General features: G+C 42.9%; 56 protein-coding genes, 2 tRNA genes and 4 pseudogenes. 43 read left to right on the plus strand and 19 right to left on the minus strand.

What is annotated here, in order from left to right:
* Positions 1–146 precede the first annotated feature (146 nt).
* Positions 147–530: pseudogene (locus H6F44_RS08090) on the minus strand (alkaline phosphatase); the annotation flags it as partial.
* A 222-nt stretch (positions 531–752) separates the two neighbouring features.
* Here H6F44_RS08090 and H6F44_RS08095 point away from each other — a divergent pair.
* The 6 genes from H6F44_RS08095 (at position 753) to H6F44_RS08120 (ending at position 6967) form a co-directional block, all read left to right on the plus strand.
* Positions 753–1574: an Rpn family recombination-promoting nuclease/putative transposase gene (locus tag H6F44_RS08095; RefSeq protein WP_190350452.1), complete on the plus strand. Its 822-nt coding sequence runs from the start codon at positions 753–755 to the stop codon at positions 1572–1574.
* Between the two features lie 17 nt (positions 1575–1591).
* Positions 1592–1711 (plus strand): DUF4351 domain-containing protein, encoded by a 120-nt coding sequence (locus H6F44_RS23115; RefSeq protein ID WP_407681866.1) that lies wholly within the window; start codon positions 1592–1594, stop codon positions 1709–1711.
* 69 nt (positions 1712–1780) lie between these two features.
* Complete coding sequence (locus tag H6F44_RS08105; RefSeq protein ID WP_190350453.1) at positions 1781–2608, plus strand: YaaW family protein; 828 nt, start codon at positions 1781–1783, stop codon at positions 2606–2608.
* Positions 2609–2668: 60 nt separating this feature from the next.
* Positions 2669–4453, plus strand: coding sequence for a M61 family metallopeptidase (locus H6F44_RS08110; RefSeq protein ID WP_190350454.1), 1785 nt, complete (start codon positions 2669–2671; stop codon positions 4451–4453).
* Positions 4454–4878: 425 nt separating this feature from the next.
* Positions 4879–6063, plus strand: a complete 1185-nt coding sequence (locus H6F44_RS08115; protein WP_190350455.1) for a pentapeptide repeat-containing protein — start codon at positions 4879–4881, stop codon at positions 6061–6063.
* 97 nt (positions 6064–6160) lie between these two features.
* A complete protein-coding gene (locus tag H6F44_RS08120) occupies positions 6161–6967 on the plus strand; it encodes a Uma2 family endonuclease (RefSeq protein ID WP_190350456.1) in 807 nt (268 codons plus the stop codon).
* 11 nt (positions 6968–6978) lie between these two features.
* On the opposite strand, the gene H6F44_RS08125 is transcribed toward H6F44_RS08120, so the two are convergent.
* On the minus strand, positions 6979–7230 hold the full coding sequence (locus tag H6F44_RS08125) for a ribbon-helix-helix domain-containing protein (RefSeq protein WP_190350457.1): 252 nt from the start codon (positions 7228–7230) through the stop codon (positions 6979–6981).
* A 128-nt stretch (positions 7231–7358) separates the two neighbouring features.
* Between H6F44_RS08125 and H6F44_RS08130 the strand changes: the two genes are divergently transcribed.
* The gene (locus H6F44_RS08130) at positions 7359–9407 is read left to right on the plus strand and encodes a pentapeptide repeat-containing protein (protein WP_190350458.1); all 2049 of its coding nucleotides are present in this window, start codon (positions 7359–7361) and stop codon (positions 9405–9407) included.
* Between the two features lie 38 nt (positions 9408–9445).
* Here the strand turns inward: H6F44_RS08130 and H6F44_RS08135 are convergent, their stop codons facing one another.
* Together H6F44_RS08135 and H6F44_RS08140 are read right to left on the minus strand one after the other, a co-directional pair.
* Positions 9446–10678 (minus strand): MFS transporter, encoded by a 1233-nt coding sequence (locus H6F44_RS08135; RefSeq protein ID WP_190350459.1) that lies wholly within the window; start codon positions 10676–10678, stop codon positions 9446–9448.
* 20 nt (positions 10679–10698) lie between these two features.
* A complete protein-coding gene (locus H6F44_RS08140) occupies positions 10699–11373 on the minus strand; it encodes a pentapeptide repeat-containing protein (protein ID WP_190350460.1) in 675 nt (224 codons plus the stop codon).
* A gap of 216 nt (positions 11374–11589) precedes the next feature.
* Between H6F44_RS08140 and H6F44_RS08145 the strand changes: the two genes are divergently transcribed.
* On the plus strand, positions 11590–12312 hold the full coding sequence (locus H6F44_RS08145; RefSeq protein WP_242016491.1) for a TerC family protein: 723 nt from the start codon (positions 11590–11592) through the stop codon (positions 12310–12312).
* A gap of 130 nt (positions 12313–12442) precedes the next feature.
* Positions 12443–12829, plus strand: a complete 387-nt coding sequence (gene gcvH / locus H6F44_RS08150; protein ID WP_190350461.1) for a glycine cleavage system protein GcvH — start codon at positions 12443–12445, stop codon at positions 12827–12829.
* A 54-nt stretch (positions 12830–12883) separates the two neighbouring features.
* On the opposite strand, the gene H6F44_RS08155 is transcribed toward gcvH, so the two are convergent.
* A tRNA-Ser gene (locus H6F44_RS08155) sits at positions 12884–12970 on the minus strand.
* Between the two features lie 326 nt (positions 12971–13296).
* Between H6F44_RS08155 and H6F44_RS08160 the strand changes: the two genes are divergently transcribed.
* Positions 13297–13479 (plus strand): hypothetical protein, encoded by a 183-nt coding sequence (locus tag H6F44_RS08160; protein WP_190350462.1) that lies wholly within the window; start codon positions 13297–13299, stop codon positions 13477–13479.
* 98 nt (positions 13480–13577) lie between these two features.
* Here the strand turns inward: H6F44_RS08160 and H6F44_RS08165 are convergent, their stop codons facing one another.
* The gene (locus H6F44_RS08165) at positions 13578–13952 is read right to left on the minus strand and encodes a DUF1257 domain-containing protein (protein WP_190350463.1); all 375 of its coding nucleotides are present in this window, start codon (positions 13950–13952) and stop codon (positions 13578–13580) included.
* A 35-nt stretch (positions 13953–13987) separates the two neighbouring features.
* The gene (locus tag H6F44_RS08170) at positions 13988–15607 is read right to left on the minus strand and encodes an AAA family ATPase (protein WP_190350498.1); all 1620 of its coding nucleotides are present in this window, start codon (positions 15605–15607) and stop codon (positions 13988–13990) included.
* A gap of 182 nt (positions 15608–15789) precedes the next feature.
* Between H6F44_RS08170 and H6F44_RS08180 the strand changes: the two are divergent.
* The 17 genes and pseudogenes from H6F44_RS08180 to H6F44_RS08260 form a co-directional block, all read left to right on the plus strand.
* A pseudogene (locus H6F44_RS08180) lies at positions 15790–16271 on the plus strand (hypothetical protein); the annotation flags it as partial.
* Between the two features lie 12 nt (positions 16272–16283).
* Positions 16284–17036, plus strand: coding sequence for a Uma2 family endonuclease (locus H6F44_RS08185; protein WP_190350464.1), 753 nt, complete (start codon positions 16284–16286; stop codon positions 17034–17036).
* 25 nt (positions 17037–17061) lie between these two features.
* Complete coding sequence (locus H6F44_RS08190; protein ID WP_242016493.1) at positions 17062–17511, plus strand: retroviral-like aspartic protease family protein; 450 nt, start codon at positions 17062–17064, stop codon at positions 17509–17511.
* 43 nt (positions 17512–17554) lie between these two features.
* The gene (locus H6F44_RS08195; protein ID WP_190350465.1) at positions 17555–18292 is read left to right on the plus strand and encodes a Uma2 family endonuclease; all 738 of its coding nucleotides are present in this window, start codon (positions 17555–17557) and stop codon (positions 18290–18292) included.
* A 24-nt stretch (positions 18293–18316) separates the two neighbouring features.
* Complete coding sequence (locus H6F44_RS08200; protein WP_190350466.1) at positions 18317–18511, plus strand: hypothetical protein; 195 nt, start codon at positions 18317–18319, stop codon at positions 18509–18511.
* The gene (locus tag H6F44_RS08205; protein ID WP_190350467.1) at positions 18508–18741 is read left to right on the plus strand and encodes a hypothetical protein; all 234 of its coding nucleotides are present in this window, start codon (positions 18508–18510) and stop codon (positions 18739–18741) included. The genes H6F44_RS08200 and H6F44_RS08205 overlap by 4 nt, the downstream gene beginning before the upstream one ends.
* A gap of 65 nt (positions 18742–18806) precedes the next feature.
* Positions 18807–19430: a hypothetical protein gene (locus H6F44_RS08210; protein WP_190350468.1), complete on the plus strand. Its 624-nt coding sequence runs from the start codon at positions 18807–18809 to the stop codon at positions 19428–19430.
* A 229-nt stretch (positions 19431–19659) separates the two neighbouring features.
* Positions 19660–20505 carry an ABC transporter permease gene (locus tag H6F44_RS08215; RefSeq protein ID WP_190350500.1) on the plus strand — a complete coding sequence of 282 codons (846 nt, stop codon included), beginning with the start codon at positions 19660–19662 and terminating at the stop codon, positions 20503–20505.
* A gap of 45 nt (positions 20506–20550) precedes the next feature.
* Positions 20551–21885, plus strand: a complete 1335-nt coding sequence (locus H6F44_RS08220) for an ABC transporter ATP-binding protein (RefSeq protein ID WP_190350469.1) — start codon at positions 20551–20553, stop codon at positions 21883–21885.
* A gap of 283 nt (positions 21886–22168) precedes the next feature.
* Positions 22169–22876 carry a TylF/MycF/NovP-related O-methyltransferase gene (locus tag H6F44_RS08225; protein ID WP_190350470.1) on the plus strand — a complete coding sequence of 236 codons (708 nt, stop codon included), beginning with the start codon at positions 22169–22171 and terminating at the stop codon, positions 22874–22876.
* 85 nt (positions 22877–22961) lie between these two features.
* Positions 22962–23957 (plus strand): hypothetical protein, encoded by a 996-nt coding sequence (locus H6F44_RS08230; RefSeq protein ID WP_190350471.1) that lies wholly within the window; start codon positions 22962–22964, stop codon positions 23955–23957.
* 2 nt (positions 23958–23959) lie between these two features.
* Positions 23960–24898, plus strand: a complete 939-nt coding sequence (locus tag H6F44_RS08235) for a hypothetical protein (protein ID WP_190350472.1) — start codon at positions 23960–23962, stop codon at positions 24896–24898.
* Between the two features lie 74 nt (positions 24899–24972).
* Positions 24973–26913 (plus strand): class I SAM-dependent methyltransferase, encoded by a 1941-nt coding sequence (locus tag H6F44_RS08240; protein ID WP_190350473.1) that lies wholly within the window; start codon positions 24973–24975, stop codon positions 26911–26913.
* Positions 26914–27007: 94 nt separating this feature from the next.
* Entirely contained in the window at positions 27008–27817 is an 810-nt protein-coding gene (locus H6F44_RS08245) for a class I SAM-dependent methyltransferase (protein ID WP_190350474.1), read from the plus strand.
* Between the two features lie 21 nt (positions 27818–27838).
* Positions 27839–30130: a glycosyltransferase family 4 protein gene (locus tag H6F44_RS08250; RefSeq protein WP_190350475.1), complete on the plus strand. Its 2292-nt coding sequence runs from the start codon at positions 27839–27841 to the stop codon at positions 30128–30130.
* 187 nt (positions 30131–30317) lie between these two features.
* Positions 30318–31469 (plus strand): glycosyltransferase family 4 protein, encoded by a 1152-nt coding sequence (locus H6F44_RS08255; protein ID WP_190350476.1) that lies wholly within the window; start codon positions 30318–30320, stop codon positions 31467–31469.
* A 30-nt stretch (positions 31470–31499) separates the two neighbouring features.
* Positions 31500–32012 (plus strand): Uma2 family endonuclease, encoded by a 513-nt coding sequence (locus tag H6F44_RS08260; RefSeq protein ID WP_199302049.1) that lies wholly within the window; start codon positions 31500–31502, stop codon positions 32010–32012.
* Between the two features lie 612 nt (positions 32013–32624).
* Here the strand turns inward: H6F44_RS08260 and H6F44_RS08265 are convergent.
* From H6F44_RS08265 to H6F44_RS08275, 3 genes are read right to left on the minus strand one after another with little or no spacing between them, the layout of a single operon-like run.
* Entirely contained in the window at positions 32625–33410 is a 786-nt protein-coding gene (locus H6F44_RS08265; RefSeq protein ID WP_190350477.1) for a sterol desaturase family protein, read from the minus strand.
* A 49-nt stretch (positions 33411–33459) separates the two neighbouring features.
* Positions 33460–34428 carry an arsenosugar biosynthesis arsenite methyltransferase ArsM gene (arsM, locus tag H6F44_RS08270; RefSeq protein WP_190350478.1) on the minus strand — a complete coding sequence of 323 codons (969 nt, stop codon included), beginning with the start codon at positions 34426–34428 and terminating at the stop codon, positions 33460–33462.
* A 56-nt stretch (positions 34429–34484) separates the two neighbouring features.
* The gene (locus H6F44_RS08275; RefSeq protein ID WP_190350479.1) at positions 34485–36074 is read right to left on the minus strand and encodes a mercuric reductase; all 1590 of its coding nucleotides are present in this window, start codon (positions 36072–36074) and stop codon (positions 34485–34487) included.
* Between the two features lie 262 nt (positions 36075–36336).
* Between H6F44_RS08275 and H6F44_RS08280 the strand changes: the two genes are divergently transcribed.
* The gene (locus H6F44_RS08280) at positions 36337–36594 is read left to right on the plus strand and encodes a hypothetical protein (RefSeq protein WP_190350502.1); all 258 of its coding nucleotides are present in this window, start codon (positions 36337–36339) and stop codon (positions 36592–36594) included.
* Between the two features lie 85 nt (positions 36595–36679).
* On the opposite strand, the gene H6F44_RS23525 is transcribed toward H6F44_RS08280, so the two are convergent.
* Complete coding sequence (locus tag H6F44_RS23525; protein WP_277874115.1) at positions 36680–36805, minus strand: hypothetical protein; 126 nt, start codon at positions 36803–36805, stop codon at positions 36680–36682.
* A 62-nt stretch (positions 36806–36867) separates the two neighbouring features.
* Between H6F44_RS23525 and H6F44_RS08285 the strand changes: the two genes are divergently transcribed.
* Complete coding sequence (locus H6F44_RS08285; protein ID WP_190350480.1) at positions 36868–38562, plus strand: NAD-binding protein; 1695 nt, start codon at positions 36868–36870, stop codon at positions 38560–38562.
* 38 nt (positions 38563–38600) lie between these two features.
* Here H6F44_RS08285 and H6F44_RS08290 read toward each other — a convergent pair whose 3' ends face one another.
* Positions 38601–40925, minus strand: coding sequence for a CHASE2 domain-containing protein (locus tag H6F44_RS08290; RefSeq protein WP_242016495.1), 2325 nt, complete (start codon positions 40923–40925; stop codon positions 38601–38603).
* Positions 40926–41013: 88 nt separating this feature from the next.
* Positions 41014–41832, minus strand: coding sequence for a DUF928 domain-containing protein (locus H6F44_RS08295; RefSeq protein WP_190350482.1), 819 nt, complete (start codon positions 41830–41832; stop codon positions 41014–41016).
* Positions 41833–42289: 457 nt separating this feature from the next.
* On the opposite strand from H6F44_RS08295, the gene H6F44_RS08300 reads away from it, so the two are divergent.
* Entirely contained in the window at positions 42290–42379 is a 90-nt protein-coding gene (locus tag H6F44_RS08300; protein ID WP_190350483.1) for a cytochrome b6-f complex subunit PetN, read from the plus strand.
* Between the two features lie 77 nt (positions 42380–42456).
* A complete protein-coding gene (locus tag H6F44_RS23530) occupies positions 42457–42585 on the plus strand; it encodes a hypothetical protein (protein WP_277874116.1) in 129 nt (42 codons plus the stop codon).
* Here H6F44_RS23530 and ribBA read toward each other — a convergent pair.
* A complete protein-coding gene (gene ribBA, locus H6F44_RS08305; protein ID WP_190350484.1) occupies positions 42539–44230 on the minus strand; it encodes a bifunctional 3,4-dihydroxy-2-butanone-4-phosphate synthase/GTP cyclohydrolase II in 1692 nt (563 codons plus the stop codon). The genes H6F44_RS23530 and ribBA overlap by 47 nt on opposite strands.
* 188 nt (positions 44231–44418) lie before the next feature.
* Between ribBA and trpE the strand changes: the two genes are divergently transcribed.
* The 3 genes from trpE (at position 44419) to H6F44_RS08320 (ending at position 47792) form a co-directional block, all read left to right on the plus strand.
* Complete coding sequence (gene trpE / locus H6F44_RS08310; protein WP_190350485.1) at positions 44419–45918, plus strand: anthranilate synthase component I; 1500 nt, start codon at positions 44419–44421, stop codon at positions 45916–45918.
* Between the two features lie 144 nt (positions 45919–46062).
* Positions 46063–47478, plus strand: coding sequence for a PP2C family protein-serine/threonine phosphatase (locus tag H6F44_RS08315; protein WP_190350486.1), 1416 nt, complete (start codon positions 46063–46065; stop codon positions 47476–47478).
* A 5-nt stretch (positions 47479–47483) separates the two neighbouring features.
* On the plus strand, positions 47484–47792 hold the full coding sequence (locus tag H6F44_RS08320; protein WP_190350487.1) for a hypothetical protein: 309 nt from the start codon (positions 47484–47486) through the stop codon (positions 47790–47792).
* 84 nt (positions 47793–47876) lie between these two features.
* Here H6F44_RS08320 and H6F44_RS08325 read toward each other — a convergent pair.
* Positions 47877–47950: transfer RNA gene (locus tag H6F44_RS08325), tRNA-Met, on the minus strand.
* A 214-nt stretch (positions 47951–48164) separates the two neighbouring features.
* Between H6F44_RS08325 and nagA the strand changes: the two genes are divergently transcribed.
* From nagA to psbC, 3 genes are all read left to right on the plus strand, one after another.
* Positions 48165–49172: an N-acetylglucosamine-6-phosphate deacetylase gene (gene nagA / locus H6F44_RS08330; protein ID WP_190350488.1), complete on the plus strand. Its 1008-nt coding sequence runs from the start codon at positions 48165–48167 to the stop codon at positions 49170–49172.
* A gap of 322 nt (positions 49173–49494) precedes the next feature.
* Entirely contained in the window at positions 49495–50562 is a 1068-nt protein-coding gene (gene psbD / locus H6F44_RS08335; protein WP_190350489.1) for a photosystem II D2 protein (photosystem q(a) protein), read from the plus strand.
* Positions 50563–50766: 204 nt separating this feature from the next.
* The gene (psbC, locus tag H6F44_RS08340) at positions 50767–52158 is read left to right on the plus strand and encodes a photosystem II reaction center protein CP43 (protein WP_190350490.1); all 1392 of its coding nucleotides are present in this window, start codon (positions 50767–50769) and stop codon (positions 52156–52158) included.
* Positions 52159–52322: 164 nt separating this feature from the next.
* Here the strand turns inward: psbC and H6F44_RS08345 are convergent, their stop codons facing one another.
* The gene (locus H6F44_RS08345; RefSeq protein WP_009627931.1) at positions 52323–52622 is read right to left on the minus strand and encodes a 30S ribosomal protein PSRP-3; all 300 of its coding nucleotides are present in this window, start codon (positions 52620–52622) and stop codon (positions 52323–52325) included.
* Between the two features lie 193 nt (positions 52623–52815).
* On the opposite strand from H6F44_RS08345, the gene H6F44_RS08350 reads away from it, so the two are divergent.
* Positions 52816–53571, plus strand: coding sequence for a TIGR01548 family HAD-type hydrolase (locus H6F44_RS08350; protein WP_190350491.1), 756 nt, complete (start codon positions 52816–52818; stop codon positions 53569–53571).
* A 61-nt stretch (positions 53572–53632) separates the two neighbouring features.
* Here the strand turns inward: H6F44_RS08350 and H6F44_RS08355 are convergent, their stop codons facing one another.
* Positions 53633–54904, minus strand: a complete 1272-nt coding sequence (locus tag H6F44_RS08355; protein WP_190350492.1) for a hypothetical protein — start codon at positions 54902–54904, stop codon at positions 53633–53635.
* A 253-nt stretch (positions 54905–55157) separates the two neighbouring features.
* Between H6F44_RS08355 and H6F44_RS08360 the strand changes: the two genes are divergently transcribed.
* The 3 genes from H6F44_RS08360 to H6F44_RS23965 are packed head-to-tail and all read left to right on the plus strand — an operon-like array spanning position 55158 to position 55896.
* Positions 55158–55391 carry a hypothetical protein gene (locus H6F44_RS08360; RefSeq protein WP_190350493.1) on the plus strand — a complete coding sequence of 78 codons (234 nt, stop codon included), beginning with the start codon at positions 55158–55160 and terminating at the stop codon, positions 55389–55391.
* A gap of 16 nt (positions 55392–55407) precedes the next feature.
* Complete coding sequence (locus H6F44_RS08365; protein WP_190350494.1) at positions 55408–55635, plus strand: hypothetical protein; 228 nt, start codon at positions 55408–55410, stop codon at positions 55633–55635.
* Positions 55636–55896, plus strand: coding sequence for a type II toxin-antitoxin system RelE family toxin (locus H6F44_RS23965; protein ID WP_190350495.1), 261 nt, complete (start codon positions 55636–55638; stop codon positions 55894–55896). It begins immediately after the preceding gene.
* On the opposite strand, the pseudogene H6F44_RS23970 reads toward H6F44_RS23965, so the two are convergent.
* Positions 55897–56076: pseudogene (locus tag H6F44_RS23970) on the minus strand (YrrC family ATP-dependent DNA helicase); the annotation flags it as partial.
* 130 nt (positions 56077–56206) lie between these two features.
* Here H6F44_RS23970 and H6F44_RS08380 point away from each other — a divergent pair.
* Together H6F44_RS08380 and H6F44_RS23975 are read left to right on the plus strand one after the other, a co-directional pair.
* Entirely contained in the window at positions 56207–56404 is a 198-nt protein-coding gene (locus tag H6F44_RS08380) for a hypothetical protein (protein ID WP_055076402.1), read from the plus strand.
* The gene (locus tag H6F44_RS23975; RefSeq protein ID WP_055076403.1) at positions 56404–56658 is read left to right on the plus strand and encodes a ParE family toxin-like protein; all 255 of its coding nucleotides are present in this window, start codon (positions 56404–56406) and stop codon (positions 56656–56658) included. The genes H6F44_RS08380 and H6F44_RS23975 overlap by 1 nt, the downstream gene beginning before the upstream one ends.
* A gap of 2 nt (positions 56659–56660) precedes the next feature.
* Here H6F44_RS23975 and H6F44_RS23980 read toward each other — a convergent pair.
* Positions 56661–56852 (minus strand): annotated as a pseudogene (locus tag H6F44_RS23980) (YrrC family ATP-dependent DNA helicase); the annotation flags it as partial.
* Positions 56853–57004: the final 152 nt, after the last annotated feature.

Consider the following 57004-nt stretch of genomic DNA (forward strand, 5'->3'; position numbering starts at 1 on the left):
TTGTTCGTCCATTTCGCGGTATCCATAAAAAGTATCTGTATCTCTATGTAGCCATGTTTGAGTGGGCTTACAATTTACGTTGGATTGATTTTGACTTCCTCCGCCGTCTTCTTGTCCCTCCTTTCACCTATTTACCCACATGAGCGAATTTCTTTTGTCTTAGCAACAAAGGCGGCTGTACCAGGTTCAAAAATAGCGCCCGATTGTACTAGGGCAGTAACTTTGCCAGCATCTCTAGCCTCTTCAACAATGGTTTTGGTGGTTCCAGAAAGGGATGTGATGGGTAAATTCCCTTTTTCATAACCAAAGGATTCTGCATAAACCTTAGCGCCTGTGGCATGGGTGACAGCGCCACCATTTGATGTGCCGCCTAGCTGGGTTTCCATGTGACCGAGGTATACACCAGCATTGGACATTTTGTCCCAATTCAAACGTCCATCGGGACCTTTATCTACAAATCTTGCAAACGCATAATGAGATGGACTAGTACCATCTGGATGCATAAAAATTACATGATTACCAGTTGTCATATAGCCTCTGAATAAATCAATGATGTATCAATATCTAAATTGAGTTAAACATTTATTTATTAAGAGATATGATGCTATTTGGTTAAACCAAGGTTATTTTTAGATTAAGCTTTTGCGATCGCTTTTTGATAGCAGGAGATGGCGATCGGTTAAAATTGCAAAGCAAATAGTCCAAAACTATATTTCTCATCAATAGCTAAGTCAGAAATATTCAGAAATATCATGTTTTACCAACGACTGCGCGGCGATCGCTACATCAATCCATTGACAGACTTTGGTTTCAAGCGGCTATTTGGCACAGAGCCAAACAAAAACCTATTGATTGACTTTTTGAATGTCATCTTACCGCCCCAACATCAAGTCAAAGATCTCACTTACCGCAGCACCGAAAATCTAGGTAATAGCCCCCTAGATCGCAAAGCCGTCTTTGACCTTTATTGCGAGAGCAAAAAAGGCGAAAAATTTATTGTCGAAATGCAAAAAACCAAACATAACTATTTCAAAGATCGCAGTATTTACTACGCATCCTTTCCTATTCAAGAACAGGCTGAAAAGGGAAATTGGAACTATAAACTAGAGCCAATTTATACGATTGGGATTTTAGACTTTGTTTTTGAGGAAGATAAAAACGAAGATAGGCTATTGCATATTGTTGAACTTAAGGATCAAGATTGCCAAGTTTTCTATAAAAAGCTGAAATTCATTTATTTAGAATTACCTAAATTCCAGAAAACCATTAATCAGCTAAGTAATCATTTCGACAAGTGGCTCTTTTTGCTGAAACATTTACCTGACTTAGAAGAGCCGCCTCTGCTGTTGCAAGAAAATGTATTTATGCAACTATTTGAAGTGGCAAGGATTACAAACTTTTCGCAAGCCGAAAGAGAGGCTTATGAAAGCAGCTTGAAGTATTATCGCGATATGAATGGTGTAATCGAGACTGCGCGAGAGGAGGGGATGACTCAGGGCATTCAAGTGGTTATGGCTCAGGGTGTGCAAGAAGGCAAGCGATCGCTTTTATTAAAAAACTTTCTCGCAAGCTAGGAACCATATCCGATGATATTAAAATTCTATTGCAGCAGTTATCGCCAGATCGATTAGATGCCTTGAGTGAAGCTTTGTTTGACTTAGAAAATTTGGCGGATCTGCACAATTGGCTCAAGAATATTGATGAGCAGTGAGCGGCGATCGCGGGTTTTGGCGATCAGTAGCAAGGGAGTATGATTAAAAAATTATTTATGGACAAGGCAATGGACGAATTAACAAATGTTCTCGCATTAGCCACCGACGAAGAGCTAAATCAACTTGCAAATATCTTATTTCGGCGTAAGTTTAACCCCCTCGACTACCTCACAACTCCGCCGATCCAAGAATTGCAAAGCTGGGATCGGGATGAATTGGTGGCTGCGATCGCCAAGCGCTTTAGTTTTTTGGCGGCAGATGGTCTAACAGTATTGCGCCGCAAGACACAGGAAATGAGCTATCGCAATGTGCTAGAGCGCGTATGTCAGCACCTAGATGTGAAGTATTCTAAACACCAAACCGTTGAAGATATTGAGTCAGAGCTATTTTTAAACCTGGTTAGCAACTCTTGGAAAAAATTATCATCCCAAGAACGCGCCAATCTCGATGAATCGATGCAAGCCGCCCTGACAGAGGCAGATCTACAAAAATCTTTACCCCCCGATGCCCAGCGTAGTCCGATGAGTCTATTTGTTAAGGGTGGCAGTGCGATCGCGGTGAGTACGGTCGTGCGCTCGGCGGTGCTAAATGCGATCGCTCGACAAATGGCATGGCACTTTGCCACCTATCAAGTGGGTTACGAAGTCCTCAAAGCTGGCGGCACGGCGATCGCCACAAGGATCAATGCCTATGTGAGTACGCATATTGCCAAACGGGGCATGGCGATCGCTGCCACGCAATACACCGCAGCTAGGGCAGTCTTTGCGGTGATTACACCTGCATTATGGGGCTTATTTTTTGCCGATCTTGGCTGGCGGGCGATCGCCACTAACTATGGACGCATCATTCCCGCCATTTTCATCATTGCCCAGATCAGGTTATTGAGAATGCCATAGTACAGGCAATGCCAATTTCTAGCTGCTATATTTACAACTTAGTTGCCTCAATCTAGTTTCATGATTAATACCCATCCATCAGCAAGTTTTCCTGCGAATAGTCAAGTTAATGGTCAAACTAATAGCCAATTTTGCTACTACATTGCGATCCCAGAGCCTGAAAATCACCTGCTAGAGGTGGAACTAGCGATCGCTGATTGGCAAAACGAGACCCTCGACCTCAAATTGCCAGTTTGGACTCCTGGCTCCTATCTGGTGCGGGAATATGCCAAGCATTTACAGGATTTTGAGGCGATCGCAGCCGATGGAAAGGCTTTAAAATGGCAAAAGATTAGCAAAAATCATTGGCAAATTAACTGCGGCAGTAATCATGAAATTCGGGTGCGTTATCGGTTGTTTTGCAACGAATTGACGGTGCGGACTAATCACATTGATCGCAGCCATGCCTTTTTTACGGGGGCAGCCGTATTTATGTATGCGCCTGAATATTTGCCTGACCAGAGCGATCGCGGCTATCAGGTGCAGATTACCAAGATCCCTAACCATTGGCAGATTGCCACCGCCCTACCTGAAATTGCTAAGCATACTTTCTATGCCAAGGACTTCGATACTTTAGTTGACAGCCCCTTTGAGATTGGCATCCAAGAGCGTCACGAATTTGAAGTACTCCACAAGCAACATCGCTTCATCGTTTGGGGAGAACATAACGCGAATATGGCAAGGGTGGTTAAAGATACTGCCGCGCTCATTAAAGTGGAAGCGGAGATGTTTGGCGGACTGCCCTACGATCACTACGACTTTATTTTGCATACTAGCAATGGCTTTGGCGGCTTAGAACATCGCGACTGTACGGTATTACTATATAACCGCTTGGGCTTTCGCAAAGAAGAGAGCTATCTGCAATTTCTCAACCTCGTTGCCCATGAATTTTTCCATACATGGAATGTCAAAAGACTTCGCCCCAAAGGTTTGCAGCATTTCGACTATGACCATGAGAACTATACAGGTTCCCTATGGTTTAGTGAAGGTACGACTAGCTATTATGACCAAATCTTTCCGCTTAGGGCAAAGATCTATACGCCACAACACTACCTCAAGCTAATCAGCAAAAGCATTACCCGTCTCCAAAATACCTTCGGACGCAATGTGCAGTCCCTCCATGAGTCCAGTTTCGATACATGGATTAAGCTCTATCGCCCCGATGCCAATACCCACAACAATCAGGTGTCTTACTATCTCAAGGGTGAGCTAGTCTCCATGCTTTTGGATTTATTAATCCGATCGCAAACTAACAATCTGCGATCGCTGGATCGGGTAATGCAGATTATGTGGGAACGGTTTGGGAAAACAGAAGTTGGCTTTAGTGAAGCTGAACTCCATGAGGTGATTGAGTCGGTGGCGGGTGTAGATTTATCAGGATTTTGGCAAGACTATCTCTATGGCAAAAGAGAACTTGACTATAATTATTATTTGGAACCCTTTGGTTTAGAATTACGCAGTTCGCGAACAAATGTACCATTTACAGGATTAACCCTAAAGTCTAAAAATGGCTTGGCGGAAGTGGAAAAAGTGGAATTTGACTCCCCTGCCCAAAAAGCAGGAATTAGCACAGGGGATCTGATTCTAGCGATCGCCGACATTCGGGTAAATGCGGATAACTTTAATGAAAGGCTGCAAGATTTTGAAACTGGCACGACTATCCCGATCGCAATCTTCCAACAGGATTTATTACGCCATGTGCAGATGACTTTGCAAGAGCCAATCGCCACCCATTTTGAAGTAGTTCAAATTAGTCAGGCTTCTCCTAGTCAAGAAATGAACTTGCAACTTTGGCTGAATATTTAAGTATGTCAGTCAAAGAAACCTGTTTAACCTACATTCAGCAGGTCAAAGGTCAAATATAATATTTAAACAATAAATCAATGGGGAAATCTAAGCTATTTTTCCTTGATTATTATGAATATATGCAACGCCCTATAGGTTGTAAATTTGACAGACAATTTTGGAGAATCATCGTAAAATTAATCCAAATTTCTGGGAGCTTTAAGGCTATGACGGCACTGGTTCCGCCCAGTGAGGAAGTAAAAGCCAAGCATAGCAAGGGTTATGGTTTTAATTAAAAGAATCTTGTATGGCAGTAACCTAACACAAAAACAGGGTGTACAGGCACTTTTTGCTCAAAAACCACGTTAACCAGCTTTGACAACAGATTCCTACACTCCTTGCTGAATAAGACTTTCTGCTCCTCATTGGGCGGAACCAGTGCCGCTATGACCTCTACGGCGAAAAACTATGCTGGTCAAAATTTGCGGGGTAAGTCATTTAAGGGGCAAGATCTCTCAGAAGCAGACTTTAGCGGCGCGGATCTGAGAGGTGCAGATTTTACGGATGCAATTTTAAGAGGAGCGAATTTCTCAAAGGCTGAGACTGGCTTGCAGAAGCGATGGTTCATATTTCAGTTAGTTATTGCCTTCTTTTTGTCAGTATTTTCAGGACTTTTTACTGCCTATACGGGTGTAGTGACGACCTTATTTCCTGCCCCTTACAATATCGAAATCCTTAGGATCGTACCCAGTCTGGTAATAATCATTATCTTCTGTGTTGCTATCATTCGACAAGGGTTTACAGCAACAGCTTTCGTCATGATTGCAGGAGCATTAGCATTATTAACATTTGTCTTTGCTTTGTTAGGTACTGTTGCATTGCCAATATTATTCGGAGGAGTCGTAGTAGCATTGGCATTATTAATATTGTCATGGACATTTGCCTTGTCAGGAACCATAGCATTTATTGGAGCATTGGCAGGGTCATGTTACGGGGCATTAGCCTCGTTATTTGTGGAATGGTTCGGTGCAGGCTCAGTCTCATCGGCGCTGACAGGGGCAGTAATATTGGCATCGGGGACCGTGTTACTAAGTGTTTATGCTGCTAGGCGAGCTTTCAAAGGCGATCGCAAGTTCGATAGATTGTTGAAGTTTATTATTGGCTTTACTAGCATCGGCGGAACGAGTTTTCGTGGTGCAGATTTAACTAAAGCTAACTTTACGAAGGCATATCTCAAAAGTAGTGATTTTCGCAATTCTCGCAAACAGGCTACTAACTTGACCCGTACCATTTGGAATCAAGCGGAAAAGCTAGACCGATCGCGATTAGGGACATCAATCTTATCTAACCCCGAAGTACGCAAACTACTAGTCACTGGCAAACCTAACCAAAGCAAATCCTACGAAGGCTTAAATCTACGCGGCGCAAATCTTGACGGTGTTTATTTAGAAGGGGTCAATTTCAAACGAGCTATCCTCAGCGAAGCTAGTTTCTGTAACGCAAATCTCGAAGCAGTAAACTTCACCGAAGCTCAAGCGATCGGTACAGACTTTACTGGCGCACAAGTGACAGGTGCTTGTCTAGAAGGTTGGAGCTATAATCACAGCACTAAACTCGATGATGTCGAATGAAGAGTTGACGGCTTAAGGATTTCAACAATTTCAGGGGAGCGAAATCGCTATAATTTAAATATTCCATTGCTACCAGTGCGATCGCATTGTTTGAGCTATGACACCAATTATTGCCCCAGCAATTGAGTTTATTCCCCAAATTCAAGAGATACCCAAAGAAATACCTAAAGAAATATTTTATCCTTCTGAGGATGGTGAACCCTTGGCTGAGACTTCTGTTCATGCTGATGCAATTATTGCAACGGTAGCTGTTTTACGAAACTATTTAGCAGAAAAGTTTGCAGAGCGATCGCCTGTTGTTCTTGCTGATCAATTTTTGTATTATGCACAGGGCTTTTCTAGATTGCGAGTTGCGCCTGATGTGATGGTGATTTTTGATATTCCGCAGCAGCCCTACGACAATTACAAAATTTGGGAAACAGGGCAAATCCCCAGTGTTATTTTTGAGATGACTTCTGCGAGTACTCAAGCCCATGACCAAGCTAAAAAAAGAGAGCTTTACGAAAGCATTGGGGTTTTGGAATATTGGCTATTCGATCCAAAAGGTGAATGGATTCCTGAAAAATTACGCGGCTATCGTCGTCAAGCTAATCTGCCCAAAAATGATGAAGAGTCTTTGGTTTATGAAGCGATCGCTGATGGCTTAAGCCAAGTTTTAGGATTGCGCCTCGAAGTCGAAGGTTCTCTAATCGGTTTCTATCGTCAGGACAACAGTGAAAAATTACTGATTCCCAGTGAGCTATTTGCAGCATGGCAAGAAGAAATCCAACGGGCTGAGTCTGCGGAAGAACGGGCTGAGTCTGCGGAAGAACGGGCTGAGTTGGCAGAAGAACGGGCTAGAGTCGCAGAACTGGAGGCTAAAAAATTGCGCGATCACCTAGCTGCATTGGGCATCGAGACATAGAACTATTGATTTTAGGTTTTTAGATTTGTGGATGGGTAGCTTGTTGGTTGACGGATTGCATTCCAATCATCGTTTGTCATAGGGGTTGGCTCTCCTGAAGCGATGCCTTCGAGAATGAGGGGTTCGAGGTATTGTTTACGCGATCGATCTTGCTGAATTAAGGTTTGAATGTAGTCATTGGCGTTGGTGTAATATCCTGATGCTATTTGCTCTTGCAGGTAGAGGGTCAAGGCTTCTGGAAGGGTGACAGTTAGGATTGTCATCGTTAAATCTGATGTAACTATATTTTTTGAGTATAGGTCATTTATTTGGTGAGCTACAGGTTGTAAATTTAACTGACAATTTTGGAGAATCATCGTAAAATTAATCCAAATTTCTGGGAATTACGGCTATGACCTCTACGGCGAAAAACTTTGCTGGTCAAAATTTGCGAGGGCGATCGTTTAAGGGGCAACACCTCTCAGGGGCAGACTTTAGTGGTGCAGATCTGAGAGGCGCAGATTTTACAGATGCAATTTTAAGAGGGGCAAACTTCTCAAGAGTTAGAGCAGGTGTGCAGAAGCGTTGGCTTATGTTGCAGCTAATATTGTCTTGGATCTTGTCGGCATTGGCTGGCTTTATGTCAGCCTATGCAGGTTTGTTTGTAGCTGTTTTTCTCACCCCCACTAATATCAAAGCATATACGTTTGCCCCTGGAACTGCCGCAATTTTTATAATAGTTGCCATATTTATAGCAATTATTCAACAAGGATTTACTGCAAAATCTTTTGGTTTTGTTTCCGTTGCTGCTACTTTTTCTGTGGCAATAGTTGCTGTTTTCTCTGGTACTCTGGCTATAGTTGGTTCTGCGACTGTAGCTATTGCTGGTGTTATAGCTGTCTCTGCTGCTGGTGTTCTGGTAAGTTCTGTTGCTGTCGCTGGCACTGTGGCTACAACTTTAGCCATTGTTGGATCTATGACTAGTGCTATAGCTGGCATTGTAGCTATGGTTGTGGCTGAGCAAAGAGCTGAAGCTTCTGTTGGTGCTATAGTCGGTGCTGTTGTCACCTTGCTAATCAGTGTTTATGTTACAAGGCGTACTTTAAAATATGATTCTAAATTCGATGTCTTGCTAAAATTCGGCATTGCATTTGCTGCTATTGGTGGTACAAGCTTTCGAGGTGCAGAGTTAAGCAAAGCTAATTTTAGAGAAGCTAGTTTAAAAAGCACCAATTTTCAAAATTCTCAGCAAAAAATCACTAATTTGCATCGTATTCTTTGGCAACAAGCCCAAAAATTAGAACTCGCTCTTTTAGGAACATCAATCTTAGCCAACCGAGAAGTACGCGAACTATTAGTCACAGGCAAACCCAACTTAAGCAAATCCTACGAAGGCTTAAACCTGCGTGGTGCAAACCTTGACGGTGTTTATTTAGAAGGTGTCAACTTCAAACGCGCCATCCTCAGCGAAGCAAGTTTCCGTAATGCAAATCTCCAATGGGTAAACCTCACCGAAGCTCAGGCGATTGGTACAGACTTCACAGGCGCACAAATGACAGGCGTTTGCTTAGAAGGTTGGAGCTATGACCACACCACCAAACTCAATGATGTCGATTGTCGCTTTGTCTTTGAGCTAGAGCATCCCAACAACAAAGGTAGTCGCGAACGCCGTCCCCACGATCCAGAGAAAGAGTTTGAACAAGGTGACTTTACTAAACGCTACAGCGAAACTCTCAACGTCGTGCAGTTACTTATGCGCAACGGCATCAACCGCGAAGCCTTCATCGCCGCATGGGAAAAGCTTACAAAAGAATATCCAGATATAAATCCTGACGACATTCAAGAAATCAAGAAAAAAGGGCAAGATGTCGAATTAACGATCGCCGTGCCAGAGGATACGGATAAAGGTCGAGTTGAACATATTTTTGATAGTAATTACGAAACCCAACTCAAGGAAATTGAATCGAAACATCAAGCTCGGTTATTAGAGGAGAAAGATCGAACTATTGAGACTATGAAAGATATGTACTTTGCCTTAGCTGAGGCAAAGAAAGGTGATGTTACAGTAATTACACAAACAGAGGCAAAAAGCATGGCAGAACAGAATCCCGTCACTTTCACAGCAAGAGATATCACTAACAGCGTAGTTAATCTCGGCAAAATCAAAGGCAATGTTACCAATGCGATTAATCAAATCCCAAACAAAGAAGACAGTGGCGACATCAAAACCCTCTTAACCCAACTGCAAGAAGCAATTAGTGCTGATAAAGATCTTGCCGATGAAGACAAAGCCGATGCTCTCGAACAAGTCGAAAATCTTGCCAAAATCGCCCTTCACGACAAACCCGCAGAAAAACCAACCCTTGCCAGCAAAGCACTAAGAGCCTTAAAACGCATTATTGACAACATTCCCGCGATCGCCAAAATAGTCGAAACCGTGGGCAAAGCTTTCGGTGCATGATGAAAGCATTAGGTATTTTAACTTTTGTGAATCTATTTCTAATCGCTGACATTGCCGACCAGCTTTTCGCCGATCGCGATCGCCCCTCCTGTTGCTAAAAAAGCGATCGCTGCGCCAAAAATTACTTGATCAATGGAAAGGACTGATGACTTCGGCACGAGATAGCCAAAAATAGCGATCGCCCCTGATAGTCCTGCAAAAAAAGTACCGACCGTTAAGCCGCCTAAACCCTTGGGAACCATCGTCAAAGCAAAGGCAACCATGCCATTATTGACGGCGCTGAGACAGGCGATGAGAAAAATCAGAATCGGGATCAGGGCGATCGCGCTTAATCCTAGGGATAGTAACCAGATACCAACGGCTAAACCACCAAGGGCAACAATCATAATATGGGTATTGGCGAACTGCTTGGCAAGCTGTCCCATTGCGATCGCCATCCCTGCTTGCAAAATTAAGGCTATACCCAATAATGCTTCCCTAGTTAGACCTGTAAAACTGACGAGACTGGCGGTAAAGGTGCGGGGCATTACATCTCCCATCAGCAACCTTGATCCTAAGCCAATGCCAGCGCCAACCATTATCACGATCGCTAAATTACGCCAAAAACCGAGAATCGGTAAATTTTCTTGATCGGGATTAAGCTGCTTGGGAATATAGGTCATGGCAAGCCGTAAACTGGCTACCCCTGCTAATAGGCTAATGGAGGCGATCGTAAACGTTAGCGGTGCGCCCAACCCAAGGATAAATTGACTAGCAAGGGGACGGAGTGACCCAACTAAACCACCCACTAGGGTTAAAACACTGCCAGCTAATGCCAATTTTGTCGCCCCTGCAAAACTTCCTAAAAGGCAGATCACGGGACTGCGAAAGGTGGACATGATCAATGCCCATAGCACTGCCAACCAAGGCAATATCAACCTAACAACTTCATTAGCGCCACCAAAAATGACGATCGCAGGTAAACCCATAAATACCACCGTTGCGGCGATCGCCCCTGCAATCACCATTGGCATCCGTGAGCTATACCAACGCTGCCAGCGATCGGACAAAGCGCCAAATAGTGGCTCAATAATCACGGCGATCGCGCTTTCAATTATCAATAGCAAAGATGCAAATTGTTGAGCTTGGTTGGGGGGATAGCTAAATACCTGCTCAATAAACTTGGGCAAGTAAGCACCATAGGCAATCCAAGTTAGGGAGATTGATCCCTGTACCGCCGCCAAGCTCCATACTTGCAGCCAACGCACCTGATTTGATGTGGCGATCGCCATTTATGACCTCAAGTAAAAATTTAACGACAGCCTTGCAGCGACATTTTGCCATCGGGCATGGTCGCCCGACAGAGATTAGTTTGGCTCAAATCGACATTGGTGAGATTTGCCCCTGTCAAGTCGGCACGATAGAGATCTGCACCTCGCAAATTTGCACCCGTCAGATCCGCACCATAGAGACTAGCATGACGCAAAAAGGTATTGCTCAAATCTGCGCCTTTTAAGTTGGCATATACCAGTTCAATGTCAATTAAATTTGCACCTTTTAAATTTGCCTCCGTCAAATCCGCATATTTCCAACGACTATTGCGAGCATTTGCCCCCGACAAGTTCGCCTTAATCAGATCACCATTGATCAAAAATGTATTGCGTAAATCTGACTCACTGAGATCGGCTTCGCGAAAATCGGCATAGTACATCGTACTAAAAGCTAAAATTGCTCCGACAAAAGAGCTTTTCTGCAAATTCGCCACATCCAAAAAAGACTCTCTGAGGTTTGCCCCATTAGCTTGCACACCACTTAGCTCACAACGCTGACAGGTGCGATGCTCTAAAAGGCTTTGGAAATGGGCAGCATTTTGAGCTTGGCTACTAGCAACATTAATCGTGGCGATCGCCGTAGCAACAGAGGCTAGAGCCATTGTAAAGGCAACTAAATTCTTCCGAAAACCTGTCCGAAACCTTATAAAATTCATGCAAAGCACCTCAATAACACTTAAATTTGGCAGTTCTAAATTTGGCAGTCATTCGCACCCACTTACCTAATTGTTACCATACAGAACCGCCCCACAACACAGCAGAATGTCAGAAAAAGAATGATCAACCACAAATGAGCTTCTAAATTCTTTAGCAACTGTTTAAAAAGTCTTGACCTTCGCTAACAATGCTGATTGCTATATAATCAGAGTGTTTTGTTAATTTTTCCCAATGGATCGCCCTGCATGATCGAACAGCTTTTAGAAACTAATGTCCCCTATTTTCGGATTGAAGTTATCCCCATATTGGTGGTGTTAATTCTGCTAGAAGCAATTCTGTCTGCCGATAATGCGATCGCCCTTGCGGCGATCGTCCGCAGTTTGCCAGACCCCAAACAAGAGGAATGGGCTTTGCGCTATGGTCTAATCGGGGCATTTGTGCTGCGGGTGATCCTAATATTTACAGCAACTTGGGTAATTAAATATTGGCAATTTGAACTAGCGGGATCGCTATACTTGCTATGGCTTTCAGGAAAGTTTTTCTTGGAAAAATCACAGGAAAATCATGACACCCAACATCCTGTACGCATGGCAGATAAACTATGGCAGGTAGTCGCTTTAGTTTCCTTAACAGATTTAGCATTTTCCCTTGATAGCGTCACTGCTGCCGTAGCGGTCGCTGAAGAAACATGGCTAGTGCTTATCGGTGGGGTCGCAGGAATTATTACATTACGATTTTTAGCAGGGCTATTTATCAAGTGGCTTGCCGAATTTACCCATTTAGAATCCGCAGGGTATTTGATCGTAGTTTTGGTAGGTTTACGCCTATTTATTAAAGTGGTTGCCGATAGCCTAGTGCCGCCTGAATGGTTGATGCTTTCTTGCATTGGACTCGTATTTTTATGGGGATTTTCTAAACGCGAACCTAAAGTTGAATAAAAAATTTAAAAGCATTGCTTAGCAACACTTTCAAATTTTTTTGTTATGAAATTTTTGTTGTGAATTGTTTGCTCGATAGTTACTGTAATGTAAGTTAGATAATGCACAGCTAGATAGCAAGGACAGCTTGATGTTTGAATATCCTGAAGACCTTAAATATACAAATTCCCACGAATATATCCGCTTAGATGGCGATGTTGCCACTGTCGGGATCACTGCCTTTGCGATCGATCAATTGGGCGATATTGTATTTTTGGATTTGCCAGAGATTGGTACGACGATCGAGAAGGGGCAGCCATTCGGCACAATTGAATCTGTAAAGGCAGTGGAGGATATCTATGCACCTGTCACGGGGACAGTGTTGGAGGCAAATACTGATTTGATCGATGCCCCAGAAACCATAGGCGAAGATCCCTACGGCAAGTCTTGGTTGTTGAAGGTGAGCATTACCGATGCAACGGAGCTTGATGGGGCAATGACATCGGCGGTATATCAACAAAAGGTGGAAGGCAATTAACAACAAAGGCAGTGCTTAGCACTGCCTTTGTTGTTTAAACTGCATTACAAGCAACGGAGAGAGGGAGATTCGAACTCCCGTTAGGTGTGACCCTAAATCTGATTTCGAGTCAGACGCATTCAACCACTCTGCCATCTCTCCATAACAAAGCAAAGACTAAGATATCACATAGCCATTGGCGATCGCAAGTTCTGATAAATCGAAAAAATAGCCATACCACTGATTGATTAGGCAATAACATGGTGATAATAGGCTAAATAATTACTAAAAAACATAGTGCTAAGCAAGGGGCGATCGCAGAATTTGAGCAAAAGTTACAAAATTTTAAGGTTTTAGGGATATCCAAAAAGAGTATATCTCTCCCTAAATATAGATGACGATCCCATCGGGTAAACCTAGTGTGAGTTAGCGATAAGTTAAAAGCTTCAAGCTAAACCCATTAAAAAAGTAGAATTCAAGTGTTACCCATGATTCATCAATTAGCAGTGCGCTTAGGTGTATCGTGTATGTTGCTCGCCACTCTGCCCCTTGCCACTGACGAGCTCGTTAGATACACGCAAGCCCCCCATATTTTCTCAGGGATCGGGGCGATCGCCTCATGTATAGGAGCCTGCATCCCCGTATTAAGCCTACTCCGCAACTCCGATTAGTTATTTAGCTGTTAGCTGTTAGTTGTTAGTTGTTAGTTGTTAGCTGTTAGCTGTTAGCTGTTAGCTTTTTCCTTTTTCCTTTTTCCTTTTTCCTTAAATTACCCCCACCGTCCCACCACAATTCTGATCGTGCCATCTTCCAAAACTTCCTGTTGTTCGATGGCAAACCCCTGTTGACTAGCACTTTGCAATACTATTTTGGTCGCATATTGTTGATTAACCGCCGCCACAAATTCTTCAACATTCAGTGCCACGCCGTACAAATCCGTAATCATTTCATAGCGATCGCCCACCTGCCGAAAACCGATATCATAGCCATTGGGCATGGGGATCACATATTCTGCAATGGTCGTACTGCCCAAATATCCCCGCGCTAGGGTATTTTCCTGAACGGGATAGCCTAGCTCTTTGAGGGCTTGCTTGAGTAAGTCACCATTTTTAATTTCAATGGCGATCGTGGTGAAGTGAGACATAATTTTTAGAATGATGGCAAAGCGGGGCTTTTATATCATTCTAAGTTAATTGCAAATTTACGCAATTCTTGCAGTAACTGCTCATCGTTAGAGGCAGTACGTGCGCCAGACTCTGCCGCCCATTGCTTAAGCGATGCGATCTGTTGGGAGGCGATCGCGGCGAGAGGTACAGTCTCCTCAATGGCGCTGATGATATCTTCGCTGGTGAAGTCTTCGCGGTTGCCAACTGTGCCACGCCCAAAGGCGCGATGGATGCCATCAATGATTACTTGTTCGATTTCTGCACCGCTAAAATTTTTGGTGTGACGAGCGAGGAGCGCCAAATCGAATTCACGGATACGGCTAGGGCGCAGTTTTTGCAGATGCACTTTAAAAATTTCTTGACGTTCCGATTCTGTGGGCAGATTCAAAAAGAAGATTTCATCAAAGCGCCCCTTTCGCAATAGCTCCGCAGGTAAAATCTGCACATTATTGGCAGTGGCGACAATGAAGACGGGGGCGGTCTTTTCCTGCATCCAGGTGATCAATGTGCCGAAAACGCGCCGACTTGCGCCAGAGTCACCATCACTCGCCATATTCGGATTGCCAAAGGCTTTGTCAATTTCATCGATCCACAACACACAGGGGGCAGTTGCCTCCGCAAGTTGGATCATTTGCCGCATTCGACTTTCGCTCTCACCCACATAACTGCCAAACATGCGCCCGATGTCTAGGCGCAACAGGGGTAAACGCCATTCATGGGCGATCGTTTTTGCCGATAGAGATTTGCCCGTGCCTTGGATGCCCACGAGCAGCACCCCTTTAGGGGTGGGGATGCCATAGCGTTTTGCCTCTTCGGTAAAGGCATCGCGGCGAATTCGCACCCATTGTTTGAGGTTGTCGAGTCCGCCCACATTTTTTAAGGATTCATTGACCGTAAAAAATTCTAAAATGCCTGTTTGCCTAATCGCCTGTTGCTTTTCCGCCAGCACCGCATCAATATCTCCGTCATTGACCTGCTCTTTTTCGGCGATCGCTTTGGCTAAGACGCGCTGAATACGGGTACGACTCAAGCCCTGACAGGCACGTACCAACTGCTCCCAAGCCAGCTCCGAGAGGTTGAGTTTATTGGGGGCGATTTTTTGTTGGATTAGATAGCTAATTTCAGCGATCGCGGGCAATGGAAAATCGATCGCCGTAATCTCTTCGGTGAGTTCGGGCGGAATTTCTAAAACATGGCTCGTGAGGATAATCGTGCGGCGATCGCGCTTGAGATCCCTTGCTAAGTTTTTGAGTTCGCGAATGATGGCAATGTGGCGATCGTGGTCGGGATATTTGAGGATCGGATGCAAGTCGCGCAAGACATAAATAGCATTGTCATTATCTTGGACTGCCTTATCACGCTGCCCAATGCGCGACAGTGCCGCCATCAATGAGCCTTTGTCTGCACCATTATCCGTCCAACCCCGCGCCATATCCCAGAATAAAATCCGCCGACTGGGACTAGATTGCAGTGCTACCTCGATCAAAATCTCTTCAACAGGTTCTTCTTCGGCAGTCACCACATAAATAATCGGATATTTGGCACGCAAAAGCAGATCAAACTGAGCTATTAGGGTTTGATATACTTTGATTTTGCTATGGTTAATAGCGGCTAAAGGCGGATTTGGCGACATACCTATCGAAGCTTTGAGCAGTACAGAGGAGTTTGTGAAAACGTTGCGGTGGGCTGCTTTTAAAAAATTCTCTGGTTTTAAATCAGCGCAAAGGGCTGCAACCGCAGTATAGCATTGGTGATTGACTGACAAGTCTCCCTCAAAAGCAGACAAGATGCCCACGCTACAGGGATTTTAAATTTGCAATTTTGACAGGGTTGATCGTGATTAGCTTTTTCTCTGCTTCAACGATGCAGGCTTTAACCAGTGTTGTCGGCAATAGGGCTTGAATGGGGCTTTATTAGATAAAATTCGTTTACCTGTAAGCATTTTTCCAGTCTCAATGATTGCGGCGGCGGAATTGCAAGATTATCGATTTGTGCCTGTCAAGGGGCTATCTTCAGGTATGGTGGCAAGATTAGGCTTTGCGATCGCCACGGATATTCAACCAGAAATATTAATTCTTGATGAGGTATTATCAGTGGGGGACGAAAGCTTTAGGCATAAGTGTCAACGCCGTATTGATCAATTCTGGGATTCCCACGTCACAATTTTAGTGGTATCTCATTCCATGGATTTTATTCAAAGCTCCTGTGATCAGGCAATTTGGCTCAGTAAAGGCAATCTTAAATTAGCAGGCAACTCAAAGGAAGTTGTAAAATCCTATTTAGAAAGTGTTACTTGAGGCTAGTCATTCATGTATCAACCAATTCATCCGCGATCGCCCCTTGAGACAATGCCCACGATGTACGATTTACCCAGCGAGTTGGTAGGAGAGTCTGGTTTGCCCGATGAATTTCATTGTATCCAAGCAGATTTACTCACCGAGACTTGTAAACCTGTTGGCTATTTGCCAGAAGAAATTTTACTGGCAAGCGATCTCAATCTTTATTACGATCCTCGTCATACGCAATGGTACAAGCGTCCCGACTGGTATATGGTTTTGGGCGTACCAAGGGCAAATCAACAGGAAGAATTAAGGCTAAGTTATTTAATTTGGCAAGAAGGGGTAACGCCTTTTTTGATCGTGGAGTTATTGTCTCCTGGCACTGAAAATGATGACTTAGGGCAAAGGCTTAGAGAGATTAATCAGCCACCAACTAAGTGGGAGGTTTACGAGCGAATTTTACGAGTTCCTTACTATGTCGTCTACGATCGCTACGAAAATAATCTACGCGCTTTTAAAATTTCTGGTCTGCGTTATGAGGCGATCAAGATCGCTGAAAATCGCTTTTGGCTAAATGAGATTGATTTGGGTTTAGGGCTATGGCAAGGAGTTTATCAAGGCACTGAAGGGCTATGGCTTCGGTGGTATGACCACAATGGCTGGATTCCAACTTCAGCAGAGAGGGCAGAGGCTGCAAGCCAAAGGGCAGAGGCTGCAAGCCAAAGGGCAGAAAAGTTGGCGGCTTATTTGCGATCGCAAGGCATTGATCCTGATAATTTATAAAATTTGATCGTGGAGGTATATGTTTATGACTTCGATCTTGAATTTGCACAAGAATATGGGCAAGGTTTACACAGATTTAACAATTACTAATCGCGGTGATCAGTTTTTGGCTAAACGCGGCTTGATTAATGATAGAGAGGTGCGATCGCTGACGCTGAAAAGGGTATTGGTTGATACGGGTGCGACTACTCTTTGCTTGCCTGAGGATGTGATTGAGACATTAGGTTTAGAGGTTTTGAAGGAGGTTGATGTGGTGACGGCAATGGGTTTGGGTAAAGCTAAAATTTTTCAAGATGCCAAAATTTCTTTGCATGGCAGAGAGGGGACTTTTGAATGTTTAGGGTTGCCAAAGGGCTGTGATGCTCTGCTGGGAGTAATCCCTTTAGAAATGCTGGGCTTGGAGCCAGATTTACAAAATCAAACCCTGCGAGCTTTACCATCGGAGACGGTGGATACCTATTTGACAATTCTTTAAGTGTCGTAGGCTCTTATTTAGATATCGTTAACCGAGGCTAGTTATGTATCAGCCAATTCATCCGCGATCGCCCCTTGAGACGATGCCCACGATGTACGATTTGCCCAGTGAGTTGGTAGGAGAGTCTGGTTTGCCTGACGAGTTTCATTGCATTCAAGCAGATTTACTGACTGAGACTTGTAAACCTGTGGGTTATTTGCCAGAAGAAATTTTACTGGCAAGCGATCTCAATCTTTATTACGACCCTAGACATACGCAGTGGTACAAGCGACCTGACTGGTACATGGTTTTGGGTGTGCCAAAAGCAAATCAACTAGAAGAGCTAAGGCTGAGTTATTTAATTTGGCAAGAGGGCGTTACGCCTTTTTTGATCGTGGAGTTATTGTCCCCTGGTACTGAGGATGAAGATTTAGGGCAGAGGTTGAGAGAAATTAATCAGCCACCAACTAAGTGGGAAGTCTATGAGCGCATTTTGCGAGTCCCTTACTATGTTGTTTACGATCGCTACGAAAATAATCTGCGTGCCTTTGAAATTTCGGGTATGCGTTATAAGCCAATTGCGATCAATGAAAATCGATTCTGGCTAAATGAGATTAATTTGGGTTTAGGGCTATGGCAAGGAGTTTATCAAGGCACTAAAGGGCTGTGGTTGCGTTGGTATGACCAAGCTGGTTGGATTTTAACTTCAGCAGAATGTGCTGAGGCTGAAAGGCAGAGGGCGGATAGGTTGGCGGCTTATTTGCGATCGCAGGGTATCGATCCTGATAATTTACCCATTTAAATTTTCTTCTCCTAGATTAAATTTATGACTAGAAACAAGGATAATCGCAAAAAATTGGAGGGACAATATAGGGCTTTAGAGGAGCATTTACAGAAGATTGCCCACGAAAAAAGTAAGCCTATGGAGATGATCGATCAGGGTTTGATAGCCCACTGGGAAAAAACCGTTGCTAATTGTCGTCAAAATATTGCCAAATTAGAAAGGAGATTAAGTCAATGATTTCTGTTTACAAACATCCGTATGAGCGGTTAGATATATTTTTGAATGAGTATCAATCTAGGTTGGAACAAGCGCTTGCGGCGATTGAGGTAATTAAAAAATCTGACTTGGCTTCGGATGAGTTTTCTCAGGCTCTTGCTGACCTTCATGTTTGCGCGACTGTGATTGAGCCTTATTCGGAGGGTTTGGTGGAGGCGATCGATCAATTTAGCGAGGATAGTCCTGAATAATATCCACGATAAGAGTGGAGAAAATCGCAGAGTATTGATACTGATAATTTACCTGTGTGGGTTTTATGAGGTTAGTTGCTGAACCTTATGCTCAAAAGCGTAAGCAATTTATTAATTTGGTGATCAAATATGTCAAGAAAGGCTCTGGCAGCAGCTTAGAATTTTTAAACAGTCGGAGTTGGACTTATCCTGTGGCAAATCTTAACGAGATTATTAAACAGGCTAATTTTGTGGTGGTTGGGGATGTGGCGACTAGACTATATATGCCTGAAAGAATGACGCTTGATTTAGATATTTTGGTGAAAGCTGAAGATGCTAAATTGGTATATGAAGATTTGGAGAATGCGAAGGGACAGAAAGTTGGGGATTTGAGTATTGCTAGTACTCAATGGCGGTTAGGGGACGGTAAGGCTTTGGTTGTGTGGGCGTTTGATGGGGATTGGGTGGTGGAGGCAGTTAATAGTCCGAATTATGCTCCCGATGGTTTGCCAGTGATCGATCTGCCCTATTTGGTGCTAATGAAGTTAATTGCGGGGCGCAGTCAAGATATTGCGGATATTAGTCGGATGTTGGGTGTGGCGGAAGATTGGCAGTTGGGGCGGGTAAGGATGGCGATCGGTCGGTATTTGCCTAGCGCCTTGGAGGATTTGGATAGTTTGGTGGTTTTGGGTAGGCTGGAGCAGGGTTGAGGGATTTGGGGACTACTGGTTTGATGTGGCGATCAGGGGATGGAGTTTAACAGTTGTGAAAGAGGCTATGGGAATGGGGTTGGACAAGAATGAGATTTTTATGATCGAGAAAGAATGAATTTTTGGGTGTTTGGATTTGCCGAGAAGTTGTGACGTAGTGTCAGATGTGATATAGTTTAAAGCACCTGATTTGACAGAAAATGGTTGGAGTCATCAATTGTTGAGATCGATGCGCGTGGTTTTAGGCAAGAGTAAAAAACTAAAAAGGTTTGTTCCTGTTAGCAATCAGCAGTGGGCTAAGTTTGATCTACTCCGAACTTTAGTTTGGCGAGATTTGGAGGCACGTTATAAAGGTTCAGTTCTGGGAAACTTATGGCCATTGGTTAACCAATTGTCCCAGTTATTGATTTATACCTACGTCTTCGCGATCGTGCTTAAGGTGAAGATCAGTTTGCAGGGTGTACCAGACAATAATTTTACTTTTGGGCTATGGCTATTTGCAGGACTGCTGCCTTGGATTTCATTTACAGGTGGACTGACGCAGGCTTCTAATTCAGTCATTGTTCAGCCGAACTTAGTCAAAAAAGTAGTATTTCCCCTAGCCTTGTTGCCACTTGTACCAGTCTTATCGACATTTATTGAAAGTGCTTTTGGGCTAATAGTGTTAATCTTTTTTGTAGCTTTAACTACCCATACTTTGCATATTACTTTAGCGCTGCTACCGTTGGTTTGGTTCACACAGTTGCTGTTAACGACGGGCTTAGGTTATCTCACCGCAGGCTTAACAGTTTTTTTGCGTGATATCCCACAAACTCTCGGATTGATTTTAAATATTTGGTTTTATATGACACCGATTATTTATCCTGCCTCAGCAATCCCTGAGACTTTTCGCAGTTGGATATTTTGGCTAAACCCAATAGCCTCCATCTCTGCTATATATCGAGATATCATCCTAGTTGGTGAAATAAAACATAGTGCTGAGTGGTGTGTAGCCACTTTAGTTTCTGCACTTATAATGTGGTTTGGATTATCTGTATATCAACGCCTACGACCGTCATTTGCTGATGTTTTATAGGTGTTTAGGTTTGATATATGTATTTTTAAATTTTATGAGACAGATATGGAAGAACAAATAGCAATCACACTAAATAATGTCTCAAAATGCTTTAAGCGCTATGCAAAACCTGCTGATAGATTGAAAGAGATTTTGCTGCCAAACAAAGATTATTCAGAAAGATTTTGGGCTTTACAAGATATTAGTCTGGAAATCCATAAAGGACAAACTATAGGGATCATAGGGCGCAATGGTTCAGGGAAGAGTACATTGTTGCAAATAATTGCTGGAACATTGACGGCAACAACTGGTAATGTAAATGTCAATGGAAGAGTATCCGCTTTATTAGAATTAGGAAGTGGGTTTAATCCAGACTTTACTGGGCGACAAAATGTATTTTTTAATGCTCGTTTATTAGGTCTAAGTCAACAAGAGATTGAAAATAAGTTTGATGAAATTGTGGGATTCGCAGATATTGGAGATTTTATCGATCAACCAGTCAAAACTTATTCTAGTGGAATGTTTGTTCGCTTGGCGTTTGCAGTTGCGGTGAATGTCGAGCCTGAGATTCTAATTATAGATGAGGCTTTGGCTGTTGGGGATATATATTTTCAGCAAAAATGTTTTGACAAATTGGCTTATCTCCGAGAAAAGCAAACAACTCTTTTATTCGTATCCCATGATATGAATGCAGTTCATAGATTATGCGATCGCGCCATTCTGTTGGACTCAGGAAGAGTATCTTTATGGTCAGAGGCTAGACAAGTTATTGATTTATATGAAGTTAATTTGATTAAACACATTACTCAGCTATCTAAGATTGAATCAATGGAGCAATCTGATAATTCAAATAGTGGGTTCACTTCAAATGCAGTATCACAAGATCAAGATATAGATGCTGAGATAGTTGGATCTAAGTCGAAATCTTTTGATTCGGGAAAGGCTAAAGTAGTGTTTGCCAAACTACTGAATATTAGCGATCAGCAAGTTAGAGTCATAATCAGTGAGCAATTAATTAAATTACAGATCGGCATCTTATTTTTACAATCGTTTGACGACCCGTTAATCGGATTTCAAATGCGTGATCGCACTGGATTAATGATTTTTCAAACCAATACTTTTATGATGAATAAGGTTATAGGATCAGTAAGTAAAAACACCTTGGTTGAAGTTATTTTTGAATTTAAGCTCCCCTTATTTGAGGGAGAATATACAATTACAGTTGGTGCAGCTAATAAAGGCAAAGGGCAATGGAGTTTTGAAGAAGGGCTACTTCAAGTTTATGATTCATGTCTTTTAAAGGTCTCAAAAAACCAAGAATCAATAATCTGGTTCGGCTTGGTGAATCTCTCTCCATCTGTTCGCATACAAAAATATGACAATGAATTATTAAAAAGATGACTTATTCTTTTATAATTGCGTTTAAGTTACTGCAATATCAAAAATAGTTTTCGATTTTTAAGTCTCAAAAAAATTAGAATAATCTTGATCTTACTAAATGTCATTTTAAGCTTAGGTAAACTGGATGGAATTAAGGGGCAAGCGAATAAATAAAGTACCTTTTCGGATTTTAGAGAATTGGTTGGGCGGCTTACTCCACCAATTCTGGTTTTATATCTGATGCTTTATTAAATCGCACAGCCCTAAACATCTTCAATTCGTTAGTGATTATCTTTAAAAAATAATGTTACAGACTGATCAACTCATACAGCAAGTTCATGACTACACTTTATGTAGTCCAAGAAAATTAACTAATCTCACAAGAATTTGTCAATATCTTAATCAGTCCAAAATTGAGGGTGATTTTGTCGAATGTGGTACTGCTAAAGGTGGATCTGCGGCGGTAATCTCCAAATTCTTAAATCAACAGAGACATCTTTGGCTCTATGACAGTTATGCAGGTATGCCTAAAACAACTGAAAAAGATGGAGAAGAAGCCAAAAAATGGATTGGTAAATGTGTCGCTTCGGTTGAAGATGTTAGAGAAGTGATGGATCTAGTCTCAACCAATAGCAATGAATACACAATTAAGAAAGGTTGGTTTGATCAAACTTTTTTAGAACCTCTGCCAAAAAAAATTGCACTTTTACATTGTGACGCAGATTGGTACGAATCAGTTTCCCTAGTACTAGAAACTTTCTATCCATTGATTCCAGATGGTGGTTGCATTGTTTTAGATGATTTTGGCTATTGGGAAGGTTGCAGGGAAGCATTTTATGATTTTTGTTTTAAGAATAATGAAAAACCACTTTTAGAAAGAATTGAACTCGATCAAACTTATTGGGTTAAAGGCAAGTCTCATAATCGGCCACAAACCGTCTTGACAGCAGGAATTATAAAAAGCCCTATTGAGCGGTTTCTCGAAGAAGAGTTTCAGCAGCAATACATCTAAATTTCATCCTTGGAACTTGTTGACATATCGCGTTATTCTAGAAATAGAATAATTATCAAAAAGCTAGCATTATCAACCTAAGTTAATGAATAAAAACCTAATTCCAAATAAAGGTCTCAATCTATCAACACTAGGAATGTTGACATTACAAGAAAGACAGTATCTTTATGAATATACTAAACAAGAATATTCTGGCAATGGAGAAATTGTAGATCTAGGGTGTTGGCTCGGCTCATCTACCATCCCGCTAGCCATGGGCTTGGTAGAAAACGCAAATCCACAAACCCAAAGCAGAAAAATTCATGCTTATGATATTTTTATCTGGGAAGCTTGGATGGATCAACTCAGTTGTGTAATTGGCACCCAGTTAGAGGGCAAATTTCAACCTGGCGATAGTTTTTTTGAAGAATGTCAGAGACAAACGTCTTCTTGGGAAAAGCAAATATGCTATCACCCTGGTGATTTAACTCAATTAGGATGGCAAGGTGGTGAAATTGAGTTTTTATTTATTGATGCCATGAAAAGTTGGGAGTTAGCCAATAGCATCATTCATGATTTTTTCCCCTCACTAATCCCAGGTCGATCAACTATTGTTCATCAAGACTTTGTACATTACTACACCTACTGGATACATTTAACTATGTATCGATTCAGAGAGTATTTTGATGTTGTTTACGATATTCCTTACTCTTCTAGCTTGGTTTATAAGTATAAGAAAGCAATACCAGAAGAGCTACTCAAAAATGTCTATTCGGTCGATGATTTTTCCGTAGATGAAATCAACTTGGCTCTGAACCATTCCAGCAATCTTGTTTCTAAAGGAAAACGACCAATTGTTTTGGCAGGCAAAATCAAAGCATTTTCAGAATCTAAAAACGAACAACAATCCGACCTTGTTGACAAAGGACTAGCAGATCTGTATACTATGCAAGCAGAGTTAAACTATCTTTACACTTCATTATCTCATCCAATACAGTGTGTTGAAGATGTTTCCGTTGAGTCTCCTGTAACTGAAAAACACTTCATAGGTGCCTTGGTTCAGAAAAGCAAGAAATTAATTGGGTTTTTAACAAAAAGATAGCCATGAATTTAGTCGTCCCAAGTATGCTAACCTCTGCCGAGAAAGAATATATCTATAGGTATGCTAAGAATGAATTCAAGGCTGTGGGAGAAATTGTTGACCTAGGTTGTTGGCTAGGCTCGTCTACAGTCCCGTTAGCCGCAGGAATTCGAGAAAATTCGGATCCGAAAACCAAGAATCATTTCATTCATGCTTATGATATTTTTATCTGGGAAGCATGGATGGATCAACTTAGTTGTGTTGTGGGGACATCATTAGAAGGAAAATTTAAACCAGGGGATAGCTTTTACGAAGAATGCCTAACTCAAACCTATCCTTGGCGCAAGCAAATTAAGTTTAATCAAGTTGATTTGACCAAAACAACATGGGAAAGTGGGGCTATTGAAATGTTATTTATTGATGCGATGAAAAGCTGGGAATTAGCTAACAGCATCATTCAAAATTTCTTCCCTTCTCTAATTCCAGGTCACTCCATCGTTGTTCATCAAGATTTCACTCACTACTACACCTATTGGATACATTTGACGATGTATAGATTTAGGGAATATTTTGATGTAGTTTATGATATTCCATACTCTGCAAGTCTGGTCTTCAAGTATAAAAAGCAAATTCCCCAAGAAGAACTTCAAAAATTTTATTCTGTGGAATCTTTTGATGTCGATGAAATTAATGCAGCTTTTGACTACTCTGCAAGCTTAGTTTCTCCAGAAAAACGCCCAGTTATTTTGGCAGGTAAAATCAAGGCATTCACTGATCTTGGTACCGATTGGCAACCATATAGAATCGATGCTGCATTAGCAGATTTACATGAAGAATTATCAAAATTTCAAGGTCTGATCCTAGTTAAACAAGAAGGATGGGCTTATTATCGCAAGAAAGTCTTATTAAAGTTAAAACAGATTGTCAAGCATACGATCTGGAAGTCTCGTAGCGATAGCTAAGGCTAAATATACAAATTGAATTTGCCGTCTGATTGATGAGATTTTTGAAAGCCGACACTGAAAACTAGAACTATATGACTGAAATGGATACATCAATTTTAGGAATGCTGTCAATGGAAGAAAGACAGTATCTCTATAAGTACGCACAAAATGAGTATTGTGCAATTGGTGAAATAGTCGATCTCGGGTGTTGGCTTGGTAGTTCAGTCGTTTCTTTAGTAACCGGCTTACAAAAAAACCTCAATTTACCCGCTAGGGATAAGATTATTCATGCCTACGATCTGTTCGTTTGGGAATCATGGATGGATCAATTTGTTGATGGTACTCCCTTAAGTGGACGGTATCAATCTGGGGACAGTTTTTTGCCAGAGTGTTCAAAACTGATTCAGCCTTGGGAAAAACAAATTAAGCTATACCCTGGAGATTTAAGTCAGATAGGTTGGCATGGCGATCCTATAGAATTTCTATTTGTTGATGCAATGAAGTCTTGGTCTCTAGCCAATAGCATCTTACGAAATTTCATCCCTTCTCTGATTCCTAACCACTCAGTTATCGTCCATCAGGACTTTGCTCACTTTGGTACTTATTGGATCCACCTAATAATGTATCGCTTACGGTCTTATTTTGAGCCGATTTATGACATTCCAAATTCTTGGGGTTTGGTATTTAAATATAAACAAGCAATTCCTAATTCACTATTAATGGAGTCCTATGCCCTAGCTAGTTTTGATCGAGCTGAAATTGATGCTGCTTTTGAATACTCAATAGCGATGGTTGCTTCCCAGAAACGATCTCAAATTGTTGGAGCAAAGGTCATAGCTTTGCTGGAGTTAGGAGATCTTGAGCAAGCAGAACTAACGCTAGATCGAGCAATCTCGGATGGATTTTCTCAAGCAGATATTCATCCTCCACTAGGTTTAGGTTTTCCTTCACTAATCTTTAAATATATTCCAGTTTCAAACACAAATCATAGTTCTTATAAAGAATTACTTAACAGTCAAAGCACTCCTATGGATATTACAGTATCCCAGAAAAAACAGATACATCAAAACAATTCAGATGACACGATATATACTGGGGAAAGGCATATGGAGGATCAGTTAGGCGTTGGATTAAACCTAAGTCATATCGATCATATGGTTAGGTATGCATTTACATCTAATTTTGTAAAAGGTAAAAGAGTCCTAGACATCACTTGTGGGAGTGGCTATGGTTCTCAGTTTATGGCAGTGCAAGGAGCAGAGAAAGTCGTTGGAGTTGATATTGATGTTAACTCAATTAAACATGCTCGTAAGTATTATCAACACCCTAATGTTAGTTATATTGAGTCAGATGCTCACCATGTCTCTGAACTTGAAGATGAGTCATTTGACGTTATTATATCTTTTGAAACAATTGAGCATTTGCAATTTCCAAGAGATTTTTTGTTAGAATTGCGTCGTCTGTTAAAACCAGATGGGCAACTTATTATTTCCTGTCCGAATGATTATCGAAGTTCTCCTTGGATTAGTCAATATCATATACATAAGTTCCGTTTTACAGAATTCCGAGACATTATCTTAAACGTCTTTGGAGAAGCATCTTTCCTTTTACAATACAACACTATTACAAGCAGCTTGATCAGACCTACAGGCATTGAAGAACATAATTCACGATTTCAAAACTACCTCTCTCCCTTACCTGAAGGATTTTGGGGCAATCAATATTTAGATAGTATACTTACGGTTGATAATGCCCTTGGTTATTTAGCAGTAGTGGGTATTGCAACAGATCAAATTGTTCATCAATCAAGTATATCGCACTCAGCTTTTCAGGAAGTTATTGACACCTTGAAGTATCAGATGGAGGAAGCTCATAAAAAATCTTATGAATTGCAGCAGGTTTCCTCTGAATTGCAGAAAAAATGTTCTGAATTAAACCAATTACAGAGTATAATTAACAATGAAACGAGCTGTGGCAGGCTTTCTCATATCAAGATAGCTCTTAGACACTTAAAAAAAGCTGTTTCACTCTAGTTATTTACTATTGATGTGCAAAAATCAGCAATTTAATTGCGTGTTTTGTCCAAATTATAGTCGTAGCCACAAAATCTTAGGATAAAATCAAGAGATGGGTATTTTTTCTAGTCCACTTGTTTGGCCAAGCTTAGAACAAGAATTGGCTCCTTATCGTAAATACTGTCGTGGGATAGTCTTGAATGCAGGCTCTGGTTCAAGGTCAATTCAATTGGGACAAAGAGATTTAAACATTGACATAGTTCCTGCTAATCAACCTGATGTTTTGGCTGACTTGCATACAATACCCTTGCGTGATTTATCTGTTGATACTATCGTAAGCATTGCTGTACTTGAGCATACCCGATATCCATGGATAGTAGCCCAAGAATTTTATCGAGTGCTTCGTAATGGTGGTTATGGAATTATTGCGGTTCCTTTTCTCCAACCTCAACATGCCTGTCCCCACGATTATGTGAGATTTACGGAGCAGGGTTTAGTTGAAGTGATGAAATATGTCGGCTTTGAAGTTGTTGAAACTGGACATGTTCATCACTTTGGTCAAACAATGGCATGGTTACTCTGGGAATATCTCAAAGGAAGTAATACAAAAAAATGGATGCTTCCTTTGTGGGGTATTCTAATAAACCAATTATCTAAGGGAAATTTGTTCAAGGGTGATAGCCCAAACACCCATAATACTCACTATGTAGTCGTTCAAAAGCTAGGTGATTCGCCAAACTTTAACGAACTTGGAGCAGATGTAATTAGCGACTTAGATTCAAAAACTTGGTTTTATCCTTTGCTTGCATGTCCTTCTACCAAAAAGCCTCTTAAATTTGTGGATAACAAATTAATTTCTCAAGATGATCGATTTGTCTATAATGTTGAAAATAATATTCCTTGTCTGCTTCCAAAAAATTAGTAATCTTTTAAACTTATAACTATGATAGAAAGTATTGGTCAGGAAAGCATTCAAGTTGATTTTAAGACGCACATAGCAAAAACATTTCCTAGCAAAGTAGATAAAATTGCACTATTAGTTTCTTCGGAGTACGAAGGATACTATAAAAACGGTGGTATTGGCACATACTATAGGGCGCTTAGTGAGCAATTGTTTGAAGATGGATGGTACGTAATTTTACTTCTGTGTGCGACTGAAGAACACTTTCAAGGCAAATCAAAAGTTCCATTTCTTAATCAAGTTTTTTCAGTGACGGAGTGTGAGGAAATCCTGAGTTTACAGCCAATCCACCGAGCAATTTTAGATGACGCAAGATCAAGTTATTACGAATACCAGAGCTTTAATATTTTGTTTTTTACTCAGGCACTTGTAGCTTGCTGTGCAAACGCAAAAGTCTATATTGAGTTTCCTGAGATGTGTGGTTTTGGTTACAGAACTATACAAGCAAAGCGTGTCGGTTTACTCCCAAAATGTGTTACTTCAGTAACTTTACACAGTGGTCATGAATGGGTATATGAAGCTAATGAAAGGTTTAACGTCACATATGCACACAATTTTTGGCAGATTTGTCATTACGAACAAAATTCCTTTGAAAACGCTGATTTAAGCTTCCACCCTTCTAACTTTATTCTCTCTAAGGTGAAAAGCTATGGTTGGAATGTTAGCGCCGCTATTAGGTTGCCATATTTTATCCCATTAATTAATCTTTCTTGTATCGAAACACCTTTAATTGAATCCTTAAAAAATCGAATAGCAGAAAATAAAATTCCGATCATATTCTTTGCTAGGTTAGAAGAAAGGAAAGGATTATGTACGTTTATACAAGCTATTAAAAGATTAGAATCGTCTTCAGCTAATTCTTGCCACTTTATTTTTGTTGGTAAAATTGTGCAACTGAATTCACATCATCTACGACATTTAGATAGTGACCAGTATATTCGTCAGGAATTAACTAATACTTACAGTTATGACATATGTGATGGTCTTTTCAGTGAAGAAGCACTGAATTTAATTAATAGTTTCAATAGAGCTATTGTATGCCTAACAAGTCCTCAAGATAATTTCCCGAATAGCGCGTTGGAAGTAGGGCAATTACCAGTTAGTATTGTGGCTGCTGATACTGGGGGATTTAGAGAAACGCTAGGTTTGTTGAATCGCGACTCTTGCGTGTATTGGTTTCAACCTCAAAGTGTACAATCACTGACTCAAGTTCTTTCTAAATCAATTGAGAATTATAATGAGCTTCCAAATGTTCCCAAGATAGATTTATTGCAGGATACAAATGTCAGTCTTTTGCAAAAAAGGATAGAATACATAGATAATAAGTTTGAATTTGGACGTAAGGAAACTCAAACCTATCCCTTGGTTATCGTAACTATTGTTGTTAAGGATGGAGATTTAAATTTACTAGATTGTTTGGGTAGTCTTTATGCACAGGTTTATCAAAATTTCCAAGTTATAGTATTGGATTTGGCAGTGGAAAATGAAGAAACTCAAAAAGTCTTAAGAAATTCGCAAACTAAGTTTCCAAGTATTAAGGTGGTTCACTGTAGCCATGCTTCAGACTTAACTAGTTTACAAGAATGGATAGATTTAATTCAGCAATCTTCTTGGCTGCTTTTCTGGAATGCTAATAATCTTTCATCTGTAAATATGCTAGATACTTTAGTAAATTCGGCTATAAGTGCTGATGCACTAGTATCATTATGTCCAGCATTAGTAAACTCACAAAATTTACTAGTCCAAAATATGAGATTGGGATATGTATCTCAGTTATTGACTTCAGGATTGAGTAACGTCAATATGTTGCTCAGTACTAAGCTAATGTTTGAACATATGAATTGGCCGATAGGTTTTGAAGTAGGTAGTTTGGCAAAGTATTTACTAGCTACTGTAATTACTACTGGAGAAAAAATTGCCTATTTCCCCTATCCGCTTTATCTAGATATTAGTAAGAATACTAATTTAGACAAAGAAGTTTTACTGAAGGATTCTTTTCAGATGCGTCAGTATATAGCTTCTATTGAGCCATTGGCTTGGAATGAACGTCAAATTTATATGTTACTATCGGGATTACAGCAAATTGAATTTCAATCTGGTTTTGTTCAATCATTTAAGAACTTGGCTGGTTACGATATCAAGACTCTTTTTAATGCTCTTGCTTGGAAAGTCATTAGAATAATACAGAGTCGAATTTCTAAATATGAAAACATGAAACTTATATCATTTGTAAGAATTCGTTTAATTAAATTCTTCTCTGGCAGTAAAATCTGAATTTATTTTTATTATGAAATATGAAATGGTTTTAGTTGTTTTATTAGTTTTGAAATTTTAATAAGTTTTTTAATACAATACTAAGCGTATTTATACTCTTACAAATTCTTGCAGATTAATGTTAATTAGCATTTAAGTAGCCTTTTGAAAATTCAAATTAATATAAAGAATCAGGTGAACTATAAAAGTGATAAACGAAAGTAAACAAACTCTCCGAGTACTACAGATTATTGATGATGCAAGCATTGGTGGCGGTCAAATTCATGTTTTGTTGTTATCTAAGTATTTACTAAGTATGGATATTAAAGTGACGATCGCCACTGCATCGGTTGGGTGGTTAGTTGAACAGGCAAATATTTTAGATATACCTGTCTGCCCGATTGATATATCGAACAAAATTACATGGCGTGCTTTTGAAAGTATTCATCGTCTATTAAAGATTCAAGATTTTGATGTAATTCATACTCATGGCGGCACAGCAGGATTTTGGGGTAGATTAGTGGCTAAAATATTGCAGCATAAATCTAAAATTATCCATTCGTATCATGGGTTGCATTACCTCAACATTTTTCAGAATAGGCAAATGAGACAGAGATTAAAGAATATACTGTTTAAAACAATAGACCAATTAACTTTAAATGTTACTGATCATATAATTTGTGTATGCCTTTCTGATTATGAGAAAGCGATCACTGCCAATGTAGCATCTCCATCAAAAACATCAATTGTTAATTACGGCATTGATATAGTTAAATTTTCGCAGCCGATTAACAAAGAAATATCTCGGAAAATATTTGATATTGCCCCAACCGAATTTATATTCGGTAATGTGGGCAGACTCCATGAACAAAAAGGACATCAATATCTGTTAAAAGCCTTTGCCAAAGTCAGCGATCGCGCCAGATTGCTAATTATTGGTGATGGCGACCTCAAAGATGAATTAATCAAACTTGCTGATGATTTACAAATTAGCGATCGCATTACCTTTTTAGGTGCGCGTTCTGATGTTCACGAATTTTTATCAGCGATCGATGTTTTTGTAATGCCCTCACTTTGGGAAGGTCAACCGATTGCCTTGTTAGAAGCTTTAGCAATGGGTAAGCCCTGTATTGTTAGCGATGTTGATGGGATTTCTGAAGTTATTACCAACAATGTTAATGGTTATCTCGTCAAGCCCAAAGATATCGCAGGACTAACTCAAGCAATGAACCAATCGATCGACAATCCAGAGGTTCTTAAGCAACTTGCCAATTCTGGGGTTAATACAATTACCGAAAAGTTTTTAGCTCAAAATATGGCAAAGGCGATCGCCGATATTTACTTGACTCAGATAATTTAGAAAAGCAGTAATGACAATATCGTAGGTATTTTGGTAATAAATATACTAATAGCAAAGTGTCACGCCAGAACCTATCAAACCTATGGTTGTGCAAATAACCACAACCGCATTATTCGCAATTTTAGTAGATTGCTAGAATCGCCAGCCTATGAAGTTTTTATTAGTGACTTACGCTTGTGGATTCCTGCTTACAACGAATATACCTATCCAGATATTTTATTAATTCAAGGCGAGCCAAGTTTCCAAGAAAACCGTACAGATACGGTGATTAATCCCAGTATCATTATCGAAGTTTTATCTAAATCCACTAGCAACCGCGATCGCGGTGACAGATTTGCATTTTACCGTTCGCTTAACACATTTCAAGAATATATTTTAGTTGATCAATATCGAGTTCACATCGAACAGTTTCGCAAAAATGACGATGGTAACTGGTTACTGAGAGAATCTGATGATCAAAATGGAATTCTGAGTTTAGCAAATGGGCTTTACCAGATTGCTCACCGTGACATCTACGCAAAAGTCAAATTTGATCAGGTATAAAAGTTTTTAACTCAAATTATGGCAAAGGAGGCGGTTTTCGCCTTGTCCGTACCAATGGGAAAACCGAAGATAAAAATAGACCTGTTGGGAAATGAAAATAAAGCACAGGGCGATTTTTACTGTTTCCATCCATTTTTATGCAGAATCTAAATAGAAGTTCCATAAACCAGCAGCATTCAACATAAGACGATCATCAAAATTATTTATACGATTGCGATAAACTGCTGTTACGGAATTATATCGTTTCATCCCAGGGACGATCAGTTTTTTGGGTGAGGGGTGATCGTTTGTTGATTTTTATGATCGCGGTAAGGTCTAAATCTGGTTGTAAAAAAAACTGTAAATGCCCATATCCTCCAATACTGCTTGGTTAAGCCTAAAAAATAATTACACGTTAGGTTGAGTTGAGAAACGAGAACCAACATTATCGAGATTTTGTTGGGTTTCGCTGTCGCTCAACCCAACCTACATTTCTAAAGTATTTGTAGAATTTTCCTGTGGCTGAACTATATAATAAACAGTGCGATCGCGTATCTTGTAGGGTGCGTTATTGAAATGTAATGCACCTTAGCAAAGATATATATTCCCAAGTTAGTATTAGTTTTAACATAGCTATAGAAATGGCAAAATCAACATCTCCGAAATTCTGGCAACCTTTAAAGTACCTTGATATTCTGCAAGCCCGATCTGCATATCCTGCTGTCCTGCTGCCGCATTAGCGCGATAGGTTCTAAATAAATAGTCCCACCAAGATAGGCTAAAGCCATAATTACTGTTGGTTTCTTGAGGAATGACGGAATGATGGACGCGGTGCATATCAGGAGTGACAAGCAGATAGCGCAACCAACGATCGCCTGATTTGGGAATATGCACATTGCCATGATTGAACAAGGCGGTACTATTGAGAATGGTTTCAAAGATCAAAACCGCGATCGCTGGCGTTCCCAATAGCAGAATGGCGATAATTTTAATGAGCATTGAGAGCAGGATTTCTAAGGGATGGAAGCGCAAGCCTGTCGTCACATCAAAATCGAGATCGGCGTGATGCACTTTATGCAAGCGCCAGAATATTGGCAGGGTATGGAACATGAGATGTTGACCATAGATGATTAAATCTAAAAGCAGCACCGATAGAAATATTTCGAGACCGTCGTTAAGGTCAATCAGATTAAATAAGCCCCAACCCTGCTGTTTGGCGATCGCCGCCACCCCCACCGCCGCCATCGGCAGCACTGCCCTCAAGATCAAGGTATTGAGAACCACTAAACTCAGGTTGTTGATCCAACGCAGGGGCTTAGAAATTATCAGCATTCTTCTAGGGGCGATCGCTTCCCATATCGCCATAATCACAAAAGTACCACAGAAAAAACTTAATCGAATTAGCGCTTCATTATTCATAGTTTTTCATTTTCTCGGTTTTGGCTGTGTCATCGGCACAACCAAAACCTTAACAACAGCCGCCGCCGTTATAATGCCAAGTTGGATCGGTGATGATCACATCTTGAGGGAATTGGGCAGCAAGAGTTTTGGCGGTTTTATCACAAACTGCCACAGGATTACCTCGCAGTAACATATGTCCTGCGCGATCGTCGAGCATTTCTTCATTGCCATTATAAATCGCAGTTCTGCCTGTAAAAATGCAAGCGCCATCCTTGGGAATGGGAACCTTAAAAGAGACAGAATCTAAGCTCTCCAATAATAGGGGTGCGTCTAAATTGAAGGTTTGCGTATCGAGCAGTCGATAGGGGCGACGGGCGCGAATTTCCACCTGTCCAAAGCCTGCATCGATCAACTGCTGCGTATATTCAGCATAGGTCATCGCCCCAGAGAGACACATAGCGCGAAGGCGTTCATCCCTTTGCAAATGGCTAGGAATTGGACGGGTGGCGATGGGATCGCTCATGATCAAGCGTCCTTTGGGTTTGAGAACGCGGTAAACTTCTTTTAGAGCGCGGCGCAAATCATCGGGTTCAAAAATATTAAATAGACAGTTTTGAGCAACCACATCCACGGAGGCATCGGCAACGGGCAGGGCGAAAGCATCACCATCAAGGATTTTCACAAATTCAGGCTGAAACCATGAATTTTCTTGGGCGGCTATTTGCAAATTGCGGGTGGCGGCTTCACGCATGGCGGCTACGGGATCAACGGCAATCACGGCGCTAGGTCGGCGGCAGAAATAGGCAAATTGCAAAGCTTCCAATCCGCCACCCACGCCGATATACAAGACCGTTGGCGCACCCGTTAGCTCGGTCGGATGAATGGTTGTGCCACAGCCATAGTTCATCTGTTGGATGATTTCAGGAATTTTGAGATCGGGATATTGCAAAGGTGGGGTGCTGATGCAGCATAGCCCCACTTGAGGCGTGGCGGCAGCCTCGGCATAAAATTTGGCAGTAGTTTCGAGATAGGTCATTTTTTTGATATTACAAGACTAGGATGTGCGGCGCGAAGCGCCGCACATCCTAGAAATTAGAACAGTGACAACTTGGATAATAACTTTAAAAACGATTGGGTGCGTGGGGTTAGTAAGGTTTTGCGGTAGGCATCGGCGGCTTTTTTGATGGCATCGGCTTGGGTGGGATAGCTATGAATCACCGAAGATAAAGTGCTTAAGCCCTGCTTAGCCACGATCGCCAAACTAATTTCGCTAATCATTTCGCCAGCATGACGCGCCACGATCGTTGCCCCTAAAATGCGATCAATGCCCTTTTGATGCAAAATTTTCACAAAGCCATCGGTTTCACCATCAAAAATAGCGCGATCAACCGCCCTAAAATCAATCTTGATCTCATTGGTTTCTAGCCCCTTTGCCTTAGCTTCCGCCGCATACATCCCCACATGGGCAATTTCAGGATCGGTAAAAGTTACCCAAGGCATTACCAAATTGCTCAGTTTGCTTTTGCCCAGCCCAAAGGGGGCAAATAGGGCGTTTTTGATCACAATTCGCGCCGCCGCGTCCGCCGCATGGGTAAATTTCCAATCCATGCAAATGTCACCCGCCGCGAAAATATGGGGATTGCTAGTTTGCAAATAATCATTGACGATCACGCCGCGCCGCCGATCATACTCAACTGCCGCCGCCTCTAGGTTCAAGCCTTCTACATTAGGCGATCGCCCCGCACCCAATAAAATTTCGTCAACAGTAATACTGCCACTACCCCCCTTTTGAATGCCATTTTGAATACCATTTTGTTGATAATGGAGAACCTTACCCGTTTCTCCCTGCTCCACCCGTTCTAACTGCACATTCAGCAAGAGATTAACGCCATCCTGCTGTAACTGCTGCTGAATAATCGCCGCCGCCTCAGCATCTTCCCGATCCAAAAGATGATCATTTTTATGAATTAACGTAACAGCACAGCCCAAACGCTGAAAGGCTTGCGCCAACTCACAGCCGATCGGTCCACCACCAATCACGGCTAACCTTTGCGGACACTCTGTCAAAGAAAATACGGTTTCATTGGTCAGATATCCTACCGCCTCTAAGCCCTGTAGCTGCGGACGCGCCGCCCTTGCACCCGTGGCGATCGCCGCCCGCTTAAACCGCAAGCACTTACCATTCACCATCACCTTTTGGCGATCCACAAACTGCGCTGCCCCTAAAAATACATCCACACCCAAATTGCGAAACCGCGCTGCCGAGTCATGATGGCTAATGCCTGCACGGATACGCCGCATTCTTGCCATCACCGCCGCAAAGTCAATGGCGATCGGCTCAGGGGCATGAATGCCAAAGTCTGCCGCCCCGTGCATATCCGCCACCACCCGCGCCGAACGGATCACAGATTTAGAAGGCACACAGCCCACGTTCAGGCAATCGCCCCCCATGAGGTTTTTTTCAATCAATGCCACCTTTAAACCTAGCCCCAACCCCGCCGCTCCTGCGGCAATCACTAGCCCTGCGGTTCCTGCCCCAATTACCACCAGGTCATAGCATGGCGCAGGTTCAGGATCTACCCAATCTAAAGGATGCACATGAGCCAGCAGGGACTGGTTATATTCATCCATCGGTTGCAGCATTGCTGCATACTCATGGGAATCAGATGGGGCGTTATTCATGGCAGTTATTACTTTGCAGAAGGCTGGGAAGAATTAATTGCTATGGCTTTCCCCATTGCCTTTTATTCTATAGCAAGTACGAATCCAGCAAACCAACAGCAACTTAAATGTGATCGAATGTGATTGCGATCGCATCAAACTAGCGATATGACACCACCCTCACCCTGATAACAATCACCTTCTAGACAGACAGCTATCACCACTCTCAGTCTTCAGTAAGAAGACACTATTAGCTGTAGATATTTGTGGAAATGAAACAATCATGAGCCGTCAAAGTGTAATCAGGGATTTAGTCAACCGTGCCTTAATCATCAAGAGCCTTACCCCAGAGCTAGAAGGTATGATCAATAGCCAATTGTCGGCACAGGGCTATATCAGCGATAATGATTATGAGGCATTGGAATATTTGATGCAGGCGGTCGATCAAGGCAAGGTGCGTCAAACTGCTTCAAGCCATTTGCAAGCGAGTGAGCCTCAAGAACTTGTGTACAGTTATTTACCGATCAATGAGAAAGACTAAGTAACTAAATACTGTGTAATAAATTACGAAGCTCAAAGCTTAAACCCGTTTCAACGGGTTGATTGTAGAAGTGTTTCAGTATGCTTTAGCTTTCAGCCAAGAATTTTAGTTCTTGGCTGATTTGCGTAACTCCTAAGATATAAACATTGGCATCTTCTTGAAAATAGCTATCCAAGGGTACAAATATTTTTGCTATATCAGCTACAGTCATGTGTTCAGCGATCGCTGAAAATATAAGCTTAATGTCCTAATCAATGAATTAACGATCAGCCAATGAAACCCCGCATAATCGTCTGTGGTCTAGACCGAACGGGTTTTAAGATCTTGAGCCTGCTCAGACAGCAAGGCTGTTTGGTAGTGGGTATTCATGATCGCCCAATTCATCAAGACAAGGTGGAGATTATCATTGGTGACTTGGGCGCAGCCGAGACTTTAATTGCCGCAGGGATTAGGGATGCTCAAACCTTGATATTAGCGGGGGCAGACGAAGCGCGGAATTTGACGATCTTGATGCAGGCGCGGGTATTAAATCCCCATGTCAGAATTATTAATCGGTTGTTTAACTCCAGTTTGGGCATAAGGCTAGATCTAACCTTGCCGAATCACTTGACAATGAGTGTGGCGGCATTGGCGGCTCCTGTGTTTGCTTTTAGTGCTATGGGTAGTCAGGCGATCGGGCAGTTGCGCCTATTTAATCAAACTTGGCCTATCCACGAAGAATATATTGATGATCATCATCCTTGGTTTGGTAAGTCCCTATCGGATTTTTGGGAAGATCGCTCAAGAATGTTGATCTATTACCTGCCCTACGATGAGAGCCACGTGGATCTAGTCAGTGCCGTACTAGATGGACGTAAATTGCAAAGGGGCGATCGCCTATTACTTGGCACACAGCCTAGTATCCGTACCGCTTCGCGCCCCATTTTCCAAAAAATCTCCAAGCTATTTATGGGATTTCGCCATTTCCATGTCCATGGGAGATCGGTACTATTCACTTCGATCGCCTTATTGTCAACCATATTTTCGGCAACGGTTGTCTATACTAGCCTCCAAAAAAACATATCCCTCACCGATGCGCTCTATTTTGCAGTGGGAATGATTACGGGGGCAGGGGGCAATGAGCAGGTAGTTGAGCATTCTTCCAACAGTATTAAATTGTTCACAATTGTGATGATGCTGATCGGTACGGCTGTGATTGGCATTTTTTATGCGATTTTGAATGATTTTATTTTGGGTTCGCGATTACGCAATTTTTGGGACGCGGCGCGAGTGCCTCAACGTAATCATATTATTGTCTGCGGTTTGGGCAGTATTGGCGTGCAGACAGCTTTACAACTGGTGAGCTATGGCTATGAGGTGCTAGTGATTGAACGGGATGCGGATAATCGCTTTTTGGAAACCGTGCGATCGCAAAATATCCCTGTACTACATGGTGATGCCAGCCTGCCCACCACCCTCAAAGCCGCCAATATTGAGAAGGCGGAATGTCTATTGGCATTGACTAGCAATGACACTGCTAATTTAGAAATTGCCCTCAATGCTAAGGGAATTGCACCACGCTGTCGGGTAATCGTGCGCTATGACGATCCTTACTATGCGACGATGGCACAAGAGGTCTTTGATTTTGAGGCAGTGCTAAGTCCTCCCGAAATTGCCGCCCCTGCCTTTGCCTCTTCTGCCCTCGGCGGTAGGATTTTGGGCAATGGTATTGTTGCTGATAGTCTATGGGTAGCGATCGCCACAATGATTACCCCCAATCATCCCTTTTGCGGTAAGCCTGTCAGCGAAGCTTCTAAAAGTGCAGACTTTGTGCCGCTTTATATTGAGACTGCCAGTCAAACCATTCATGGCTGGAATCTGCTAGAAGCGTCCTTAAGTGCGGGGGATATTTTGTATTTAACGATGCCTGCGAGTAAGTTAGAGCAGTTATGGCGGGTCGCGCCTTTTCAGGTGGCGATCCCAAGTTAAGATAGGGTTAGTTGCTGATGATGGAAAAGGGTAAGAATTTACGCCAATTGGCTCAGCCGAGTTAGCCATTTTTGCAAGTGGCTGGGAACAGTGGTGAAGTGTATATAAATTTTCTGGTCAGTTTTACCTAAGCCCTCGGTCGCAACCTCTAAGTTGTTGAACAGTTGCTGATTATTGAGAACCTTGGCATAAATGTCACCTTCCCGATCGCCTTCTTGATTGCCTTCTTGATTATCTGCTAGAGATGCAGACTGCCAATAGTGAGCGGGAACTTGAAAATGCACTTTCAGATTCATCAGCGATGTTATGGGTTGGGATACTGACATTTCTGCACCATGCAATGACAGCCGCCAGATTTCACCGTTGAGAATATCAGTACCAAGGTGTTTTTCTTCTAGAATGCGATAGGTGACAGGAATCGGCACTTCTAAATTGGTTAAGGATTCACCGATCGCTGGCAGTTCTAAATCATAATTACCGCCGATGCCATAGATGTCGTAAATCGAAATTGGTTGGGATACGCCCTTTGGTTCCACTTCCATTGAGCCATTGGTTTTGGCGATATCGGCAATTTCGGCATAGGTGCTTTCCGAAATGAGAATTTGTCCGCCGACGGTGTAGGACTCGATGCGAGCAGTGAGATTGACATGGTTGCCAACGACAGCATACTTAGCGCGAGATTGAGAACCAATATTGCCTGCAACGACTTCCCCTGTGTTGATGCCAATGCCCATAGCGATCTCAGGCAGCCCCATTTGCCCTAATTTCTGATTGACCGCTCGCATCGATAATTGCATGGCGATCGCGCTGGCGACAGCCCTTGCCGCATCATCTGCACGGTAAATTGGCGCACCAAATAGAACTAAAATCGCATCGCCGATAAATTCATCGATTGTGCCTTCATAGGGGGCGATCGCTTCGGTCATTGTTCCGAGAAATACATTGAGAATATCGACCACCTTTTCGGGCGGCATCTTCTCAGATATTGTCGAAAAGCCGCGCAGGTCACACATGAGGATCGTCACTTTGCGCCGATCGCCCCCTAATTGCAAACCTTCGGGCGTTTCCAATAGGCTCTTAACCACGGCATCGGTGAGATAGCGACTGAAATAGGTACGGATTTGGGCGGCGGTAATGGCGAGATAGCTAGTGACGATCGCCCCGCCCCCAATGAAAGCGATCGCGGCAGGGACAAAGGGCAACCACCAGCCATAATGCAAAGCTATCAAGCAAGTGACAAATAGCCCACTGCCCAAGAGCAATGCACTCAGAGATCGTAGCAATAGTACTAATAACTCGCGATCCTTAGTTTGGACATTGCGCCATTGCCAAATCAAAATCGCACCCACCAAAGACCAGCTAAAAATCCATAACCATTCCCAAGGCTCTTGCCATGTTTGAATTGTGGGGCGATCGTCAATCGTGCTACTGAGGATATGGCTAATAATTTGCGAATGTACTTCCACCCCCGCCGTAAAAATCCGAGTACTGCCCAGACCGCTATCGAGGGGCGTAAAAAACCAATCCCGCAAACTCACCGCCGTCACGCCGATCATCACAATGCGATCGCGAAATAAGTCAGGGGCAACCTTACCCATCAGCACATCCGCCATGCGTACTGTGCGATAACCACTAGGCGATCGGCGATAATTGATGATGAACTGATGTCCTCCTGCATCAACTTGACTATAGCCGCCAGCATGGGGCTGTAACCTTGGTGGATTTAATGCCTGTTCATTTTTGAGGATTTTTTCACCATCCAGATACAGCAGAGCTAACTGCAAGCCAAAACTTAAATAGCTGTCGCCATTGGGCTGTCTAATTGACAGAAAGCCACGTCTAACCCGCCCATCGGCATCAAGGGGTAGATTTACTGCGCCCACCTGTCCTAACTCCGCGAGGGCAGGTGGCGACTTAATGTTAGAACTGGCGATGGCAAAGTTAGAATCCACTAAATCTGCTGTTTTGGTTGCGCCGATCAAATTGGGCGTAGTTTTAAATAATTGGGTTAACTGAGCATTGCCTTTACCCATTGGTTGATCGCGCACTAGGTCTAAGCCGATCGCCCTTGGTTCTTGCTGCTTGACCCGTTGCAAAAGGTTAGCCAACAACGCATCGTCAATGGGCCAAGTATATTGCCGAATATCAGCCTCATCAACGCCGATAATCACGATGCGGTTGTCCTCTGGCTCAGGCGATCGCCACCGAAAAAACTGATCGAGCATTGCTAGTTCCCAAGACTCCAGCCCTCCCACCAATCGCAACCCAATTACTACAATTGAGATAGTTGGCGCAGCGATCGCGATGCCGCGCCATTTCCAGAGGGCAGTTTTTAAATATTTGGCATATTTTGATGGTGACATCTGGCAGTCCATATAACTTTAGCGAAGCTACCCAATTCCCAATGAAAAGCTAGGCATTGGAAAAGGCGACTTTTAAGTCTTGTGGGTTCTAATATGTGTCTAGTTTATTGGTGGGAAGAGGCGAGTTCTGTGGGGGAGTTTCTCTAATTTGTGAAACAAAGGTAAAGGGTAGTACCCGATCAAGACTAGCGGCTTTTAAGAGTTCTTGCCACTCACTCAAAACCTCAGCATTTTGCGGTAAAGCCACCTGTGCCTCTGCCAAGGTTTGCACAGCCTCAAACCAAATGCCTGATGATGCCAAGAGTGCTGCTCGATCTAGCGGATGAGACATAGTGGCTAACTTAGCTGTCACCTTGCTGTCTAGCGCGACCCTCTGAAATGATCCATACACAGACTGACTGCCATAACCAATTGGCACACTAAATTGCCATGAATATTTTTTATTGAGTTCTAGTTTGGGAGCATCGTCAGGCAACCTAAAAGCAATCAAGCCTGCATCATTGCTAATTTTAAATTTAGTTTTATAAATGCGTTTGCGCTGAATAGCAGTGCCATTGTCTTCGTCAAGGCTAAAATAGGCAAAGCCACTAGTCTTCGGTACTAGGAAGTATATTGTGGGACGCTCTGCCAAGGACTGAGGCAGTGGGGCATCTTGCACCTTTAGGTTTGGCAAGAGCGCAATTAAGCAACTACCAGGCGCATCACAAGCACTGCGGGTCGCTCCTGGTACTGATACTTTTGGGGCATCCAAATTGCTCGGTGGGATATATCTGACCCTGCGCCCTTGGGCTAGGGCAGATTGTGCGGTGATTAGCGGTAAAGCAATGAGGGCGCTAATCGTAAGCTGCATAAATCTTTTTTGAGAAACCATAGGGCGATCGCCTCCAGTAAATTTAGTTGAAAACATAGGATCTAGAAAAAACAAAAAAACTAGAAAACACTAGAAAACCCCAACAATAGCTCCTTGAACTATATGAAGATACAGGGGCTGAGATCCCCGACTATTTGAATATTGAGAGAATTTACTGACTTAGTTGACTGTCTCGGCATATGTATTATTGATTCTCTATCATAAGAATGCTGTACTTTAGAAAAAGTTTCTACCGACATAACACTTAGACATAACCCTTAATTGATATTCGCTAATTACCGAAATTGCTATGAGTGATCAGAGGTAAGGAGTACAGAAGTATTTTTGAAAGTGTCGCGAAGCAATGCTTTCAAAAATACTTCTAGGCTTGTAATCAGCGCAAAGGGCTGTAATTTGCAAATTCACCTCAAAAGTCGGGGATCTTAACCTTGATATAGAGCGATATAATTTTGCATAAATGTATAAATCTCTAAATCGCAATCAATTAAAAACTATGGATATCCTTTCACTCGGTTGGTTTGGCTTGTTGGGAATGTTTACCCTGTCGATCGCTTTTGTCGTATGGGGACGCAACGGTTTATAAGCTCAAGCTAACACCAAAACCAGACATAGCAATGCTGTCGCTGGTTTTGGTGTTAGACCGCAACCATCACAAAAATCATGTCAGAAGCAATTATTTTTAATACTTTTTTCTGGTTAGCCATCGTCCTCATGGCGATCGCCACTAGCGGCATCGGCTATCTCACTTACTTGGAATGGCAAGATCGTCGGCGGCGAGGAAAAAGTTAAACCATTCATACAGGCGATCTCTTAGCCAAGGTTGATGCCAAGCTAGCCCCAGATTAATGGTGTTATTTCCATCACCCGCAGCCGCGATCAATGCGGGTGAGAGAGCCTCTGCCGTGGCTACAAAAAATTTAAAATTTTTCACCGCTTGCCATTGCTTTAGCTCCTTGAATAAGCGCACAATCGCTTGGCGATAGGGATGATTGGGCTGAGCATACCAGTCTTGTGAGCTCTCATTGGAGCGATCAAACCCCAGATGTACAACCGTAAGATGGGGCAGTAGTTCTGGCAGTTGCGGCGTGAATAAATTGTTGAGGTTGGTTGTCGATTCCTCTTGAAGCAAGAGATCATTGGCAGAAGCGATCGCTCTAAGTTGATCGACCACCTCAGGACTACAAGGCTCTTGCCAAAAAACCCCTAGGGTAATCAGTTTAGTTTGTAATAGCAAATGTCCTAATTTTTCGGCTTTGGTTTCCAAATAGCGTAGATTATGCTCATTGGTTTCGATCAATAAAGGCAAGCGTCCTACAATCTCAATATCAAAACCTTTCAAACCTGCTAACTTGCGCGGATTATTGGTAATTAAGCGCATTTTTTTAATCCCTAAATCATGGAGAATTTGCGCCCCCACCCCATAGGTACGCAGATCCGCGCCAAAGCCTAGTTTTTCGTTCGCCTCAACCGTATCCAAGCCCTGATCTTGGAGACAATAGGCTTTGATTTTATTAACTAAACCAATGCCACGCCCTTCTTGTCGCAAATAAATCACTACACCCCAATTGGCAAACTCGATCATTTTCAGAGCGCTTTGCAATTGTCCGCGACAGTCACAGCGCAAAGAGCCAAGGGCATCACCAGTGAGACATTCTGAATGAACGCGCACTAGTACTTCATTGTCGGTGAATTCTTGAAGATCACCTTTAACGATCGCTAAATGCTCAGTACCATCAAGGGTATTGCGGTAGGCGTAGACTTTGAACTCCCCGAATAGAGAAGGTAAATTGGCGATCGCCTCTCGTTTCACAAAGCGATCATGACTTAGGCGATAGCTAATTAGGTCGGCAATACTAATTAATTTAAGGTTATGCAATTTGGCATATTCAACTAATTCAGGCAGCCGCGCCATCGAGCCGTCATCATTTTGAATTTCGCAAATTACGCCCGCAGGGTACAGCCCCGACATTTGCGCTAGATCCACAGCCGCCTCAGTATGTCCCGCCCGTTTAAGCACGCCCCCATCCTTAGCCCGAAGTGGGAAAATATGTCCTGGGCGGCGCAGATCGTTGGGTTTTGTCAGAGGGTTAATTGCCGCTTGAATAGTACGTGATCGATCTTCCGCCGATATGCCTGTGCTTGTGCCTTCAACAGCATCTATGCTGACTGTAAAAGCGGTCTGCTGACTGTCGGTATTGCGATCAACCATCAAGGGCAAGTCAAGATCATCAAGGCGATCGCCCGTCATCGCTAGGCAAATCAGTCCCCTTGCCTTCACTGCCATAAAGTTGATCATTTCGGGGGTAGCAAATTGAGCCGCGCCGATGAGATCGCCTTCGTTTTCGCGATTTTCGTCATCAACAACAACAATTAAACGACCAGATTTGAGGTCATTTAGGGCATCGGGAATAGAGTCAAACTGAAACTTGGTCAAGGCTTAATGACATGAGAGAAACTATTTACTAATTATAGCTTTCGCCCTTAGGATTACAGCACTTTGCCCTAAGTAGCTATGGCAATTCTGAATTATTTGCAAAAAACTTCACATATTCCCACAAAGGGCTAGTACAACAAAACACCGTAGTTGATATACTATTTTTCTACTGAAATAACGCCGATGCCATGATTTTCCCTGACTATGCCGACTTTACCAAGCTTGCGACAGAGGGCAACTTTATACCTATATATATGGAGTTAGTTGCCGATCTTGATACTCCCGTATCCGCTTGGTATCGTGTTTGTCAAGGGCAACCCTACAGTTTTTTATTAGAATCAGTCGAAGGCGGCGAAAGAATTGGACGCTACAGCCTCTTGGGATGCGATCCGCTCTGGGTATTAGAGGCAAGGGGCGATCGCACCACACAGACCTTTCGTGATGGCAGTACTAAGACATTCACAGGCAACCCCTTTCAACATTTGCGCGATTGCCTTGCCCCGATTCATCCCGTACATCTGCCCCAGTTACCCCCCAGCTTAGGCGGTTTATTTGGCTATTGGGGCTATGAACTAATTAATTGGATTGAGCCAAGAGTGCCGATTTATCCTTGTCAAGAGGGCGATGTCCCCGATGGCGTATGGATGCAGGTGGATAGCCTTTTGGTATTCGATCAGGTCAAACGGAAGATTTGGGCGATCGCCTATGCCGATCTCAGCCAAGGTACAGCCATTGATGTTGCTTATCAATCTGCCTGCGATCGCCTGAATGTGTTGGTGGATAAACTACGATCGCCCCTTGACCGTCAAAAAACAGCGATCGCTTGGACAAACCCCAAACTTCAGCCCCCAGTTAGCTATAGCAGCAACATCTCCCGCGAAAAATTCTGCGAATCCGTGGAAAAGGGCAAGGCGCATATCAAGGCGGGTGATATTTTTCAGGTGGTGCTGTCCCAGCGATTAACCACCGAGTTTAAAGGCGAACCCTTTAGCCTCTACCGCTCGTTGCGCGTGGTCAACCCTTCGCCCTATATGGCATTTTTCAACTTTCAGGATTGGCAGCTCATTGGCTCCAGTCCCGAAATCATGGTTAAAGCTGAAGTCATCGATGGAGTCAGCCGCACTGTCCTCCGCCCGATCGCTGGCACAAGACCAAGGGGCGCAACCGCCGCCGAAGATGCCGCCCTTGCCAAGGATCTACTGGCCGATCCCAAAGAGGTCGCCGAGCATATCATGCTGGTGGATCTGGGGCGCAATGACTTGGGACGGGTCTGCAAAAGCGGCACGGTGAAAGTTGATGAGCTAATGTCCATTGAGCTTTATTCCCATGTGATGCACATCGTCAGCAATGTCATTGGTGAAATGCGTTCTGACAAATCCGCATGGGATCTGCTGCAAGCCTGTTTCCCCGCAGGTACGGTAAGCGGTGCGCCCAAAATTCGGGCAATGGAAATTATTCACGATCTTGAAGGCGATCGGCGCGGCACTTATGCAGGAGCCTATGGCTACTACGATTTTGAAGGACAACTAAATACAGCGATCACCATTCGCACCATGGTAATGAAGGATGGTAAAGCCAGCGTACAGGCTGGCGCGGGCATAGTGGCAGACTCCGATCCTGAAAAAGAGTATCAAGAAACCCTCAATAAAGCTAAAGGGATGTTGGAATCATTGCGCTGCTTAGGTTAGCCCTATGCGCTGTCTTCAAAAAAAGAGTCGCGCTGCGACTCTTTTTTTGATTGCTAAAATTCTTTTTTATTTTTTGTCCAACTAAGGCTACACTATTGGACTAAATTAGCTTTTTACTAAACTACCTAGAGTTGCAGCATTGGTATGTCGCTATCATTGCCACCTAGAAACAGATCCCTACCGCCGCAGCTAGATGTTGACAATACATCGGTCATGGTGATGAAGGATCTCAAGGATCTGCTCAGACGGATGAGTCAAGATCAAAATAAAATCCATGAGCTGCTTAGCTTTTTGGGTTACGCTCTCCGTAGCTTTAGCAATCTTAATCAGTTTTTAGAATTAATTCCCCTCATCGCTAGCCGTGTGACTGATTCCGATGGGGGAGCGCTAATTTTATTTAAGGCAAGTGGTCAGATCCGCTTAGAGTCGTTGCATTGCCCAGAGCGCAATCAGGGCGGTATGAAGGCACAGCAGGTCAGGACAGCGATCGAACGCGCAATTCAACAGGTTTTAACAGGCAGTCCAACGGCGCTAGATGAGATGGTAAGCCGCTACCTCGGCGCAGATGTGCATTTATTTGGTACATCGGTATTAGTCAAAAATGCAGTGCGGGGCAGGCTCTATATATTCAGCCGCAAGCCCGATTATGTATGGACAGACAATAAACGCACATTGATGCGCTTAGTTGCTGATCAAACCTCTGTGGGACTAGAAAATCATGAACTGACGACGGAGTTAATTAAAAAAGAGCGCCAAGATCGCGAGATGGAGATCGGCGCGGAAATTCAGAGGCAGTTATTACCACGCACCTGCCCAAAAATCCAAGGTATCGAAATTGCTGCCCGATGCTCCACTGCCAGTCGAGTTGGTGGCGATTATTATGATTTTATCCCTGTGCAGAAGGGCGATCGCTGGAGTGTTGTCGTTGGCGATGTCATGGGCAAGGGTGTTCCCGCAGGGCTAATTATGACCATGACTAGGGGAATGTTACGCGCTGAAGTCTTAAACAACCATTCACCCAGCCAGATTTTGGAGCATCTCAATGAAGTGATGTATGAGGACCTCGAAAAATCCCATCGCTTTGTGACCATGTTTTATTCTGAGTATGATCCTGCAACGCAGCTACTGACCTTTAGCAATGCCGCCCATACACCCGCTCTGCATTGGCGATCGCAAACCCGCACCGTCCATGCCCTCGATACGATGGGAGCATTAATTGGTCTAGAGGCTGGCTCTAAATATGAAGAGCGTAGTACCAAGCTCAACACTGGCGATGTGGTGATCTATTACACCGATGGCTTTACCGAAGCGGCAAGTCCTGAAGGCGATCGCTTTGACGAAGAAAATCTCCGCAAAGCCTTAGATTGGGCTTGCAATCATTGCTTCCCCTTATCCGAAGATGTGACGCGCCCTCAGATGATTCTTGACTACATTTTCCAAGAAGTACAAAACTTCATCGGAGAAGGGCATACTCATACTGATGACATGACTCTTGTAGTTTTGTTAATAAGCGATCCTTTCAATCTCAGCTCTAAATCATCACAAAGTAAAAGAATCTAAAAACTATGCTAGATACTGCACATCATTTACTGACAAGTACTCATTTACTTGGCTCATCTTACCTATCCCTGCCCGATCCATTGGTAATTAGCACCTTAAATTCGCAAATGGTGGATATGCAAACAACTTGGTACAACAATTTGCATCTAACCCTGCATATGGATTTACTAGCTCAGCAGACAAAGGAGTTTAACCAAGATGTTATGGGTGACATTGGTAAAGGATGGAACAATTTTGTAAAATCTGGACAATTGACAGCTATGGCAATCGGATTGGTTGTTGGCTATATGTTTAGAAGCATAACTAATCGCTAACACAAAAAACTCCTGCTAAAATAAAAAGCGCCCCATTTGCAGAGGCGCTTTTTATTTGACTTGATTTTGTTTGATTCGATGGAATGGCGGAGGACGGATTTGAACCATCGACCTTCGGGTTATGAGCCCGACGAGCTACCAGGCTGCTCTACCCCGCGTTGTTCACTAAATTAATATAACATACTTTAATTTAATTGCAAGCATTTTGATCAAATTTTTGTTTGAACGTAGCGCGATTGTCACGTCAAGCACTGGGCTACAGTCTAGGGGAATGTTTGAAATTGTTGCTCTGTCACAGTTTTAAAGAATTTATTTGAGTTGGGTTTGAGAGCAGAACATTGTATTGTCTTAGTCAAAAGTCAAGATAGCTTTATGCAATTTATTTGTACCTCACAAGGGGCGATCGATTTACAAATCAACGGAGCGCTGGGTGTTGCCTTTAATAACTTACAAGGCGATCACGCCGAGAAACTGCCTGAAATTTGCCGTTTTCTATATCAACAAGGACTAGATGGGTTTATGCCCACCCTAGTCACAGCACCTATGGAGCAACTGCGGCGATCGCTCTTTTATTTGGCACAGGCGATCGCCCAACAAAAACAAAACCCACAACCCCGTGAAGCCCAAATCTTAGGCATACATCTTGAGGGTCCTTTTTTACATCCTGACAAGCGTGGCGCTCATCCTTTACCGCATCTACTGCCCCTCGACCTTGAACGATTGCAACAAACTTTAGATGGCTATATCGACATTATTAAAATAGTCACCCTTGCTCCCGAGCTCGATCCCTCTGGTACAACCATCAAATATCTACGCGATCACCAAATTATTGTCAGTGCTGCCCATTCCACCGCGACTGCTGCCCAAATGCAAACGGCGATCGCCCAAGGCATAACCATGATCACCCATGCCTTTAACGCGATGCCTAGTCTGCACCATCGCGATGTTGGTCTATTGGGAGCAGCAATTTTAAGCGATCAGGTCTGGTGTGGTTTAATCGCCGATGGGGTTCATGTATCGGCACAAATGGTCAAATTGCTCTACAGAATGACCAACAAAATCTTCCTAGTTAGCGATGCCCTTGCGCCGCTAGGCTTAGCCGATGGTAATTACCCTTGGGACGATCGCTCCATCACTATCAAAAATGGCACAGCCCGCCTCCCCGATGGCACACTCTCAGGCACAACAGTACCGCTACTAGATATGGTAAATAATCTATACCAATGGCAAATCTGTTCGGCTGAGCAGGCGATTAATTTGGCGATCGTTGCTCCCCGTATGGCAATGAATATGCCATCAACATCACACCGCTTAGCATGGTATCAAGCTATGACAGGGGATATTGTTTGGAAAAATTTGCCCCCAGAACATAGCAAGTAGATATAGCAACATATACAAATTAGTAATCGTTGCGTTGCTAATGTATAGCACCTCACAAATGAATTAGGATTGCTATATATTATTAGCTATATTTAAATTTAAAGATATCTATGCCATAGGGCTTAGATCCAACATTGCTTAATAATTTTTTAATGTTTTTAGGAAGTATAAATACTTACTAGCAATCCACTGGTTTAGGTTGAAACCTTTGCTATGTAAAGACTCTAGCTTTTAAGGATTTTATAACAACCCAAACGTAAAGATGTGTTAAGCTATTTTCAAATCCATATAAATACACCTAGTTAAATCAGGATTTAAGAACATGACCATTGCAATGGGCAGGTCGCAGCAAGTCGAAAGAGGATGGTTCGACATCCTTGACGACTGGCTAAAGCGCGACAGATTTGTATTCATTGGCTGGAGCGGCTTACTACTATTCCCCACAGCATTTCTATCAATTGGTGGCTGGTTCACAGGCATCACTTTCGTATCTTCTTGGTACACCCATGGTCTAGCATCTAGCTTCCTTGAAGGCTGCAACATCTTGACCGTAGCCGTATCCTCCCCTGCATTGAGCGTTGGTCATTCCTTGCTCTTGCTTTGGGGACCTGAAGCACAGGGCGACTTTACACGCTGGTGTCAAATCGGCGGATTGTGGACATTCCTCGCTCTACATGGCGCTTTCGCTTTGATCGGCTTCATGCTACGTCAATTTGAAATCGCTCGTCTAGTCGGTATCCGTCCTTACAATGCGATCGCTTTCTCTGGTCCTATCGCCGTATTCGTATCAGTATTTTTGATGTACCCCTTGGGTCAATCTGGTTGGTTCTTCGGACCTACCTTTGGCGTAGCTGGTATCTTCCGTTTCATCTTGTTCTTGCAAGGTTTCCACAACTGGACTCTGAACCCCTTCCACATGATGGGCGTAGCAGGTATCCTCGGTGGCGCACTGCTCTGTGCAATTCACGGAGCAACCGTTGAAAACACCTTGTTTGAAGATGGCGAGAATGGTAGCTCCAACACCTTCAAAGCATTCAACCCCACCCAAGCTGAAGAAACCTACTCTATGGTTACAGCAAACCGTTTCTGGAGCCAAATCTTCGGTATTGCTTTCTCCAACAAGCGTTGGTTGCACTTCTTCATGCTATTTGTACCCGTAACTGGACTATGGTTCAGCAGCGTTGGTATCGTTGGTTTAGCATTGAACTTGCGTGCCTATGACTTCGTATCTCAAGAAGTCCGTGCCGCAGAAGATCCTGAATTTGAAACCTTCTACACCAAGAACTTGCTCTTAAATGAAGGTATTCGTGCATGGATGGCTCCTCAAGACCAACCAGCCGAAAGATTCATCTTCCCTGAGGAAGTACTTCCTCGCGGTAACGCATTGTAATTTCTCGCAAGAATTTTTGGGGCGTAACCGTCACAATAGATTTGCCAAATTTAGCTATTAGATATCAGTACGGATAGACTAGTTTTTAGATTATGATGGATTTCATCAAACTTCTAGATGTTAGCAGCTACTAAACTGGTATCTGATAGCTAAAAAATTATTTGCACTATAAACCTATAAACAGTTTTCTGGAGATCCCTTCTCGTGACAACGACCATTAACTTAAATAATTTGGGAGTGGGTGGACGTACACAGGATACATCAGGCTTTGCTTGGTGGTCTGGTAATGCACGTCTCATCAACCTTTCTGGCAAACTGCTGGGCGCTCACGTTGCTCACGCTGGTTTGATCGTATTCTGGGCTGGCGCAATGACTTTGTTTGAAGTTGCCCACTTTGTGCCTGAAAAGCCAATGTACGAACAGGGCTTTATTTTGCTACCTCACTTGGCGACCCAAGGTTGGGGCGTTGGTGCTGGTGGTGAAGTTGTAGATATCTTCCCCTACTTTGTAGTTGGCGTACTTCACCTCATTTCTTCAGCAGTGCTTGGGTTTGGTGGTATCTACCACGCTCTCCGTGGTCCTGAAGTTCTTGAAAATTACTCCTCTTTCTTCGGATACGACTGGAAAGACAAGAATCAAATGACCAATATTATTGGTTATCACTTGATCCTGTTGGGTATTGGCGCTCTATTGCTAGTATTCAAGGCGATGTTCTTCGGTGGGCTATACGACACATGGGCTCCTGGTGGCGGCGATGTGCGTGTGATTACTAACCCAACCCTCAATCCAGTAGTAATTTTCGGTTACTTACTGAATTCGCCCTTTGGTGGTGAAGGCAACATCGTTGGTGTTGATAATCTTGAAGATGTAGTCGGTGGACATATCTGGATTGGCTTGATCTGTATCGGTGGCGGCATTTGGCATATTCTTACCAAGCCTTTTGGTTGGGCAAGACGCGCCCTTGTTTGGTCTGGTGAAGCATATCTTTCCTACAGCCTCGGCGCATTGAGCTTCATGGCTTTCATCGCTACTTGCTTTGTCTGGTACAACAATACTGTTTACCCTAGTGAGTTCTTTGGTCCTACTGCTGCCGAAGCATCTCAGTCTCAAGCGTTCACTTATCTTGTACGTGACCAAAAGTTGGGTGCAAATATTGCCACCTCTCAAGGACCAACTGGTCTAGGTAAGTACCTAATGCGTTCTCCTTCGGGCGAAATCATTTTTGGTGGTGAAACCATGCGTTTCTGGGATTTCCGTGGACCTTGGTTAGAGCCTCTCCGTGGTCCTAGCGGATTGGACATTGACAAACTAAAAAATGATGTTCAGCCTTGGCAAGTACGTCGTGCTGCTGAGTATATGACCCATGCACCTTTGGGATCTCTAAACTCCGTTGGTGGTGTTATTACCGAAATCAACGCAGTTAACTTTGTATCGCCTCGCTCTTGGCTGTCTACCTCTCACTTTGTCCTATCCTTCATGTTCTTGGTTGGTCACTTGTGGCATGCTGGTCGTGCGCGTGCGGCTGTTGCTGGCTTTGAAAAGGGCATTGATCGTAAGACTGAAGCTGTACTATCTATGCCTGATCTAGATAAGTAATTCTAAGTTCTAAAAATTGCTATGCAGTTTTAGGTTTACATATCTGTAGTCACGGCAAAATCCCCTAAAAATAAAAAGAGCATTGGCACAAACCACCATTGCTCTTTTTATTAGGGTGATCAATCAGTTAAACAAAAATGGGACGCATTGCGTCCCATTTTTGTTTAGTTGCTGCCCGTGAATATAACATCGGGAAATTTGCCTTGAGCTTCAGTCATCGGGCGATTTTTGCCCTCCTGTTGCCAGTAATTAATTACTTCGGTTGCTTTGTTCAAAATTTCAATGCGATCTTGATCGGCAATCCAAGGCTTGCTTTCCATTTCTGATTTAAGTTGATCCCATGCGTCATCACGAGGCCAAAAGAAATACTTGGTAAGAGGACTAAACCCTTTACCAACAACCTGATCAACGGCAAGAGCTACATTATTCTCCAACCATAAGATTTTTAGTATAAATTGAGACAATGCTACCTACCTCCGACAAAATTTAAATTACATATTAAAGTAGCGATCTTTCATTATATCACAGTTATATGGCGCTCTAGGATGACTTAAAAACCAGAAACATTTTTGAAAGTGACGCATTTAAAAATGTTTCTGGGACGAGATTGATTAAAGTATTAATGTTTAGGAATTTCCATGTGGGAGAAAATGGGCGATGAATGTTTTTATTTTTGATATTGACGGGGTAATTCGTGATGTGTCGGGTTCCTATCGGCGGGCTTTGGCGGATACGGTTGAGCATTTTGTGTTGCATCTGACGGGCGATCGCTATCGTCCTAGCTCAGAAGATATTGATGATCTCAAGGCGGAGGGGACTTGGAATAATGATTGGGAGGCTTCGCAAGAGTTGATTTTGCGCTATCTCAAGGGGCGATCGCTTACAGTTAGCTATGAGGAGATTGTGGCATTCTTTCAGGGGCGCTATCGCGGTAAGCGATCGGATTGGACAGATGGTTATATCGCCTCTGAGCCGTTGATTGCTAACAAAGAATATTTTGTGAATTTGACTGCATCGGGAGTGGGTTGGGGTTTTTTTAGTGGTGCAACTAGGGCTTCGGCTGGTTATGTGTTGGGAAGGTTGGAGATTGCTAATCCTGTGCTGGTGGCGATGGAGGATGCCCCAGGCAAGCCCGATCCAACGGGACTTTTGGTGGCGGTTCGGCAGATTGCGGCGATGGGCAAGGATGAGATCGAGCAGGTGGTGTATGTGGGGGATACGGTGGCGGATATGCTGACGGTGGTTAAGGCGCGTGATTATGAACCGAATTATCAATATGTTGCGGTGGGGGTAATTCCGCCCCACGTGAGGGATCGTGATCGTTATGCAGATTTATTAAGGGCTAATGGTGCGGATCTCGTTTTAAATAATGTTTTGGAGTTAGAGACAAGTTTCCAATCAAGAAACGGCTAATCTATAAAAATCACAAAAAAATTACAAACGGCGCATTGCGCCGCTTATGATTTTTCGGGTTTTAAGGTAACTTTTTCGATTCTTGATCGAGGAGATCCTGTTCGGTGGTGTATGCCAGATTATTTTGATCAATTACTTCTTGCTTGGTGGCAAATTTACGCGCAAAGGCTAACTTTTGGCGTAGGTTGGGGGATGCGGCGGCTAGTTGTTCGGCACGGGCGGCACGTTTGGCATTGCGATCGCTGATTCCTTGATTTAAAAATTGCAAAACCAAGTAACGGACTAGGGGTGTTGATAAAAACAACACTGCATAGGTAATCAAAAAGCCATAGGATGCTTTGATAAAACCAAGGAAGCCCACAAGAGATTTTGCCAATCGGGGATCGCCCAATAAACTACCTAAGTAAAGCGCAGCGACTAGATAAAAAACACCTAAGCCGATCGCTAGGGCAATTTTGCCAGCAGGGGCTTGGCTAAATTTCCAGAGCTTTTCTTGGAGATAATTGCCAGAGGTGGTAGCTAGGCGCTTCGAGGCGACTTTTTGTAGTTCAGGAAATTTATAGGCGATCGTGCCTGCTTCGCTGACTTCGGGGAAGCCGTTAAATTTGGCTAAAACAGGGATGACAAAATATTCATCTCCCTCTAGACGGCTAGTTTCATCCAGATAAGGAGCGATTTGTTCGGCAATGACCACACCATTATTGCTACGGATCATCGCTGCAATTTCGCGCCAACGCCGTTCTTCGAGGTCAGCATTGGGGTTGCCGTCACCAAACAAAAATGAGAACACACTTTCTAAAAAGCCCATTTCATTGGGATCGCGTTGGCGGATCTGTTCGGGCTCGTAGTAGTAGGGGTCAAACATGATGAAGGGGTTGCCAAAGGGATTGCCCCATCCGCCTAGCCAGATAAAGCCACCACCACCGCGATCGCTGCGACGGTCATCCCGATCGTTGTCGTTGCGGTTTTGACTTTGCAATGCGATCGTGGCGGCGATGATCCCTAAAACCACGATCACAATCGAAACAATCAATAAAATCCCAAAGGAGGCTCGGATCGCCCAAAAAAGCCATTTCCAAACCCCTTTCAGCCATTCTTGGACTTGAAGTTTAAAAGAACGGCTAATTAAAATATTCCGAAAGTCTGGGGCAAACTTATAGGCAATTTCCCCCGACTCAGCAACTTGGAGGTTGCCCCCTGTTTCTGAGGCAAGGGCTAAGACTTCACGCTGGGCGGTATTGAGATCTAGTCCAGATTGCGCCGCTACATCACCGATGGTGACACGATAATTAAGTTTTTCGACGGCTTCCATCACTGCGGTACGAGATGTCATAGGCTTTTACTGATTTAACGGCTAATACCAATTCTATGACATCCACCTCCTTGATTAACGCAATGGGAATTTCAAAGACGACTTAAATCTATCGTCAACTTGGTAGTGTTTTAGATTTGTTGGACAAGGGAATCTAATAAAAGATGCGATCGCCCCTAATCTCACAATGTCATAAATCATCGCGAATATTAGCTAAAATGTTGTGGTGCTAAAATTGATTGGCGATCGCTCAAGTTAACCAGCGCAAACGATTATGTTACAGACAATCCAAGGAATATATCGGAACGGTAAGATCGAGTTAGCAGAAATCCCTCAAGACATTACGGAGAGCCAAGTTTTTGTGACTTTCTTTAAGCCTGAGTCAGTTAGTCTCGCTAGTCAGTTTATGTCGTTTGGGATGTTTTCAGGTTCTCAACAATCGACTGAAGCTGATTTTAAAGATGGTGATTTAGAGTACAATCATATTGAAATCGTAAAAACATACTAATTTAGATCGTGAGTATATGAACATTAAGTTAGATTTACCCAATCTATTAGAGCAAGAGTTATCTTTGGAAGCTACAAGGCTAAACGTATCTCTTTCTGATTATATTCTCAAGATTTTGACGCTGAGACGTGATTGGTTAGAGGAAGTGGAAGATGCTGAAGATCTTGCCGATGCGAGTATTGCTTTACTGGAAGATGGCTTTATCCCTTTGATGGATGTAAAAAGGGAATTAGGAATTAGTTAGATGTCATACGAAGTTGGGTTTAAGCCTTCTGCTTTGCGAGAAGTTCGCAAGTTGGATGAGGTTACACGCAAGGCTATTATTTCAGAAGTTGAGTTGCTTGCGGATAATCCTCGTCCTGATGGTTGCAAGAAGTTAAAGGGAGAAAGTAATTTATATAGAATTCGGATTTTGGGTAATTATCGTGTTGTCTATGAAATACAGGATCGGCGGTTGATTGTGACTGTTGTTAAGGTTGGTCATCGACGTGATGTATATCAATAGCGATCGCCATGTGCCTTCTAGAGCGAGAGTCTGTCCTGCTTGATTGGCAAAGTTACCGACTACGGTGATTAGGTCTTGAGCCTTGGGTACTTTTAGCCGCGCTACGGTATAGCCTGTCTCTTCGGAGTGAAAGGTGAGGCGTTCGATGATGCCTTGGAGATAGTCGGTGTTGTCAGGCATAAGCCATAAGGACGGATAAATGTAGCGATCGCTTTACCATTATTAGCTAAAATGTTGTAGTGCTACAATTGATTGGCGATTGCTCAAGTTAACCAGCGCAAACAATTATTTTACATAGAAATCTAAAACGATGACTATTCAACAAATTGAGTCGGCTATATTAGAACTTCCTCCTAGCGAATTTCGCAAAGTTATTGATTGGCTATTGGATTTAGATTATCAACGTTGGGATGAGGAGTTAGAGAGTGATATTGAGTCTGGGAAGTTAGATTTTCTAGCACAGGAAGCGATTGAGGATTTTGAAAATGGATTTTGCAAGCAAATCTAATGCACTTCACAACCAGACGATTTTGGGGATATTACAAGGCTTTACCTGAAACTATTCAGGAGATTGCTGATCAAAGTTATGAGTTACTAAAAACCAATCCATCACATCCATCTTTGCACTTAAAGAGAGTTGGGAAGTATTGGTCAGTCAGAATTAGTAAGGAATATCGGGCAGTGGGAATTGAGGTTGAGAAGGGTATTTCTTGGTTTTGGATTGGTACGCACGCTGAGTATGAACGTCTCATTGGGAAGTGATAATATTTGGGCGATCGCCATGTGCCTTCTAGGGCGAGTGTCTGTCCTGCTTGGATATTGGCAAAGTTACCGACTACGGTGATTAGGTCTTGAGCCTTGGGTACTTTTAGCCGCGCTACGGTATAACCTGTCTCTTCGGAGTGGAAGGTGAGGCGTTCGATGATGCCTTGGAGGTAGTCGGTGTTGTCAGGCATAAGCCATAAGGACGGATAAGTTTAGCGATCGCTTTACCATTTCGCTCATGTGGGTAAATAGGTGAAATGGTAAAATAGGAAAAAAGTTTTGACGCAACAACAGACATAAACATGATCAAGTTTCCCCTAACTGAACTGTTAGACGATCAAGC

Source organism: Pseudanabaena cinerea FACHB-1277, assembly GCF_014696345.1.
Classification (GTDB): Bacteria; Cyanobacteriota; Cyanobacteriia; order Pseudanabaenales; family Pseudanabaenaceae; genus Pseudanabaena; species Pseudanabaena cinerea.

Bases quoted from the DNA above. Each gene is read 5' to 3' on its own strand.
- H6F44_RS08110 (WP_190350454.1), top strand. From the start codon at position 2,669: ATGATTAATACCCATCCATCAGCAAGTTTTCCTGCGAATAGTCAAGTT.
- H6F44_RS08240 (WP_190350473.1), top strand. From the start codon at position 24,973: ATGACTGAAATGGATACATCAATTTTAGGAATGCTGTCAATGGAAGAA.
- H6F44_RS08235 (WP_190350472.1), top strand. From the start codon at position 23,960: ATGAATTTAGTCGTCCCAAGTATGCTAACCTCTGCCGAGAAAGAATAT.
- H6F44_RS08280 (WP_190350502.1), top strand. From the start codon at position 36,337: ATGAGCCGTCAAAGTGTAATCAGGGATTTAGTCAACCGTGCCTTAATC.
- H6F44_RS08245 (WP_190350474.1), top strand. From the start codon at position 27,008: ATGGGTATTTTTTCTAGTCCACTTGTTTGGCCAAGCTTAGAACAAGAA.
- H6F44_RS08160 (WP_190350462.1), top strand. From the start codon at position 13,297: ATGATTCATCAATTAGCAGTGCGCTTAGGTGTATCGTGTATGTTGCTC.
- psbD (WP_190350489.1), top strand. From the start codon at position 49,495: ATGACCATTGCAATGGGCAGGTCGCAGCAAGTCGAAAGAGGATGGTTC.
- gcvH (WP_190350461.1), top strand. From the start codon at position 12,443: ATGTTTGAATATCCTGAAGACCTTAAATATACAAATTCCCACGAATAT.
- H6F44_RS08095 (WP_190350452.1), top strand. From the start codon at position 753: ATGTTTTACCAACGACTGCGCGGCGATCGCTACATCAATCCATTGACA.
- H6F44_RS08225 (WP_190350470.1), top strand. From the start codon at position 22,169: ATGTTACAGACTGATCAACTCATACAGCAAGTTCATGACTACACTTTA.
- H6F44_RS08230 (WP_190350471.1), top strand. From the start codon at position 22,962: ATGAATAAAAACCTAATTCCAAATAAAGGTCTCAATCTATCAACACTA.
- H6F44_RS08300 (WP_190350483.1), top strand. From the start codon at position 42,290: ATGGATATCCTTTCACTCGGTTGGTTTGGCTTGTTGGGAATGTTTACC.
- H6F44_RS08200 (WP_190350466.1), top strand. From the start codon at position 18,317: ATGACTAGAAACAAGGATAATCGCAAAAAATTGGAGGGACAATATAGG.
- H6F44_RS08140 (WP_190350460.1), bottom strand. From the start codon at position 11,373: ATGAATTTTATAAGGTTTCGGACAGGTTTTCGGAAGAATTTAGTTGCC.
- H6F44_RS08285 (WP_190350480.1), top strand. From the start codon at position 36,868: ATGAAACCCCGCATAATCGTCTGTGGTCTAGACCGAACGGGTTTTAAG.
- H6F44_RS08105 (WP_190350453.1), top strand. From the start codon at position 1,781: ATGGACGAATTAACAAATGTTCTCGCATTAGCCACCGACGAAGAGCTA.
- H6F44_RS08380 (WP_055076402.1), top strand. From the start codon at position 56,207: ATGACTATTCAACAAATTGAGTCGGCTATATTAGAACTTCCTCCTAGC.
- H6F44_RS08220 (WP_190350469.1), top strand. From the start codon at position 20,551: ATGGAAGAACAAATAGCAATCACACTAAATAATGTCTCAAAATGCTTT.
- H6F44_RS08165 (WP_190350463.1), bottom strand. From the start codon at position 13,952: ATGTCTCACTTCACCACGATCGCCATTGAAATTAAAAATGGTGACTTA.
- H6F44_RS08130 (WP_190350458.1), top strand. From the start codon at position 7,359: ATGACCTCTACGGCGAAAAACTTTGCTGGTCAAAATTTGCGAGGGCGA.
- H6F44_RS08320 (WP_190350487.1), top strand. From the start codon at position 47,484: ATGCTAGATACTGCACATCATTTACTGACAAGTACTCATTTACTTGGC.
- H6F44_RS08190 (WP_242016493.1), top strand. From the start codon at position 17,062: ATGACTTCGATCTTGAATTTGCACAAGAATATGGGCAAGGTTTACACA.
- H6F44_RS08210 (WP_190350468.1), top strand. From the start codon at position 18,807: ATGAGGTTAGTTGCTGAACCTTATGCTCAAAAGCGTAAGCAATTTATT.
- trpE (WP_190350485.1), top strand. From the start codon at position 44,419: ATGATTTTCCCTGACTATGCCGACTTTACCAAGCTTGCGACAGAGGGC.
- H6F44_RS08120 (WP_190350456.1), top strand. From the start codon at position 6,161: ATGACACCAATTATTGCCCCAGCAATTGAGTTTATTCCCCAAATTCAA.
- H6F44_RS08250 (WP_190350475.1), top strand. From the start codon at position 27,839: ATGATAGAAAGTATTGGTCAGGAAAGCATTCAAGTTGATTTTAAGACG.
- H6F44_RS08115 (WP_190350455.1), top strand. From the start codon at position 4,879: ATGACCTCTACGGCGAAAAACTATGCTGGTCAAAATTTGCGGGGTAAG.
- H6F44_RS08265 (WP_190350477.1), bottom strand. From the start codon at position 33,410: ATGAATAATGAAGCGCTAATTCGATTAAGTTTTTTCTGTGGTACTTTT.
- H6F44_RS23975 (WP_055076403.1), top strand. From the start codon at position 56,404: ATGCACTTCACAACCAGACGATTTTGGGGATATTACAAGGCTTTACCT.
- arsM (WP_190350478.1), bottom strand. From the start codon at position 34,428: ATGACCTATCTCGAAACTACTGCCAAATTTTATGCCGAGGCTGCCGCC.
- nagA (WP_190350488.1), top strand. From the start codon at position 48,165: ATGCAATTTATTTGTACCTCACAAGGGGCGATCGATTTACAAATCAAC.
- H6F44_RS23530 (WP_277874116.1), top strand. From the start codon at position 42,457: ATGTCAGAAGCAATTATTTTTAATACTTTTTTCTGGTTAGCCATCGTC.
- H6F44_RS08170 (WP_190350498.1), bottom strand. From the start codon at position 15,607: ATGTCGCCAAATCCGCCTTTAGCCGCTATTAACCATAGCAAAATCAAA.
- H6F44_RS08195 (WP_190350465.1), top strand. From the start codon at position 17,555: ATGTATCAGCCAATTCATCCGCGATCGCCCCTTGAGACGATGCCCACG.
- H6F44_RS08135 (WP_190350459.1), bottom strand. From the start codon at position 10,678: ATGGCGATCGCCACATCAAATCAGGTGCGTTGGCTGCAAGTATGGAGC.
- H6F44_RS08205 (WP_190350467.1), top strand. From the start codon at position 18,508: ATGATTTCTGTTTACAAACATCCGTATGAGCGGTTAGATATATTTTTG.
- H6F44_RS08365 (WP_190350494.1), top strand. From the start codon at position 55,408: ATGAACATTAAGTTAGATTTACCCAATCTATTAGAGCAAGAGTTATCT.
- H6F44_RS08215 (WP_190350500.1), top strand. From the start codon at position 19,660: ATGCGCGTGGTTTTAGGCAAGAGTAAAAAACTAAAAAGGTTTGTTCCT.
- H6F44_RS23525 (WP_277874115.1), bottom strand. From the start codon at position 36,805: ATGACTGTAGCTGATATAGCAAAAATATTTGTACCCTTGGATAGCTAT.
- H6F44_RS08315 (WP_190350486.1), top strand. From the start codon at position 46,063: ATGTCGCTATCATTGCCACCTAGAAACAGATCCCTACCGCCGCAGCTA.
- H6F44_RS23965 (WP_190350495.1), top strand. From the start codon at position 55,636: ATGTCATACGAAGTTGGGTTTAAGCCTTCTGCTTTGCGAGAAGTTCGC.
- H6F44_RS08290 (WP_242016495.1), bottom strand. From the start codon at position 40,925: ATGTCACCATCAAAATATGCCAAATATTTAAAAACTGCCCTCTGGAAA.
- H6F44_RS08185 (WP_190350464.1), top strand. From the start codon at position 16,284: ATGTATCAACCAATTCATCCGCGATCGCCCCTTGAGACAATGCCCACG.
- H6F44_RS08275 (WP_190350479.1), bottom strand. From the start codon at position 36,074: ATGAATAACGCCCCATCTGATTCCCATGAGTATGCAGCAATGCTGCAA.
- H6F44_RS08350 (WP_190350491.1), top strand. From the start codon at position 52,816: ATGAATGTTTTTATTTTTGATATTGACGGGGTAATTCGTGATGTGTCG.
- H6F44_RS08295 (WP_190350482.1), bottom strand. From the start codon at position 41,832: ATGTTTTCAACTAAATTTACTGGAGGCGATCGCCCTATGGTTTCTCAA.
- H6F44_RS08355 (WP_190350492.1), bottom strand. From the start codon at position 54,904: ATGACATCTCGTACCGCAGTGATGGAAGCCGTCGAAAAACTTAATTAT.
- H6F44_RS08125 (WP_190350457.1), bottom strand. From the start codon at position 7,230: ATGACAATCCTAACTGTCACCCTTCCAGAAGCCTTGACCCTCTACCTG.
- H6F44_RS08360 (WP_190350493.1), top strand. From the start codon at position 55,158: ATGTTACAGACAATCCAAGGAATATATCGGAACGGTAAGATCGAGTTA.